Here is a 57,671-nt window from a genome sequence, read left to right as displayed (position 1 = left end):
CCGTGCGTGTCCGTCGGTGAGGTTGAGTCCGCCGCCGGGGTCGGTCAGCGCCTCGACTTCCATGGTGGTCAGGCTGGCAAGCTCGCTCATCTCATAGTCCTTCGGGGACGTCGGCGTCGCCGCGCGTATGCCACGGCAAGGGTCACCGGCTCAACAGCAAGTACTTCGCCTACCAGGACATTAAGGTGCCGATGTCCCTGTTCACCTGTCCCCTCTAAGGGGGACCAGTGGGGTGCGCTCCAGGCAGTCGCGCAGCACGGCGGCCAGTTCCTCCAGGTGGGGGGGCTGCAACATGCTGTAGTGGTCACCCGGCACGGTCCGGTGTTCGAACTCCGGGGAGAGATGCCGCCACGCGGCGACGTCCGTGGCGGTGCTCGCCGCGGCGCTGATCAGCACGAGCCGTCCCGGGAACCGGCGCGGCCGGTGCGTGAACATGGCTCTGGTGTTGCCGGCGAACAGCCGCATGCGGGTCCGTAGTTCGTCATGTGTGCCATCGGGGACGAGACCGGCGCGGTCGAGCACCGCGAGCGCCTGTTCCTCCAGCGCGTCCCTCGCCAGGTGCCTGAACGACTCGGGATCGAGGTCCGGTGGCCGCACCCCGGCGATGCCGGTGAGGTCGCGCACGAACGCGGTGAGCACCTCCAGGTCGCCGGGGACGCCGAGGCCGCCTGGCAGTCCGCTGTCCAGCGCGACGACGATCTCGACGTCGTCGTCGGCGCCGGCCAGTTGCCTCGCCATCTCCACGGCGATCAGGCCGCCGAGCGACCAGCCGCCGAGACGGTACGGCCCCTTGGGCCGCACCCGGCGGACCAGGTCGATGTACTCCGAGGCCCGCTTGGTCAGCTCCGGCGCGCTCGGCGCGCCACGCAGGCCCGGATCCTCGATCGCGTAGAACGGCTGGTCGGGGCCGAGCAGCGGCGCGAGGCGCACGTAGTGGCCGACGGAGCCGCCGACGGGGTGCACGAAGAACAGCGGCGGCCGGGTGCCTCGCGGCTGGAGCGGCGCGGCGGAGTCGGAACGCGTGTCGGTGTCGCCGCTGTCGAGGCGCGCGGCGAGCTGCCGCAGCACCGGGTTGGTGAACAGGTGGCGGGTCGTCACCGCGACGTTCAGATGTCTCCTGATGCGCGCGGCGAGCTGGCTGCCGTGCAGGGAGTTGCCGCCGAGCTCGAAGAAGTTGTCGTCGGCGCCGACACGCCGCACCCTCAGCAGTTCCTGCCAGGTCTCGGCGAGCCAGCGTTCCGTGCCGGTGCCGGGGGGGACGTACCGCCTGGCGCTCGGGGCCGGGTCGGGGAGCCTCGCCGTGTCGAGTTTGCCGTTCGGGGTCAGCGGCAGCTCGGGGAGCGTCACGAAGACCGAGGGGATCATGTACGTGGGGAGCCGCGCGGCGAGATGCCTGCGCAGGTCCGCGTCGCCGGCGTCGCCGGCGACGTAGGCGGCGAGGCTGTCGCCGCGCAGGACCACGGCGCAGTCCCGCACGGCCGGATGTCCCGCCAGGACGTGCTCGATCTCACCGAGTTCGATGCGCTGGCCACGCAGCTTGACCTGCCGGTCGGTGCGGCCGAGATATTCGAGCAGCCCGTCGGGCCGCCAGCGCACCAGGTCGCCGGTGGCGTACATGCGTTCCCCCGGCCGGCCGCTGTAGGGGTCCGGCAGGAAACGCTCGGCGGTCAGCCCCGGACGGTTGAGGTAGCCGTGGGCCAGGCCGGCGCCGGCGATGTGGAGCTGGCCGGAGATGCCGACCGGCACCGGACGCAGGCGTTTGTCCAGGACGTACGCGCGGTGGTGCGGCAGGGCCGTGCCGATGGGGACCGTGCCGTGCAGGGGGGTCTTCTCGCAGACGTAACCGGTGCAGATGACGGTGGCCTCGGTGGGGCCGTACCCGTTGTGCACGGTGAGGCCGGGCCGCGACCAGCGGTTGACCAGTTCGGCGCCGAGCGCGGACCCCGCGCACAGGATCGCACGGAGCCCGCTGTCCCTCAGTGGCGCCGGGTCCAGCAGGGCCAGGATCGCCGGGGGGATGTAGGCGACCGTGACGTGCTGCTCCAGCAGGAGCGCGGTCAGCGCCGCCGGGTCGGTGACGACCGCCGACGGAGCGCCGACGACCGTGCCTCCGGCGAGCAGGGTGGCGAAGGTGTCGAAGACCGTGACGTCGAACGCCGGGTTGGCGACCTGGGGGACGACGTCGGCGGCCGTGAGGCCGTGGTGTGCCGTCGCGTTGCGGCAGTAGGTGTGCACCGACCGGTGACTGACCATGACCCCCTTCGGCGTGCCGGTGGAGCCGGAGGTGTAGATCACGTACGCCGGATCGAGCGGCCGCACGCCGGCGTCCGGCGGGGTGCCGGGCCGGCGGGCCAGATCGGCCTGGCGGAACGGGTCGTCCAGGACCCAGGTCGCGGTGGCCGGGGCCACCTCGGCGGCCGTCGCCGCGAGGTCGGACGTCGTCAGCAGCAACGGCGAAGCCGCGTCGCCGACCTGGAACGCGAGCCGGGCCGGCGGGTTGCGCGGATCGAGCGGCATCCACGCCGCTCCGCTCATGGACACCGCGAGCTGCGCGACCAGCAGGTGCGGGCCGCGTTCCAGCAGCAACGCCACCACTTGACCACGGCCCGCGCCGGCGTCGCGCAGCGCGTGCGCCAGCCGAGCGGCACGCCGGTCGAGTTCGGCGTAGGTCAGCTCGACCGGCTCACCGGCGGGGCCGGCGACGAAGCGGAACGCGACACGGCCGCCGTCATGGCCCGCCGTGACCTGGTGCAGCAGCCCCGCGCCGGCGACGACGGCCCGCACCGCTACACGCCTCCCATCGGCCCGGCCGGGTTCCACGACAGCACCTGTTGACGCTCGCTGCTCGACATGATGTCGATGTCCTCGGCGATCACATCCGGTTCGGCCAGGCCGTTGGCGAGCGCCGCCAGGTAGTGGTCGAACAGGCGCTCCATGCGGTCGGCGTCGAACATCTCCGTGGAGTACTCCATCGACAGCCACAGGCTGTCCGGAGTCTCGATCAGCTCGATGCCGATGTCGAACCGCGAGACGCGGCTGACCGTGTCCAGAGGTCGCGCGTCCACGTCGCCGAGCGTGAGGTCGGCCTGGCTGCCGGCGGGCTGGAGCGTGAGGCTGACCTGGAACAGGGGGTTGCGTCCCGCGATCCGCTCCGGCTGGACCGCGTCGACGATCACGGCGAACGGCACGTCCTGGTACGTGGTCGCGTCCAGCACCGTCGCGTGGCAGCGGCCGACGACCTCCGCGAACGTCGGCTCGCCGCCGAGGTCGGTACGCAGGACCACGGTGTTGGCGAAGAACCCGATGATGCGTTCCATCTCGGGACGGGTGCGGCCGGAGACGATGGACCCGATGACGAGGTCGTCCTGACCGGTGTAGCGGTGCAGCACCGTCAGCAGTCCCGCCTGCGCCACCGCGAGGAACGACACCCGGTGCGCACGCGCGTACGCGCGCATCGCCTCGGCGGTGGCGGCCGGCACCTCGCGGGTGGTCGCGGCACCCGCGCCGGTGGGCCGCGCGGGACGCGGCCGGTCGGCGGGGAACTCCAGGGTCGGCAGACCGTCCAGTGCCTCACGCCAGTGGCCCACGCGGCGGTCCATCTCGGCCTCGTCGAGCCGGCCGCGCTGCCACACCGCGTGGTCACCCGGCTGGAGGTACACCTCAGGCAGCCCGGCCTCCTCCCCGCGGCTCTCGGCGGCGTACGCCACCGACAGCTCGTCGGCGAGCATCCGCAGCGACCAGCCGTCGGAGACGATGTGATGCATCACCGGCACCAGGATGTGCTCGTCCGGCCCGAGCCTGGCCAGCCCCGCGCGGAACAACGACCCGGCCGCGAGGTCGAACCGCCGCGTCATGTGCTCGTTCACCCACGACTCGACGTCCTCGGCTCCGACGTGCTCCACCGTCAGCGTGACCGCAGAAGGCGGCGGCTCGATCACCTGGCGGGGGACACCGCGCTCCTCGACGAACCTGGTGCGCAGTCCCTCGTGCCGCACCATCAAGGTGTGCAGGGCCCGTTCCAGCGCGGGGATGTCGAGCGGACCGCGCAGCGCCAGCGCGAACGACAGGTTGTAGATGGACGACATCCCCATGCGTTCCAGGAACCACAGGCCTTCCTGCTGCGGGGTGCACGGCAGCGCGCCGTCGCGTGCCACCGGCACGATCGGCTGCTCCCCGGTGGCCGCCTCCGACTCCGCGAGCCGCGCGGCGAGGTCGGCGAGCGTCGCCTCGGTGAACAGGTGCTGCAGGTCGAGCTCGACGCTCAGGTGCTCGCGGACGCGCGCGGCGAGCTGCGTGCCGTGCAGGGACGTGCCGCCGAGGTCGAAGAAGTTGTCGCCGGCGCCGACTCGGTCGACCTTCAGCAGTTCCTGCCAGGCCTCGGCGAGCCATTGTTCGGTCTCGGTGGCCGGTGCCACGTACTGCCTGGCGCCGGGCCTCGGGTCCGGCAGCGCGGCGAGGTCGAGTTTGCCGTTGGGGTTCAGCGGCAGCGCCGGCAGCGTGACCCACGCGGTGGGGATCATGTAGGGGGGGACGTCGCGGGCCAGGTGCTCGCGCAGTTCGGCGGGGTCAGGGTCGCCGTGGCCGGGCTCGGTGACGACGTACGCGGCGAGGTAGGAGTCGTCGCGCATGGTCACGGCGCACTGCCGCACGGCGGGGTGCCTGGTCAGGACGTGTTCGATCTCGCCGAGCTCGATGCGCTGGCCGCGCAGCTTGACCTGCCGGTCGGTGCGGCCCATGAACTCCAGCTGACCGTCGGGCCGCCAGCGGACCAGGTCGCCGCTGGCGTACATGCGGTCCCCCGGCTCGCCGCCGTAGGGATCCGGCAGGAAACGCTCGGCGGTGAGGCCGGGCCGGTTGAGGTAGCCGTGCGCGAGACCGCTGCCGGCGATGTACAGCTGGCCCGCCACCCCGACCGGCACCGGCCGCAGCCGTTTGTTCAGCACGTAGGTGCGCTGGTGCGGCAGGGCCGTGCCGATGGGGACGGCGCCGGGGAGCGGCGTGGGGGGACACACGTAGCTGGTGCAGATGACGGTGGCCTCGGTGGGGCCGTAGCCGTTGTGCACGGTGAGGCCGGGCCGCGACCAGCGGCCGGCCACCTCGGCGCCGAGCACGGACCCGATGGCGATGACCGCGCGGAGCGGGCCGCCGGCCAGCCGCGCCGGGTCCATCAGGGCCAGGATCGGCGGCGGGACGTAGGCGACCGTGACGCGCTCCTCGATCAGGAACGTGGTGAGCGCGTCCGGCTCGGTCATCACCGACGACGGAGCGCTGACGACGGTGCCGCCGGCCAGGAGAGTGGCGAACGTGTCGAAGATCGTGACGTCGAACGCCGGGTTGGCGACCTGCGGGAGGACGTCGGCGGCGGTGAGGCCGAGCTGTTCCACCGCGTTCCCGCAGTAGACGTACGCCGACCGGTGCGAGATGAGGACCCCTTTCGGGGTGCCGGTGGAGCCGGAGGTGTACATCAGGTACGCCGCGTCGCCGGGGCTGACGTCGACGTCGGGGGCCGTGCCGGGGTGGCGGGACAGCTCCGCCTGCCGCAGCGGGTCGTCGAGGACCCACGTCTCGGCCGCGGTCACCTCGGCGGCCAGGGCCGTGAGGTCCGACGTCGTGAGCAGCAGCGGCGCCGCCGCGTCGCCGGCCTGGAACGCCAGCCGGGCCGGTGGGTTGCGCGGGTCGAGCGGCATCCAGGTGGCGCCGCTCATCATTACCGCGAGCTGCGCGACCATCAGGTGCGGCCCGCGTTCCAGCAGCAACGCGACCACCTGACCCGGCCCGAGCCCGGCCTCACGCAGCGCGTGCGCGAGCCGGCCGGCCCGGCGGCCGAGCTCCCCGTAGGTCAGCTCGGCCCTTTCACCGGCACTTCCCGTGAAGCGGAACGCGACACGGCCGGTGTCGTGTCCCGCTGTGACGTGGTGCAGCAGCCCTGATGTGGCGACCGCACCGGCGACGACGGTGTGCACCGCTACACGCCTCCCTCTTCGACGGCACCGCTGGTATCGGCCGGGTTCCAGGCGTGCAGCACCTGCTGACGCTCACTGCTCGACATGATGTCGATGTCCTCGGCGATCACGCCGGGGTCGGCGAGGCCGTTGGTCAGCGCCGAGACCAGGTGGTCGAGGAACCGCTCCATGCGGTCGGCGTCGAACAACTCGGTGGAGTACTCCACCACCAGGTCCAGGTCGTCACCGCTGTCGATGACGTCGATCGCGAGGTCGAACCGCGCGGCGCGGTTGGCCGCGTCCAGGGACTCGGCCGCCACGTCGCCGAGCGACAGGTCGGCCTGGTTGTTGGACGGCTGGAGCGTCATGCTGATCTGGAACAGGGGGTTGCGTCCGGCGACCCGCTCGGGCTGGAGCGCGTCCACGATCACCGCGAAGGGAAGCTCCTGGCGTTCGGTGGCGTTCAGCACCGTCTCGTGGCAGCGGTCGATGACCTCGGCGAACGTCGGTTCGCCGCTCAGATCGGTGCGCAGCACCACGGTGTTGGCGAAGAACCCGACCAGGGGCTCCAGCTCCGGACGCGTGCGGCCGGAGAAGATCGACCCGATGACGAGGTCCTCCTGACCGGTGTAGCGGTGCAGCACGGTCAGCAGTGCCGCCTGCACCACCGCGAGGAACGACACCCGGTGCGTACGCGCGTACGTGCGCGCCGCCGCGGCGGTGCCGGCCGGCACCTGGCGGTCGGCCGCCGTTCCCTGCCCGGTCGGGTCGGCGGAACGCGGCCGGTCGGCGGGGAAGTCCAGCGTCGGCACGTCCGCCAGGGCCTCGCGCCAGTAGCCGAGCTGCCGGTCCATCTCGGCGCCGTCGAGCCAGCCGCGCTGCCACACCGCGTGGTCGGCCGGCTGGAGCGTCATCTCCGGCAGCGACACCCCTGCCACGCCGCGCTCGGCGGCGTACAGCGCGCCGAGCTCGTCGGCGAGGATCTTGGCCGACCAGCCGTCGGCGATGATGTGGTGCACGACCAGCGCGATCGCGTGGTGGTCCGGTCCGACATGGGCCAGCGCCGCGCGGAACAGCGACCCGGCCGCGAGGTCGAAGGGTCTTCTGGTCCACTCGAAGGCCCACGACTCGACCTCGTCCGCCTTCATCGGCACCACCGGCAGCGGGAACACCGCAGGCGGCGGGTCGACGACCTGGCGCGGCAGGCCGTCCTCCTCGGTGAACCTGGTGCGCAGCGCCTCGTGCCGCACCACCAGGCCGCGCAGGGCCCGCTGCAAGGCGGGGATGTCGAGCGGGCCGCGCAGCGCCAGCGCGAACGCGATGTGGTACATCGACGACGACGGGTCCATGGACTGCAGGAGCCACAGGCCTTCCTGCTGCGGCGTGCACGGCAGCGCGCCGTCGCGCGGCACCGGCACGATCGGCTTGAGCGCCGGCGCGGCCTCCGACTCCTCCAGGCGTGTGGCGAGGTCCGCGAGCACCGGGTTGGCGAACAGGTGACGCAGGTCCAGCTCGATGAGCAGATGTTCGCGGACCCGCGCGGCGAGCTGGCTGCCGTGCAGGGAGTTGCCGCCGAGTTCGAAGAAGTTGTCGTCGCAGCCGACGCGTTCGACCTTCAGCAGTTCCTGCCACGCGCCGGCGAGCCAGCGTTCGGTGTCGGTGCGCGGCGGCACGTACTCCTTGGCCTGCGCCACCGGGTCGGGGAGCTTGGCGAGGTCGAGCTTGCCGTTGGGGCTCAGCGGCAGCTCGGCCAGCGTCACGAAAACCGAGGGGATCATGTACGCGGGGAGCTGTTCGGCGAGGTGGACGCGCAGGTCCCCCTGGTCGGCGTCGCCGACGACGTACGCGGCCAGGTAGTCGTCCCGCATGATCACGGCGCACTGCTCGACGGCGGGATGCCTGGCGAGGACGTGCTCGATCTCGCCGAGCTCGATGCGCTGGCCGCGCAGCTTGACCTGCCGGTCGGTGCGGCCCATGAACTCCAGCAGGCCGTCCGGCCGCCAGCGCGCCAGGTCGCCGCTGGCGTACATGCGGTCCCCCGGCCTGCCGTAGGGATCAGGCAGGAAACGCTCGGCGGTGAGGCCGGGCCGGTTCAGGTAGCCGTGCGCGAGGCCCGCGCCGGAGATGTAGAGCTGGCCCGCCACCCCGACCGGCACCGGCCGCAACCGCTTGTTCAGCACGTAGACGCGGTGGTGCGGCAGGGCCGTGCCGATGGGGACGGTGCCCTGCAACGGGGTGTCGGGACAGACGTAGTTCATGCAGGCCACGGTGGTCTCGGTGGGGCCGTACCCGTGGTGCAGGGTGAAGCCGGGCCGCGACCAGCGGGCCTGCACCTCGGCGGCGAGCGACTCCCCGCCGGCCACGAAGCCGCGCAGCGCGCTTCCGGCGAACTTGGCCGGGTCGAGCAAGCGCAGGAACGCCGGGGTGAGGAACGAGAACGTGACCCTCTCGGCGACGATCAGCTCGGTGAACGCGTCCGGGTCGGTGATGACGGCGAACGGCGCGCTGACGATGGTCGCACCGGCCAGCAACGTGGTGAAGGTGTCGAAGACGGTGCCGTCGAAGGCGGGGTTGGCCGTCTGGAGAATGCGGTCGCCGGGGGTGACGTGGTGGTGTTCGAGCACGTTCACGCAGTACGTGTACGCCGACCGGTGCGAGACCAGGACGCCTTTGGGGGTGCCGGTGGAACCCGAGGTGTAGATCACGTACGCCGGGTCGTGCGGCCGGACGTCCACCTCCGGCGCGGTCTGCGGGTGACGCGCCAGCTCGGCCTCCCGCACCGGGTCGTCCAGGACCCACGTGACGGTCGCGGGGGCCACCTCGCCGGCCAGGCCGGCCAGGTCCGAGGTGGTCAGCAGCAGCGGCGCCGCGACGTCGGCGGCCTGGAAGGCCAGCCGGGCCGGCGGGTTGCGGGGATCGAGCGGCATCCAGGCCGCTCCGCTCATCATGACCGCCATCCGCGCGACCATCAGGTGCGGGCCGCGTTCCAGCAGCAACGCCACCACCTTCCCCGGACCGGCCCCCGCTTCGCGCAGCGCGTGCGCGAGCCGGCCGGCCCGGCGGCCGAGCTCCCCGTAGGTCAGCTCGACCGGCCCCGCGCCGTCCACGAACCGCAGCGCGACGCGGCTTTCGTCATGGCCCGCCGTGACCTGGTGCAGCAGCCCCACGGCCGCGCCGGCGACAACTGTGTGCACCGCTACCTTCCTCCCTCTGACCCGGCGGCCGTCGAGCTCCAGGCGTGCAGCACCTGGTGGCGTTCGGTGGTGGACATGATGTCGATGTCCTCGGCGACCTCGTCCGGCCCGGCCAGGCCGTTGGTCAGCGCCGCGACGTAGTGGTCGAGAAGACGTTCCATGCGGTCGGCGTCGAACAACTCGGTGGAGTACTCCACCACCAGGTCCAGGCCGTCGGCGTTGTCGATCGCGTCGATCGCGATGTCGAACCGCGCGTTGCCGCCGCCGAGCTCGACCGGCTCGGTCCGCACCGCGCCGAGCCGCAGGCCGGGCTGGGTGTTGGCGGGCTGGAGGGTGAGAGCGATCTGGAACAGGGGGTTGCGGCCCGCGACCCGCTGCGGCTGGACCGCGTCCACGATCAGCGCGAACGGGATGTCCTGGCGTTCTGTGGCGTTCAGCACCGTCTCGTGCGAGCGGCGGACGACCTCGGCGAACGTCGGTTCACCGCTCAGGTCGGTGCGCAGCACGACGGTGTTGGCGAAGAAACCGACGACCGGCTCGATCTCGGGCCGGGTGCGGCCCGAGAAGACCGACCCGATGACGAGGTCCTCCTGGCCGGTGTACCGGTGCAGCACGGTCAGCAGCGCCGCCTGGAGCACCGCGAGGTACGACACCCGGTGCGTCAGCGCGTACGCGCGGGCCGCGGCGGTGGTCTCCGCCGGCACGCGGCGGGAGACCACCGCGCCGGCGCCGGTCGGCCGCGCGGGACGCTGCCGGTCGGCGGGGAAGTCCAGCGTCGGCAGACCGGCGAGGGCCTCGCGCCAGTAGGCGGTCTGCCGGTCCAGTTCGGCGCCGTCCAGCCGGTCCCGCTGCCACACCGCGTGGTCGACCGGACGCAGGCGCAGCTCCGGCAGCGCGGCGTGGTCGCCGGAGTACAGCAAGGCGAGCTCCTCGGCGAGGATCTTGCCGGACCAGCCGTCGGCGATGATGTGGTGGACCGTCAGCACCAGCACGTGGTGGTCGGGTGCGAGCCGCGCCAGCGCCGCGCGCAGCAGCGGCCCGGCCGCCAGGTCGAACGGCCGGCCGATGATCTCGGTGGCCCACGATTCGACGTCGCCGGCGGACATCTCGGTCACCGGCAGCGAGTACGCCGCAGGCGGCGGGTCGATCACCTGGAACGGCAGACCCCCGTCCTCGACGAACCGCGTGCGCAGCGCCTCGTGCCGCGCCACCAGCGCGAGCAGGGCCCGCTCGAGCGACGGCACGTCCAGCGGGCCGCGCAGCCCGAGCGCGTACGGGATGTTGTACGTCGGCGACGACGGGTCGAGCCGGTGCATGAACCACAGGCCCTCCTGCTGGTGCGTGCACGGCAGCGCGCTCTCGCCGGTCACCGGCTCGATCGGCGTCTCGGCGCCGGAGCTGCCGGTCTCGTCGAGCCGCGCCGCGAGCTGTTCGAGCACCCGGCTGGTGAACAGGTGCCGGGGTTCGAGCTCGATGCTCAGGCCGTCGCGTATCCGCGCGATGAGCTGCGTGCCGTGCAGGGAGTTGCCGCCGATGTCGAAGAAGTCGTCGTGAACGCCGACCCGGTCCACCCCGAGCAGTTCCTGCCATGTCGCGGCGAGCCACTTCTCGGTGGCGGTGCGCGGAGCCACGTACTCGGCCGCCGCGGACACCACGGCGGGCAGCGCGGCCACGTCGAGCTTGCCGTTGCGGGTCACCGGCAGCTCAGGCAGCGGGACCCACGCGGTGGGGATCATGTACGTCGGCAGCCGCGGCGCCAGGTACTCGCTCAGCTCGGCCGGGCCGGGGTCGGCGTGGCCGGGCTCGGCGACGACGTACGCGGCGAGGTAGGAGTCGTCGCGCAGCAGGACGGCGCAGTGCCGGACGGCGGGGTGCCTGGCGAGGACGTGCTCGATCTCGCCGAGCTCGATGCGCTGACCGCGCAGCTTGACCTGCCGGTCGGCGCGGCCGAGATACTCGATCACGCCGTCACTCCGCCAGCGGCACACGTCGCCGCTCGCGTACATGCGCGCGCCTGGCCCGGCGTAGGGGTCGGCGAGGAACCGCTCGGCGGTCAGCCCCCGCCGGTTGACGTAGCCGAGGGCCACCGGCCCGCCGATGAACAGCTGCCCCGCCACGCCGATCGGCACCGGCCGCAGGCCGTCGTCCAGGATGTAGGTGCGCATGTTCGTGATCGGCGGCCCGATCGGCACGACGACGGCGTCCGGTTCGCACCGCCAGGACGTGACGTCGATGGACGCCTCGGTGGGGCCGTACAGGTTGTGCAGCTCGACGTGCGGCCAGACGGCGAGGAACCTGCGGGCCGCGACCGGCGGCAGCGCCTCACCGCTGGCGAACACCAGGCGCAGGTCACGCAGCGCGCCGGGGTCGAGGCCGTCCTGCACCGCGTCGAGGAACGCCAGCAGCATCGACGGGACGAAGTGCACGATGGTGACGCGCTCACGGCCGATCAGGTCGTGCAGGTACGCGGGGTCGCGGTGACCGCCTGGCGCGGCGACCACGATGGTGGCGCCGTAGGCGAGCGGCCAGAAGAACTCCCAGACCGAGACGTCGAAGCTGTACGGCGTCTTCTGCAGCACCCGGTCGCGGGGCTCCAGCCGGTAGGTGTCCTGCATCCAGGCGAGCTGCTTGTGCACGCCGCGGTGCGGGACGAGCACACCCTTCGGTGTGCCGGTGGAACCGGAGGTGTACAGCACGTAGGCCGGGGAGTCCACGGTGACGTCGCCGTCCGGCGGGTCCGAGGGCTCGGCGGCGAGCGCGTCCCGCTCGGTGTCCAGCGCGATCGCGGCGGGGAAGGCGGACGCGTACGCGGCGTGTGTGACGACGACCGGCGGCGCGGCGTCGGCGAGCATGAACGCGAGCCGCTCCTGCGGCAGGTCCGGTTCGAGCGGCAGGTACGCGCCGCCGGCCTTCAGCGCGGCGAGCAGTGCGACGACCATGTCGGCCCCCCGGTACAGGCACACGCCGACCGGGTCGCCGGGGCCCACGCCGTGCCGGCGCAGCCGGTGCGCGAGCCGGTTGGCGGCCTCGTCCAGCCGCCGGTACGACCACTCGGTGCCGTCGTGATCGACGACGGCGACCGCGTCCGGTGTCGCGGCGGCGGCACGTCCGGCCATGCGGTGGATCAGCTCGACCGGCGGCCCGCCTGCCGTGTCGTTCCACCCCTGGACGACCTGGTGGTGTTCCGCGGCCGGCATGATGTCGATCTCCCCGGCGGCCACGCCGGGTTCGGCCAGGCCGTTCGCCAGGGCCGCGACGTAGTGGTCGAGGAGGCGTTCGATGCGGTCGGCGTCGAACAGCTCGGTGGAGTACTCGACCATCAGCTCCGACCGGCCGCCGGCGTCCCCCACGTTGATGAGCATGTCGAAGCGCGCGTAGTCGTCCACGACCTCGATCGCCTCGGCCCGCACGTCGCCGAGCGACAGACCGGCCTGTGCGCCGGCCGGTTGGAGGCTGAGGCTGATCTGGAACAGGGGGTTGCGTCCCGCGACGCGCTCGGGCTGGAGCGCGTCCACGATCAGTGCGAACGGGATGTCCTGGCGTTCTGTGGCGTTCAGCACCGTCTCGTTGCAGCGGCGGACGACCTCGGCGAACGTCGGCCCGCCACTCAGGTCGGTGCGCAGCACGACGGTGTTGGCGAAGAAACCGACCACCGGCTCGATCTCCGGCCGGTTGCGGCCGGAGAAGATGGACCCGATGACCAGGTCCTCCTGGCCGGTGTACCGGTGCAGCACCGTCAGCAGCGCCGCCTGCAGCACCGCGAGGTACGACACCCGGTTCGTCAGCGCGTACGCGCGCGCCGCCGTCGCGACCGCGGCAGGCAGCTCACGTCCGGCCACGGTCCCCGCGCCGGTCGGCTGCGCGGGACGCTGCCGGTCGGCGGGGAAGTCCAGCGTCGGCAGACCGGCCAGGGCCTCGCGCCAGTACTCCATCTGCCGGCCGGTCTCGGCGCCGTCGAGCCGCGCACGCTGCCACACCGCGTGGTCACCCGGCTGCAAGGTGATCTCAGGCAGCTCCGTCCCCGGCATGCCGCGCTCGGCGGCGTACAGCACCCCGAGCTCGTCGGCGAGGATCTTGGCCGACCAGCCGTCGGCCACGATGTGGTGGACCACCAGCACGACCGCGTGGTCGTCCGGCCCGACCCTGGCGAGCGCCGCGCGGAACAACGGCCCGGCCGCCAGGTCGAACGGCCGGTGCGCCTCACCGGCGGCCCAGCGTGGCAGCGCGCCGGCGGACATCTCGGTCACCGGCAGCGGGAACGCCGCAGGCGGCGGGTCGATCACCTGGCGCGGCAGGCCGTCCACCTCGACGAACCTCGTGCGCAGCGCCTCATGCCGGGTCACCAGCGCGAGCAGCACACGTTCCAGCGACGGCACGTCGAGCGGGCCGCGCAGCCGCAACGCGAACGGGATGTGGTAGGTCGGGGACGCCGGGTCGAGCCTGTGCATGAACCACAGGCCCTCCTGCTGCTGCGTGCACGGCAGCGCCTGGTCGCGCGCCACCGGCACCAGGGGGGCCGGTTTGCGCTCCTTGGCGGCCGGCTTGCGTTCCTTGGCCGCGCGCTTGGCGGCCAGCAGCCGTTCCAGCTCGGCGATCTCGTCGTCCAGCTCCGTGCCGGGCTCCTCGTCCCCCTCCGGCGACAGCTCCGGTGAAAGGGCCCGCGCGAGCTCACGCACGCTGGGATTGGCGGCGAGCGTCGCGACACCGGCGCCTTCGATGCGGCCGGCCGCGCGCACCGCGTCGAAGGAGTCGCCGCCGAGCTCGAAGAAACTGGCCGTGACGTCGACGTCCGCGAGACCGAGTATCTCCTGGTAGACGGCGGCGATCGCCTCCTCCTGCGGGGTGGCAGGCGGCTCGGGTGCCGAGGAACGCTGCCGCATGGCCGCCACCGGCTCGGCCGGCGGCACCGGCAGCGGGCCGTTCACCGACACGACCGGCTCGACCCGGTCGGCGGTGATGATCGCCTCCATGGTGGCGTGCAGCCGCGCGAGCAGATCGTCGATGAACCCGGGAGCGAACCGGTCGCGGTGGATCAGCAGCTGCATCTCCGACACCGGAGCAGGCGCGACCGTCAGCGTCAGCGGCAGGTCGATCTTGTCGTACAGAGTGTCGACGCGGAAGGCGAGCTGGTCGTCGTCGGCGGCGGCGTCACCCGCGCCTGCGTCGATGGCGAGCGAGTAGTTCTCCAGCACCAGGAGCGAGTCGAACAGCTGCTGACCCGGCGCGTCGGCCCACTTCTTGATGTCGGCGAGCGGCGCGTACTCGTAGCGGCGCATGGCCGCGTAGGTGTTCTGCAGCTCGCGCAGCCACGCGCCGAGGTCGCCGGCGTCCGGCACGGGGACCCGCAGCGGCAGCGTGTTGGCGAACAGGCCGACCATGCGCTCGATCTGCGGCAGCTCGGGGGGACGGCCCGAGGTGGCGCAGCCGAAGGTGACCTCCGGCTGGCCGGTGTAGCTGCGCACCACGACGGCCCACACGGCCTGCACCATGGTGCTGAGCGTGACCCGGTGCCGGGCCGCCGCGTCGCGCAGCCCGTCGGCCAGTTTCTCCGGCAGGCCCACGATGCGGCGCTCGACCGCGCCGGTGCCGGACGCGGGGTCCGCCGGGTCGAACCGCGACACGATGGTGGGCCGCACCCCGGCGAGGGCCTTGGCCCACAGGTCGCGTGCCTCCCGCAGGTCCTGGCGTTGCAGCCAGGCGATGTAGTCGCGGTAGGCCGGCGCGGGCCGCGGCTTCGGCGCGCCGTAGGCGAAGGTCCGGTACCACGCCATGACCTCGTCGAGGACGACGGGAATCGACCAGCCGTCCAGCAGCACGTGGTGGTAGGTCCAGATCAGGGTGTGGCGGCGGTCGCCGAGCTTGACGACGTGCAGCCGCTGGAGCGGCGCCACGGCGGGGTCGAACCCGGCGGCGCGGTCCTCGGTCTGCAGCCGCTGAAGCCGTTCCCGCTGCGCCGCCTCGTCGAGATCCGACAGGTCGTGGTGGTGGACCGGCAGTGTGACGTCCCGGTGCGCGACCTGCAGCGGCTTGTCCAGGCCCTCCCAGTGGAACGAGCTGCGCAGCACGGGGTGCGCGGCGACGACCGCCTCCCAGCCGCTGATGAGCGCGTCCACGTCCAGCGGACCCTCGACGGCGTAGGTGTGCTGGCTGAGGTACATGTCGGCGGCGCCGTCGTGCAGGCTGTGCAGCAGCATGCCTTGCTGAAGCGGTGAGAGCTCGTAGATGTCCTCGACGTTCCCGCTGCTCACGCGTCGCTCCCTTCGCTGGTCAGATGAGGTCCTGGACGATGGTCTCGACGACCTGGCGCTCGGCGGCGGGATTGAGGAAGTGCCCGCCGGCGAGGTGGTGGATCCGGAAGCCGGCGGTGGTCTCGGTACGCCAGGAGACCACCTTGTCGGGGGTGCCGACGGGGTCGTCCACACCGGCGAAGGCACGGATCGGCACGTCCAGCGGGGTGAGCGGGTGGAAGTCGTGTGTGCTGAGCACCGACAGGTCGGCCTCGAACATCGGCAGCACGGCCCGGAGCAGGTCCGGCTGGTCCAGCACCTCAGGCGGCGTGCCACCCATCTCGCGCAGATAGCCGACCAGCCCGTCCGGCCGGTTCTGCCACGGCCAGGTGCCGTCGTCGGTGCACGGCGCGGGGTCGCAGGCGATGTACAGCCGGGTCGGCATCGGCATCGCGAGGTCGCGCAGCGCGTGCGTGAGAGCCCACGCGACCCTGGCCCCCATGCTGATGCCGTAGAAGGCGAACGGCCGGTCGAACAGTGGTTTGAGCACGTCGACGAGGTCGCCGACGAGGCCGGTCATGCGGTCGTGGGCCGGTTCGGTGAAGCGGTCGGCCCGGCCCGGTAGCTGGACGGCGACCAGTTCCACCGAGCGCGGCAGCATCTGGCGCCATGAGCGGTACATGGACGCGCTGCCGCCGGCGTGGTGGAAACACAGCAGTCGTATACGGGCGGTGTCGTCGGCGCGGCCGAAACGCTTCAGCCAGCGGCGGTCGATGTCCTGCGGATGTGCGTTCATCCCCACCTCGTCCGCGACGGTGCAGTTGAGCTCTGCGTCGACGCTATCGAGAGCCTTCTCCGAGGTGCTGTCACACGAATCGAGGACAGTCGATCGAGAGGGGGGCCGCACCCCGGGACTCCGCGATGAAGTCCGTGGCCACCCGCATCAAGGCGGTGCCGGCGTGGAACAGGGACGAGTGGTCGCCATGGGGCTCCACCCGCAGCCGGCCGTACGGCAGGCCCCGTGCCACCTGCTCCGACCCCTGCGGATGGGCCGTCTGGTCGTCCGCGCTGGTGACCACGAGCGTGGGTTGCGCGACCCGCGGGAGATACGGCTCCACGTCGGTGGTGGCGATGACGCCGTTGAGCCGGCAGTACCGGTAGAACAGCTCCGGCGTGGCGTACGGGTACAGCACCAGATGCGCCGTCTCGGCAGGCGTGGTGCGCAGCGCGACCTGGCGGAACGTCGTCTGCAGCGACCGCGCCGCGGCCCGGCTCTCGGCGGCGATGGTCATCAGCTCGATCAGGTCGTCCTGGAACCTGGTCCTCGGGGAGCCGCCGCCGAAGTGGTAGGCGCCGTGCCACAGGCTGAGCGAGGTGATCCGCTCGGGCCGCTCCGCGGCGGCGGCCAGCGCGATGACCGCGCCGCCGCACAGGCCGACGACATGCGCGTCCGGCACGCGGTAGTGGTCCATGACGGCGAACAGGTCGGCGGCCTGCGTGGCGGCGTCCACGGCGCAGTCGCCGATCAGGGGGACGGGGCCGAAGAGACCCCGGCTCTCCCAGGTCACGACGCGGTGGTCCCGCGCGAGGAACCGCATCCACGTCTCGGTGAGCGCGGCCGGCATGCCGCAGGCCGGGACGAGGACCACCGCCTCGTCCCCCTGTCCCGCGCCGTACACGTTCAGCGGAACCCCGTCGTGCGCGACGACGGTGTCCTTGCCGAAGGACGCGTCGAAACCGCCGGCCACCGCCGCGGCGACCAGCCGGTCGGCCCGCGCCGGCCGCGCCGCGACGGTGTCCGGCACGTCCGCGAGGGCCAGCCGCTCGCTGATGACCCGCTCGAAGACCTGGAGGTCGTCGGCGGACGCGCTCCTGACCAGCGCCAGCCCGGGCACACCGGCCGCGCGCGCGATCCGGCCGAGCAGCTCTTCCAGGCCGTCCCACCGCTGCGCGGACCAGGTGCCGGGTGGGTCACCCGTGCCTGACGCGACAGTGCCGGCCGCCACCGGGACGACGCCGACCGGGACGGCCAGGGCCGCCACGAGGGGTTTCACCGAGAGTACGGCCGCCACCAGGCGGGTGACGGCGTCGTTCTCGTGCGGCTCCAGCATCGGGTCACTCCCTGGCAGATCCGCCGGGCCGGTGGCCGGGCCCGGCCGCGTCCCGGCGGCCGGCCCGGCCCTGTCGAGTCGTGTCGCCTGCCGTCACCGGACGGGGAACACGTGGCCACGCGTGGTGGCCGTCACCTTCCGGTTGTGGGTGTAGGAGTCGGTGCCGGCCACCAGGACCGTGCCGTAGTCCTTGAGGCTGATCCGGCCGCCGTACTCGTCCACGTCCTCGGTGTCGGGGTAGACCTCCACGCACGTCGGCACGTACCGGCCGGCGAAGCCGAGACGCATCTCCTGGTCCATCGCGCTGTGCGGCTTGGACGCGTGCATCATCGTCGACCAGAACAGCACGGCCTCACCGGGACGCATGACCATGGAGACGGCGCGCTCCTCCGGCGGACGCCAGTCCGGGTCCTTCTGCAGTTCCCGGTAGTCGTAGCCGTAGAACCCGCGGTTGACGCCGCCCTTGGCCGAGGCGTTGATCTTGTCGGGCTGGTAGTGCATGCCGCGGGTCTCGTCGTAGAACATCGTGCGGTGCGTCCCCGGGATGAACTGCAGGCACCCGGTCTCCTCGGTGGCCGGCGTGAACGCCGTCCAGACCGTGATGGTGCCGCCGAACTCCTTCTGGTCCGCGGGCCACACGATCTGCGGCTTGCCGGACGCGAAGGCGAAGGTGTCGGCCTGGTGCCAGTCCGTCCCCTCGTCGCCGGGGTACTTGGGGAAGAACTCGCTGCGCCAGCACAGGACGTCCGGGCCGAGCACGGCGGTGACCCGGTCGACGATCCGCGGGTGGCAGATGTGGTCGGCGAGGAACTCCGAGTCCAGGTGCCGGTCGTAGTTGGCGATGTTGGTGTTGCCGGCCTGCGCGTCACCCTCGTCGTAGACGGCGTTGTCGCGGTTCATCAGCCGCAGCCGCTCACGCCGCCACAGGCGCCGCATCTCGTCTTCCTCGTACACCTTGAACGGGCCGAGGTAGCCCTGCTCGTGGAACCTGGCCACCTCTTCGGGGGTGGGGGTGAAGGTCTGCCGCACTGTCTCGGTCACGGGTTCTCGCTCCTCAGCTGGTCCGCGACGGCCCCCGACAGCGTGTCGACGCTCGCCTCTTCCAGTTCCGCGACATCCAGGGTGATGCCGTACTTCTCGTTGATCTGCGTGACGATCCGGAGGAAGGACAGGGATGTGACGCCCTGGTCGAACACGTCGAGCGACGGATCGACCTCACGGTCCAGATGCGTACGCACGATGTCCGTGATCGTTTCCCGGACGTCCACCGGAACGCCGGCGCTCGGCGGCGCGCTCATCGCCGTCCTGCCCGGTGTTCACTTTCCCAGCGCATCGCGATCCACCTTTCCTTGCAGCGTCATCGGGATCTCCGTGACGACCTTGTAGACGGAGGGCCGGAGATGTCGTGGCAGCCGGGTCAGCGCCTGCCGTTCCGCCGCGGCGACGACCCCGTCGCCGGCGCCGGCCGCCGGCAGGAGGTACGCGACCAGGCGCAGGTCGCCGCCGCCGAAGTCCCTCGGCGCCACGACGGCCCGTGCGACCTCGGGTGCACCGGCCAGGCACATCTCGACCTCGCCCGGCTCGATGCGGAACCCGCGTACCTTCACCTGGTCGTCCACCCGGCCGAGGTAGGCCAGGTCGCCGTTCGGCAGCCGCACCGCGCGGTCACCCGACCGGTAGCGCCGTTCCCCGCCGTCGCCGGTGACGACGGACACGAACCGCTCGGCGGTGAGCTCCGGCCGGTTCAGGTAGCCCCTGGCGACCCCGCCGCCGGCGATGTGCATCTCCCCCGGCTCGCCGTCGGGGACCGGCGTCCCGTCCTCGTCCAGCAGGTGGACCCGCAGGTCGGGGATGGGGACGCCGATGGGGCTCACGCCGGTCTCGCGCAGGTCGGCCGCGGTGATCCGCCGGTAGGTGCAGTGCACCGTGGTCTCGGTGATGCCGTACATGTTGACGAGCTCGGGACGCCGGTCGCCGTGCCGTTCGATCCACGGCGCGAGCGACCGGGGCTCCAGCCGTTCGCCGCCGAACACCACCAGCCGCAGCGCCAGGTCCGCGGTGCCGTCGCCGCCGCCGTCGAACATCACGGTCTGCAGCTGGTGGAACGCCGACGGGGTCTGGTTCAGCACGGTGACCCGCTCGGAGCGCAGCAGCGACGTCAGCAGCGCCGGTGAACGGGACGTCATCTCCGGGAGCAGCACCAGGCGTCCGCCGTACAGCAGCGCACCCCAGATCTCCCACACCGAGAAGTCGAAGCTCAGCGAATGGAACAAGGCCCAGGTGTCGGTGTGGTCGAAGTGGAACCAGTCGTGGGTCCGCTCGAACAGCCGCACCACGTTGCGGTGCTCGACCAGGACCCCCTTGGGCCTGCCGGTGGAACCGGAGGTGTAGATGACGTACGCCAGGTCGCCGCCGGCCGGCTCGCGCCGCACGGCGGGTTCCTCGGCGGCCCCGGTGTCGTCCCCGTCGACCCAGACGACCGACGGGTGCCGGCCGTCGATCACCTTCGCCGTGTCCCTGGCCGCCACCACGATCGGCGCGCCGCTGTCGGCCAGCAGGTACTCGATGCGGTCCGCGGGGTACGCCGGGTCGATCGGCAGGTAGGCGCCGCCGGCCTTCAGGATGCCGAGCATGCCGATGATCGCCTCGGGGCTCCGGCGCGCGCACAGCCCCACGATGACGTCCGGTCCGACGCCGAGGCGGGTCAGGCGGCCCGCGAGGCGGTCGCTCAGGGTGTCGAGTTCTCCGTAGGTGACGGTCCCGGCCGGTGTGGAGAGCGCGACACGGTCCGGAGCCCGGCGGGCTCGGTCCTGGAAGATCGTGTGCAGGCAGCTGCCGGGGAGCACCACACGGATTCCTTTCCGTCGCGGACGCCGTCGGTCACGGCCGTGCTCGTCCCTGCGGTCTGGGCTCGTCCCCTGCGGTCTGGTCTCGTCCGTTTCGACGCGGGAAGCGTCCCGGCCACACGAGAACCGAAAGATCACGAGCACCAGTCGCACGTGATGTCAGATTAGGTAGGGCCGGCGTACCGGTGGAGTCACGTGAAAGGGGTACCGCCTGACACAGGCGGACCAGGACACGCCTCAGGCAGACGGAGCAGAAGACGGCTGCCCCCGCGGGTCGCCACCAAGCCGGCCGACCGGAGACGGCTACTCCTACGGGATCGTCACGGAGCCGGCCGACCAGGAGACGGCTGCTCCTACGGGATCGTCACGGAGCCGGCGGACCAGGAGACGGCTGCTCCGGAGGGTCGCCAGGAGGCAGGCGGGTCCTCGCCGACGCGGCCGTCCACGGCCTCGCGCAGCAGGTCGGCCTGGCCGGTGTGCCGGCCGTACTCCTCGATCAGGTCGCACACGATGCGCCGCAGGCTCGCGCGGCTGCCGTCCGGCCAGGCCACATGGACGGGCTGGTCGAGCCCGCCGTCACGCAGCGCGGCCGCGAACCTGGTCCTCGCGCGCGCCACGGCGTCGTCCCAGAGCGCGTACAGCCGCTCGGGGGGGTCGTCGGCGGCCGAGGTGAAGTCCCAGTCGGGGTCGGCGTCCCAGTCGGCCGTGTCCCACGGAGCGCCGAGCGGTGTGCCGCTGAGCTTGGTGCCGAAACACTGGTCCTCGACCCGCGCGAGATGCTTGAGCAGGCCGCCGAGGGTCAGCGTGGACGCGCCGACGCGCACGCTCAGGCCGGCGGAGCCGAGGCCGTCGGCCTTCCACCGGAAGGTGGCGCGCAGGCGCTCAAGCGCTCCGGCGAGGTGCTCGGCCTCGGTGCCGGCGAGCGGCGGCTCCCATGGAGGGGCCACCGGGGACACATCGCTGTCGGCCACCGCGCCAGCCTACACGCCGCGCAAGGCAGGTGTCCGTTCCAGCGGTCCCCGTGTGGCGGTTCCCAGCGGTCCCCGCGCGGCCCTTCTAGCGGTCCCCGTGGCCGTGGCGCGCGGCGAGGTCGGTGAGGCGGCCGGCGAAGTCGGCGAACGCGTCCCGGCCGGCGTTGCTGAGGCTGACCCGTAAGGTGCCGCGGTCGTCGGGGAGGAACGCGGTGCCGGGGATGACCAGCGTGTCGTACTCGACGGCGAGCTCCGCCACGACGTCCTCGGTGGAGCGTCCGGTGAACGGGTGCCGCACCCAGCCGAAGAAGCCGCCGGCCGACAGCAGCTCGAAGCCGCCGGGCCGCTCGGCCATCACCGCGGAGAACCAGCGGCGCCGGTCGGCGATCTCACGTGCTCGCGTCCGCCGCCACTCCCCCGCCGCGGTGAGTCCCGCGTAGGCGGCCTCCTGGCCGACGCGCGGCGCCGAGATCGCGACGCAGTCGAGCAGCTTCGTCACCTCGCGGCACAGCTCGGGGGACGCGACCACGGCGCCGACCCGGTAACCGGGGATGGCGAACTCCTTGGAGAAGCTGTGCAGGCTGACGACGGTGCCGGGCCAGCGGGGGTCGGCGAACAGCGTGTGCGCCGGTTCGGCGGTGTCGCGGAACGACCGGTAGGTCTCGTCCAGGATCAGCGCCACGTCGTGCCTCGCCGCCGTCTCGGCCAGCGCGGCGATCCGGTCAGGCGGCACGGTCACCCCGGTCGGGTTGCCGGGGGTGACCACGACGACGGCCCGGGTCCGCGGCGTGATCAGGGACTCCACCGCCGAAGGAGCGGGGAGCAGGTCCGGTCCCGGCTCCAGGTACACCGGCACGATCCCCGTCATCCGCAGCCACATGTCGTGGTTGAAGTAGTAGGGCAGCGTCACCACCACCTCGTCCCCCGGCGCGGCGAGCGCCGACGTCACGAGGCAGAACGCCTGGTTGCAGCCGGCGGTGACGACGACCTCCGACGCGCGCACCCGTCCCCGGTACGCGGCGGAGACCTCGGCGGCGAACGCCTCGCGCAGGTGCGGCAGGCCCTCGATCTCGGTGTAGTCGCCGCCGTGGGGGTGACGAGCGGTCGTCACGACATGCTCGACCACTTCAGGCGCGGCGGGGTACTGGGGTGCCGCCTGGGCCAGGTCGAGCAGGTCGCGTTCCTTGGCGCGGCGGTCGAGGAAGGTGTACGCGGTGCCGATCGGCGAGTCGGTCGTCCGGAGGATCCTCGGGTTCAGTCGCACAGGGCCTCCTGGTGCCTGATGCAGCAACTGGCGCACGCCGTGCCGTGCGGCACGGTGAACTGGAGGCAGCAGGTCCTGCGCCGCACCCCGGGCTCACCGTACGGCCCCCGGACCAGCTCGATCAGGTCCGCGATGTCCAGCACCTCCAGCGCGGTGCGCACGTGCCGCTCCACCAGCGCGCCGGGAAGCGTCTCGGCGGCGCGCAGGATGCCGTTGGCGACGCCGGAGGCGATGGAGCCGAGCAGCGCGCGCCTGCTGATGCGCACCCGGTCCTGGATCGCCTCGATCATCGGGACCAGATGCGCGTCGAGCAGCGACGAGCGCAGGGCTTCGAGCAGCGCGGCCTCGTCGCGGACCACGCGCACGCCGCCGGGGAGCGGCGCCGGCGCGCCGTACGGCGGCACCGCGACGGTGACCGACGGCCGCAGGCCGATGACGTCGAACCGGCCGGGTCCCTCGGCGCGGACCAGCACGTCGGCGGGGTGCGTCAGCGGCACCTGGAGCGCGCGGACCCAGCCGATGACGCTCGGCAGGGCCAGCCAGTAGGCGTAGGACTTGAACGCGAGCGCCGCGGCGGCGTGGGGGGACGCCTGCCATCGGACGCGTGCCGCGTCGAGCAGTTCGCCGGTCAGGGAACCGTCGGTGAGCCAGGTCGCCGGCACCCAGCCGGTCTCGTCGCGTACCACGAGGCCGGGGGCCAGGCCCGACAGGTTGCGCACGGCGCTCAGCGCGGCGGTGACCGGCGCCAGCCGTTCCTCCTCGGCCGTACGGCCGGGGACGACCACGCTCACCTGGCGACGCCACCCTCTGCCTGGTAGCCGACGGTGCGCGACGGCCCCGCCATCGCCGGCCGGTCGGCGGCGAGCCTGCCGAGCAGCGCGGCGCGTGTGAGCTCCGCCTTGTTGCCGACGCCGAGCTTGGCGCGGATGCGCTTGACGTAGGTGTCGACGGTGTGGGGGCTGATGCCGAGACGGGTGGCGATCTGGCCGTGGGTCAGGCCGCGCGAGATCTGCCGCAGCACCTGCGCCTCACGCTGGGACAGGTTGGACGCCGATGCGCCGTTGTCGTCGCCGTCGCCTTCCATCGGGTTGGCGAACCGGTGGCCGTGGTCGCCCGGCAGGCGCGGCGGCGCGGCGGAGGTGACCGCGCGGATGGCGTCCACGACCTCCTCGCCGGTCGCGCTCTTGCTGATCACGCCGCTGGCCCCGGCGTTGAAGTAGGTGGCCCGTTCGGTGTCGGCGTCGTCGGTGAGCACCAGGACCGCGGCGCACTTGGCGATCTCCGCGATGTGGCCGAGATGGTCCGGCGAGGTGAACACGTCGACGTCGATGAGTGTGGCGTCGGCCAGCCAGGACGGCGCCTCCTCAGGTGACGTCCGTGACGCGATGACCTTGATGCCGGCATCGCTGAGCACCTGGGTGAGTCCGACGAGGAAGATCGGAGAGTTGACGAGGATATCGATCCGGATCATGGAGCACCACATCCATGTCGCATCTCTGCTCCCATTGGGCTCTTCATGCACAGGACTACTTGATCGCTGACCGCAAACGACGATAACTAGGCGCCAGCGGCGGGGACCGGTCCCCACTTTCAGGGACTTATCAGTCCCATCTGCGCAAACCGCCTGCATCACCTGACAAATACTGCGACCCGTTGATGTCAAGTCTTGTCAATGTAAATCTTGTTTAGCATTCAAAAGACAGCGCGACCAGCGAACATACCGATTCTTAGGCCCCCGTGCCGGGGAGGCGAAACATTATCCCTCGGCAGTATGAATTTCAGCTGACAAACCGGAGAAGGAGGTGAATCGGTTCAGTAGTCCGATTTACTTCATGATTCATCTGTTTCGCTGTGCCGCCTGTGACACATGGGATCGAAAGCACTTGACGTGATGAGAAATGGCATGGAGCCTGATGTGACGACCGGCCCGGCGCGGCCCTACAGGTCGCAGCCGAGGAACGCCGCCAGCCGGCCGATCTCCGCGGCGAGCTGCGGCTCCGTCCACGCGGCCGGCGGCTCGAACGGTTCCAGCTCGACGGCCAGCCGGCGGCCGGTGCGCTTGTGCCGCCACACGCCGGCGACCCGGCCGTTCACCAGGATGACCGGCGACACCCAGCCCTGCTGCCGGTAGACCCGGCCCACGTGCCGGGGGTCGATCAACGGCTCACGCCGCGCCATCCCCATCACCCAGGGGTCGAACGCCGGCAGCAGCCGCGCCACGTCCCGCGGCCGGGCCGCGACGACGTCCGGCACGTCCGCGGCGAGCATGAAGGCGGTCTCTCCCTCGACGTCGACCTCGGCCACGTCGTCGCCGAGCGACTCCAGCATCGGCAGGACCTTCCGGCCCGACCGCGTCTCCATCCACCAGCGGCCGAGGTCGGCGGCCGTGGCCGGACCGTACGCGTGCAGGAACCGCCGGGCCACCTCACGCAACCCCACCTCCGGCGGCAGCGGGCCGGTCGAGCCGGTCGGCAGGCTCGCCGGGGAGGTGAACCGCACACGGTTGCCCTCGCTCTCGGCGAAGCACAGCAGGCCGCGCAGCGACGCCGCCTTCAGCGCCGAACCCCAGCTCGACCGCACCCAGCCGGCGTACTCCTGCGAACCGGTCAGCCGCGCGACCTCGAGGGCCAGCTCCTCACGGGTGAGCGGCCGTCCGGCGAGCGCGTCGCCGACCGCCTCGGTGATGGCCTTCACGTCCTGCGGGGTCGCGCCGGTGAAGCCGCCGGACAGCGTGCCGAGCGCCGCGAGCCACACCTCCAGGCCGGCGGCCGGCAGCAGGTGCAGCGTCCTCCTGGTGGCCCACAGCTTCACCAGCGAACGGTCCGTCCACAACGCCTTGCTCACCGCGTCACGCGGCAGGCCGTCGACGCGGGCCCACAGGCTCAGCTCGGCCGACGACATCACCTGCGCGTGCAGGCCGCAGATGTCGCCGGCCACACCGGCGATGTCCTGCGTAGCGGCGCGTTCGAGCAGGTGGTGCCGCGCCATCCGCCAGGCGAGCGCCTGGGTCCAGGACAACCGCACACCCTCGCTCGCCACTTCGCCGCCTCCCGTCCGCGCGCGGTCCGCGCACCCGGGATATCAATACCAGGTGACGCGCTGCCGCCGCGGGTGGTCGGCGGGAAGGGCTCAGTAGATGACGCGGTTGTCGGGTGCGGGCCGCCACGCGCGTGAGCCACGCAGGTTGCGGGTGATGTTGAGCCGTTTGAGCCAGCGGTCGGTGCCGTCGTACCGCGCCGTGAACGACTTGCGGCCGTGCACCGCGCGGAAGTTGTCGACGAAGACGATGTCACCGGGACACAGGCTGATCCCCCGCATCTTGTCCTCGATCTCGGCGCACAGCGCTCGGAAGGCGTCCAGGTGCCGTCGCGGCCAGCCGTCGGTGCTCATGTGGTACGGGTCGAGCGCCATGTAGGGGTCGTTCCTGTCGCCGAACAGCACCGGCCGTTTCTCTGGATGCTCGTTCCACGACTGGATGAGCCGGAAGCTGCGGGCCCGCAGCCGGTCGAGCGTCGGGTCGCCGGTGGACTCGGCGGCGTTCTCCGGCAGGTGGGAGTTGTCCGGCATCTGGGTGAACTCCGGCTCGAACAGCGCGTCCACGTCCAGCGCGGACCAGTCCAGGTCGGGTGAGCAGGAGACCGTGGTCTCCACCGCGTCCGGGTTCTTCAGGCACATGAGCGACACGTAGTCGCCGCGGCAGGGATGGAACGCGTCCTCGGTGTGCCACGACAGGTGCTGCAGGCTGTTGGACCCGATCTCGTAGTGCTCGTGGCCCTTGATCGGCAGCACGTCGTGCATGATGCGGCCGTCCTGCTGCGTGGCCCAGCCGAACACGTCACCGAGCGCGGAGGCGCACAGCAGGAAGAACACCTCCTGCTCGAACGCCGGTGAGCCGAACTGGCTGTCGCGCCAGTGCGACGGCGTCGGGCCGAGCCGGTCCTCCTCGACCCGCAGCCCGGAGATCATGCACAGCGCGGACGGCTCGGTCAGGCGGAACTCCTCGAGGAACTCCAGCAGATGGGCCGGTAACGACCTGGCGAGCACCGGCGCCAGCCGGATCAGCCGGGGATCTTCGATCGTGTCGTAGGCGTCGGCCAGTTCGGTGAGCATGGGGAAGATCGCCGCGTTGTCCTCCGCCGTCAGCACCAGTCGGTGCATCCACCCTCTCCTTCTGCCGGCCGGACGATGGCGTGCGCCAGTCTAGGTTTCGCCTGCCGTCCGGCCTGGTCCCCGTTAACCGGGACAGGCGACGCACCGGGCCGCCGACCTGCGCGTGTCCGCTGAATGCGGGACAGATCACCCCATTGACCGGCCGGAGACCGATCTCATTGACTGAGGATTCCGACCGGCCCGTACCGTAGGAGCGTCCGTGATCGGCAGCCCCCAGTCCGGAAGTCCACGTGCCTCGACGGTGCCGGACCAGATCCTGGCCCAGGCGCGGCGGTCACCCCGGCGGGTGGCGGTCGAGTCCGCGGGGGACCGGCTCACGTACGCGCAGGTGGCCGCAGAGGCCGCCGGCGTCGCGGCCCACCTGCGCCGCCTCGGCGCCGGACCCGGCGACCTGGTGGCGGTCGCCGTGCCGCGCGGCGTCGACCTGATCCCGGCGCTGCTCGGCGTGCAACTGTCCGGCGCGGCGTACCTGCCGCTGGACCCCGAGCACCCGGCCGGCCGGCTGAGCGACATCGTGGCGGACGCGGGGGCCGCGATCCTGCTGACCGCCGACGCCGCCGGCTCGCGCGGCGTGCGCGCGGCGACCCGGGTCCACCTGAACGACATCGCGGTGCCGGCCGGCCCGGTTCCCCCCGCCGGTCCGGACCCCGCGTCGGCCGCGTACGTCATCTACACGTCCGGCTCGACCGGACGGCCGAAAGGCGTCATGGTGACGCACGCCGCGTTCGCCAACTTCATCGCGTCCATGCGGGAACGTCCCGGGCTGCCGGACGACGTCGTGCTTCCCGCCGTGACGACGGTGTCCTTCGACATCGCGGGCCTTGAGCTGTTCCTGCCGCTGACCACCGGCGGCCGGGTCGTCGTCGCGCGCAAGGCGGAGGCCGGGGACCCGCGCCGGCTGTCGGCCCTGCTGGCCGCCACGGACGCGCGGGTCATGCAGGCGACGCCGATCACCTGGCGGCTGCTGCTCGAAGCCGGGTGGTCGCCGCCGTCCGGTTTCACGGTGCTGTGCGGCGGCGAGAAGCTGCCGGCCGACCTCGCCGAACGGCTGCTCGACGAAGACATCGTGCTCTGGGACCTGTACGGACCCACGGAGACCACGGTCTGGTCGTCGGTGACCCGCCACGAACCCGGCCGGCCCGCCGAGTTCCACCCCGTGCGCGAGACCTCGTTGCACCTGCTCGACGACCGGCTCCAGCCGGTGCCGTCCGGTACGGCAGGCGAGCTGTACATCGGCGGCACGGGGGTCGCGACCGGCTACCTCGGCCGCTCGCCGCTGACCGCCACGCGGTTCGTCGCCGACCCGTTCGCCACGACGGCCGGAGCCCGGCTGTACCGGACCGGCGACCTCGCGCGCCGGCACGCCGACGGCCGGATCGAGATACTCGGCCGCGGTGACGACCAGATCAAGATCCGGGGATTCCGCATCGAGCCCGGCGAGATCGAGCACCTGCTGGCCAGGCACGACGGGGTCGCCGAGGCCGCGGTCCGCGCGTTCGGCGACACCGACGAGGCCACCCACCTGGTCGCCTACATCAGGCCGGCCGAGCGGGAGAACCCGCCGGACGCCAGGCTCCTGCGGCTCCACCTGGCGCGCTCGGCCCCGGCCTACATGATCCCGGCGCGGTTCGTCGTCCTTCCCGACTTCCCCCGCACCGCGAACGGCAAGCTGAACCGCGCCGCGCTGCCCGACCCGGCAGGCTCGGCGCACCAGGCCGCACCGGACACGGCCCCCGCCTCGGCGGACTGGCAGGCCGCCGGGTCGGTCGAGCAGCGCATCGCCAAGATCGTGGCCGAGGTGCTCGGCCAGCCGTCGATCGGCGTGCACGAGGACTTCTTCTCCCTCGGCGGCGACTCGCTGCGCGCCATCCAGATCGTGCTGCGGCTGAACGAGGAACTGGAGACCGAGATCCCGATCAACGCGCTGTTCGAGACCCGCACCGTCTACGGGCTCGCCGCGCAGCTCGAAGCCGGCAGCGTGCCGGACCCGGGGTCGGTGCCGCTCCTCGACGGACGCGGCCCGCGGCTTTCGGCGGCGCAGTGGCGGCTGTGGCTGCACCAGCTCGCGGCGCCGCACAGCACCGTGGACAACGCGCCGCTCGCGGTACGCCTGCCGGGCCCGCTCGACGTCGAGGCCCTTGAGGTGGCGCTGGCCGGCCTGCTCGACCGCCACCCCACGCTGCGCACGTACTTCACGCAGGACGACTCGGGGTTGCCGGCCCCCGTCGTCGCGCCGGCGGACCTGGTGCCGCTGAACGTCGAGGACGGCGACCCGCGTGCCGTGCTCGCCGAGGAACTGGCCCGGCCGTTCGACCTCGCGGCGGGGCCGCCGGTGCGGTTCCGCCTGGTGCGCGGCGACGAGGACGCAGGCGGGGTGCTGCTCATGGTGGTGCACCGCATCGCGGCCGACGACCGGTCGCTCGAACTGGTCGCGCGCCAGGTGCGCGCCGCGTACCGGGGCCGGACCGTGCCGGTGCCGCCGCTCGGCTACACCGACTTCTCCGAATGGCAGCGCGTGTTCTCCGCGAGCCCCGCCGCGCGCCGGCACCTGGACTTCTGGCGCGACACCCTGGCCGGCCTCAGCCCCGCCGAATTGCCGGCCGACCGGCCGCGACCGGCCACGCGCGACTGGCGCGGCGGCACCGTCGCCTTCGACGTGCCGCCTGACGTCGTGCGCTCGCTGTCGGAGACGGCCGCCGGCCACGACACCACTCTCTCGGTGGCGCTGCTCGCCGGGCTGCACGCCGTGCTGGCCCGGTGCGCCGGCGGGTCCGACCTGGCCGTCGGCATGCCGGTGTCCGGACGGGACCGGCCCGAGCTGGAGAACGTCGTCGGCATGATCGAGGACACCACGGTGGTCCGGGTGGGCCTCGACCGCCACTGGACCTTCACCGGCCTGCTGGCCCGCGTGCGTGAGGCCGTGCTCGCCGCCGCCGACCACGCCGTGCTGCCGTTCGAGGACGTCGTCGCCGCCGTCGCCGAGACGGCGGGGACGCACGAGCCGGGCCGCAACCCGCTGTTCGACGTGCTGTTCTCCTTCCACCCGATCCCTGCGGACCCGCCGGGCTTCCCCATGCCGGACGCGCCGGGGACACGGTACGACCTGAGCTGTCACCTCACCGAACGGCCGGACGGCGGCCTGGACGGCCGCCTGGTGTACGCCACGCGGCTCTTCGACAAGGCCACGGTCGCCGGTCTGGCGAGCACCTACGTGGACGTTCTCAAGCAGGCCGGCGCGGACGACGAGGGGACCGCCGCATGACCACGACAGACGGCTTCCCGAGCCGGGTGCTCCACCCGAGCGACCCGATCCCGGACATCGACCTGGCCGACCCCGATCCGGCACGGGCCGGCGCGCTCGACCAGGTCTTCACCGATCTGCGTCCCACGCACCCGGTCTTCTGGCACCGCGCCAAGAGCAGGCCGGGCTTCTGGGCCGTGATCGGGTACGCCGCGACCATGCAGGTGTACCGGGACTCCGGCACCTTCTCCGCCAGGCACGGCATGACCATCGACAGCCTGCGGCCCGACCAGGACCCGGCGAGCGGCATGATGGTCGAGGTCACCGACCCCCCCGAGCACCGCCGGCTGCGCCGCAGCGTCGGCGCGTTCTTCGCCGACGGCGTGGTCACCGACCTGACCCCGGTCGTCGACGCGTACGTGCGGCGGCTGCTCGTCGAGGTCCGTGAGCGCGGCGGCACGGTCGACTTCGTCGAGGCCGTCGCCGCGAAGGTGCCGACCCACGCCGCCGGCCTGCTGCTCGGCCTGCCGCTCGAGGATCTTGACTGGATCACCGCGAGGACCGCGCAGGTGTTCCTGTCGGGAAGCGGCACGCGCGGCGACCTGCGTGAGGCGGCGGAGCAGGCCAACGGCGAACTGCTGAGCTACTTCGCCAAGCAGCTCCGTAAGCGCGGCGCCGGTGACGACAGCCTCGTGCGGCGGCTCGCGGCCGGCACCGCCAACCGGGAGGCGCTGTCGACGGGTGAGGCGGTGCTCAACGCGCTCAACCTGGCCATCGGCGGCACCACGACGACCCGCAGCGTGCTGACCAACCTCATGGAGGCGCTGCTGCGGTTCCCCGAGACCTTCCAGGCGCTGCGCGACGAGCCGTCCGCGGTGCCGTCGGCGGTCGAGGAGGCCGTACGGTGGGCCAACCCGGTACGGCACCTCGCGCGGGTCGCCACCCGCGACACCGAGCTCGCCGGGATGGACATCAGGGCCGGCGACCCGGTCCTGGTCTGGCCGCGCTCGGCCAACCGCGACGAGAGCGTCTTCGCCGAGCCGCACCGGTTCGACATCCACCGGCGGCCGAACGCGCACATCGGCTTCGCGGCGGGCCCGCACAGCTGTCCAGGGACGGGTCTCGCGCGGGTGCAGCTGCGCGCGGTGCTCGGTCACATGCTCGATCTGTTCTCCGCGGCCGAGCCCGCCGGACCCGGCGAGCTGATGCAGTCGAACTTCCTGCACGGGTACACGCGCCTGCCGGTCCGGTTCACCCCGGCGTCCTGAGCCGTCGCACGCCATCCTTTTACGTGACAACCGCGCGGAACGGCCCGATCGTACTGTTCGGATATGGCGCGACCAACGCTTGAGACCTCCTCCTCCGCCGGCCACGACGACGCCACCTCGCACGACTCGCCAGGTGCGCTCCGGCCGCTGCCGCCACGCACGCCGTACGAGGACGCGATCGTCGGCATCCTCGGTGACGTGCTCGGATGCTCCGGCATCGACGTCAACGACCGCCTGCTCACCCTCGGCGACGTGTCCCAGGTGCCGCGTGTGGTCGCGCAGATCCGCAAGACGATCGGTGTGGACGTCCCCGTCGCCGACTACGTCGAGTCCGGCACCGTCAGCGGTCTGGCGTCGGTCGTGGCGGCCAAATCGCGCGCGACGCGCTCCGCCGTGCGGCCGCAGGCCATGGGGCCGCGGCCGGACGACGCGCGGCCGGTGCTGTCGTTCGACCAGCAACGGCTGTGGATGGAGAACCAGCTCCTGCCGGGCTCGATCTACAACGTGCACGGCCGGCGCAGGATCACCGGCAAGCTGGACGTGGCGGTCTTCGAGGCGAGCGTCCGCACGATCATCGCGCGCCACGAGACGCTGCGCACGAGGTTCCCGGCCGGCGAGGGTGAGCCGGTGCAGCTGGTGGACGACGACCACGCCGCCTGGCGGATCAGGACCGTCGACCTCACCGGCGACGACGCCGCCGATCAGGCGGCCAGGCGGCTGCTCGACGAGGAGCTGACCACGCCGTTCGACCTGACGACCGGGCCGCTCATCCGCTGCGTGCTGATCAGGCTCGGCGAGGAGGAGCACGTGCTCGGCGTCACGATGCACCACATCGTGTCCGACGCGTGGTCCATCGGGCTGTTCATCCGCGAGCTGACCGCGCTGTACGAGGCGGGTGGCGACCCGGGCCGCGCGGGCCTGTCCCCCCTGCCGGTGCAGTACCGCGACTACGCGGTGTGGCAGCGCGGCTGGCTCACCGGTGACGCGCTGGAGAACCAGGTCGGACACTGGCGTGAGCACCTGAAGGACGCGCCGCGGTTCCTCGCGCTGCCGACGGTGCAGCGGCGCACCAACGCCATGCGGGCCGAGGCCGGTCAGGTCATGGCCGAGCTGCCGCCGCAGGAGACCGCCGCGCTGCACGAGCTGTGCAAGTCGCACGGGGTCACCTTGTTCATGGTGCTGTACGCGGCCCTGGCGACGGTCTTCAGCCGCTGGTCGGGCCAGAGCGACCTCGTCATCGGGGTCGCCGTGGCCGGCCGGAACAACCGCGCGACGGACCGGCTGATCGGCTTCTTCGTCAACATGCTGCCGCTGCGGGTCGACCTTTCCGACAATCCGCCGTTCGCGGTGCTGCTGGAACGCGTGCGCCGGGTGGCGCTCGACGGTTACGCGCACGCCGAGGCCCCGATGGACGAGCTCGTGCGGGACCTGAACATCACGCGTGACCCGCGCAGGACACCGCTGTTCGAGGTGGTGCTCAACGTCGTCGGCAGCCCCGAGGCCGAGGACGTCACGAGCCTGACCATCGAGCCGATGGAGACGCCGTCGCTGTTCAGCCGCTACGACCTGACGCTCACCGCGCAGGAGTCCGAAGGCACGCTGCGCTTCAAGCTCGACTTCCCCGCCGACCGGTGCGACGCGCCGACGGGCCTGACGGTGCTGCGCCAACTGCGCACGCTCCTGCGCGCCGCGGCGGCCGACCCCGGCGCGCGGCTGCTCGACGTACCCGCCGAGGAACCCGACCCCGCCGCGCAGGCGGAGCCCTCACCTCGTCCGGCGCCGCACCTCAGTGCCGCGCGGCACGGCGACGACCTGGCCGCCGTCGAGGACGGCACCGGCCGCTGGAGCTACCGGTGGCTGGCGTCCGCCGCCGGCCGGGTCGCCGAGGAGCTGACGCGGCGCGGCGTCACGGCCGATGACCGGGTCGGCCTCGTCCGCCGGCCGACCGCCGGGTTCGTGGCCGTCCTGACCGGCGCGGCGCGGGCCGGGGTGACCTGCACCGTGATCGAGACCGACGACCCGGCGCTGACCTCGGGTCTCGGCATCACGACGGTGCTCGACGCGAACCCGGCCGGGGTGCCGGCGACCGGCACGATCGACCTGAGCCCGCTGCTCGGGACCGACGGTCCCGCGGATTCCGGCGCCGTGGATCCCGCGACCGTGGACGCCGCTGATCCCGGCGCGGGGGACGACGCGCCGGGTGACTGGGCCGTCGAGCGGTTCGGGCTCGGCCGCGACGACCGGTTCGTGGTGCTCTCCAGCCGTCCCGGCCACCTGATGTCGGCCGTGTGCAGCGCGTTCGGCGCCGGCGGGACGCTGGTGATCCCGGACCGGGGGTTCGGCGACGACATCGCCGCGCTCACCGCGTGGCTGCGCGACAACGGCGTCACGGTCGCCTACCTCGACCCGCCGATCCTGCGCGCCATCTCGGCGCGGCCCGAGGCGAGCCTGCCGGGGTTGCGGTGCGTCTTCGTGGACAACGACGGAGAGCTGCTGCCGCACGACGTCGAGGCGATACGGCGCACGGCTCCAGGGTGCCGGTTCGCCGCCGTCTACCGGGTCACCGCCGACGGCCGTCCGCTCGCCTGCCACGAGGCCCCCGCCGATCTGGACGTCCGCGACGCTCCGCTGCGGGTGCCGCTCGGTCCGCCGGTCCCCGGCATGGGGGTCGAGCTGCGGCGCGTCTCGGGACAGGCCGCGGCGACCGGTGAGCTGGCCGAGATCTGGCACGGCGGGGAACGCACCGGCGACCTCGGCCGCAGGTGGCCCGGCGGGTCGCTGGAGTTCGCCGGCCGGTCCTCCGGAGCTGCCGACTTCGTCGAGACGGTCTCGGTGCTGCGGGACGTCCCCGGTGTGGTCGACGCGATCGTGGTCGAGCAGGCCGCCGGCGGCGTCACGGCGCTCACCGGCTACGTGGCCGGTCCCGATACCGGCACCGACGTCATGTCCATCCACAGTTTCCTCAAGGCGCGCCTCCCCGAGCACCTGGTGCCTGGTCACCTGTTCGTGCTCGGCGCGCTGCCGCGTACCCCCTGGGGTGCCTACGACCTGCGGGCCCTGCCGCGTCCCACCGGGGACACCGCCGACGGCGACGACTACGCCGCGCCGCGGACCCCCATGGAACAGCAGCTCGCCGACATCCTCCAGGACCTGCTCGGCATCGAACGGGTCGGCGTCTACGACAGCTTCTTCGAGCTCGGCGGTTTCTCGATGCTCGCGACCCGGCTCATCGTCCGCGTCAGGGACGCGTTCCGGGTACAGCTCGCCGTGCGGGACGTGTTCGAGTCGCCGACCGTGGACGAGCTGGCTCGGCTGATCGTGCGCACACAGGTGGAAGAGGCCGGCATCGACGACCTGGAGGCACTGCTCGCGGAGGTCGAGCGGACCTGACATGGCGGACCGGACCGCTCGGAGAGGTCCGAGCGGTCCGGTCCGCGGGTCAGCGGGGGTCGGCGGGTCAGGAAGTCAGCGGGTCAGGAACGACGTCAGACAGGCGACCTGGCCGGGGGTCGCCTGGAAGGCGTCCAGATGGTTGCCGTGTTCGGCCGACACAAGCTGTGCGCCTGGCATTACCTCGGCGAGCCGCAGCGAACCCGCCGGGTGCGCGGTGTCGTCGTCCTCGCTGGTGACGATGAGGCACGGCCGGTCGATCGTGGCGGCCGTGCGCCGGGAGTCCCAGTGCATGGTGGCGCCGGTGAGCTTGGCGTACCGGTAGAACAGCTCGGCCGTGGCGTACGGCCGGACCACCAGGGGGCCGATCCGGTCGGGGACGCCGGTCATGGGGCCGCTGGTGAGCTTGCCGCGCAGCCACGCCGCGGTGTCGCGTGACTCGCCGCCGAGGTCGAGCAGCGCGCGCAGGTTGGTCTGGTGGTCGGTCTTCTCGGCCTCGTCACCGAGCTCCAGGTCGGCGTGCCAGAGGCTGAGCGAACTCACGAGGGCCGGTCGCCACGCCGCCGCCGCGAGCGCCACGGCCGCGCCGCCGCACATCCCCATGAGGTGCACCGGCCCCGTGGCGATCTCGTCGATCACCGCGAACAGGTCGTCCACCTGCTGTTCGACGTCGTAGCCGCGCTTGTCGAACAGCTCCTGCTCCTCGATCCGCTCGCTCGTCCCCCGGGTCTGCACGACCAGGCAGCGGTACGACGAACGCAGCGCCGTCAGCCACGGCAGCGAGAGACGGTGGCTCAGCGCGCACGGCGGTGAGATCAGCACACACGGCGCGTCCCGCGGGCCGGCGTCCGCGACCGTGACCACACTGCCGTCCGGCCGGTGCAGCTCGTGCGTCCGGTACCAGGCCCGCTCGGCCTCGCGCAGCCGTAGGGCCTGCGCCGCCGCGTCCCGTGGCGACAGGCCGGCCAGCTCCGGTGCGCGCTGCGCGCGCCGGAGCTCCGCCGCCAGGCTGACGACGGCGAAGTCCATGTCACGCACCGGCGCGTCGAAGGTCAGCGGGACCTCCAGCGCGCCGCACACCGCGGCGACCACCTCAGGCGCCGCGTCGCAGGCGTCGGGATGGAGCGCGAACGGCCCGACCTGCGCCGTCAGGCCCTCGAGCTGCCGCACCGCCTCGACCAGATCGGCGAGCGCGGCGGGAAAAGCCTCGGTCATGTCCTCACCTCAGTGCTCGCTTCAGTGCTCGGCTCGACGCTCAGGGCTCACCGCGGTTCTCCGGTGCTCACTCCAGGGGCTGTGCGACCCTGGCCAGCTCGCGGACCGTGACGGTGCCGTCGAGCCGGCGCGGATCGATGTCCAGGTGGTGCGTGCGGCTGACGACGGCGACGATCCTGACGACCGACAGGGACGTCCCTCCGTGGTCGGCCAGGTCGTCGTCGGCGACCAGGTCCGGAGTGCGCAGCACCTCGCGCGTCACCGCCAGGATCCGGCTCAGCCGCTCGTCGCCGTCACCGTCGGGGCCGGGAAGCGCGCTCAGGTCGTACGCTCCGGCGGCGGTCAGGGGGAGCCGCTCAAGGGTGACCACGTGGCGCGGTATCAGGTACTCCGGCAGGTGGGTGACCAGGCGCTGCCGCAACCGGTCGAGATCGACCAGGGCCGTGCGGCAGGCGACGTGCGCCACGAGCTCGTGTTCCCCGGTCACCACCGCGTCCCGCACACCGGGTACGTCACGCAGGACCGCCACGGTCTCCAGCGGGTCGGTGGCGGGTCCGGCGAACTCGACCAGTCCGTCCGGCCGCCGCCGCACCAGGTCGCCGGTGCCGATGCCATCGACGTACAGCTCCCCCACCTCGCCGGTCGCGGCCCGTGCTCCGGCGGCGTTGCGCACGTCGGCGGGACGGCCGGTGAGTGCCGGGCCGACCGGCACACGCAGCGGGGCCGTGGACGGCGACCAGGCGGCCGGCGCCTCGAAGGCCGCCAGCGGCGTGTCTCCCCCGGCCGTCCGGTACAGCGCGACCACCCGGCACCCCGGCGCGAGCCGTCGCGCCGCCGCCACGTCGTGCGCCGTCAGGTCGCCTCGGTTGTCGAGGAACACCTTGCGCAGCGCCGGCAGGACGGTCCCCGCCGCGTACGGCACCAGGGCCCGCAGCAGCGGCCCGGTCAGGTACACCGCGGTCGCGCCGGTGTCGCGCAGCCGGCCAGGCAGCGTCTCCGGAGCGCCGGCCGCGCCGGCCGACGTCACGACGGCCCCGGCGGGGGTCGCCAGCGACATGGCGCACCGCAGCAGACCGGTGTCGCCGCCTGGCACGGCCAGCACGTCGTCCCCGGTGAGGCCGGTGAGACCGTTGTGCGTGCCGGTGAGACCGGTGGGGCCGGCGTGCTGGTCACCGGCCGGTTCCAGATCCGAGGCGCCGCTCTCGGCCACAGGCTCCAGCTCGTACCCCAGCACACCGCGCGACGCGTCGTCGGCCGCCGCCGCGAGCATCGCGGCGACCTGGCCGAGGAGCGCGCGCATCGCCGGCTCCTCGAAACGGTCGGCGTGGTAGAGCAGCTCGAACCGGTAGTCGTCGCCGCTGTGGTGCACGTCGAGGTTGAGGTCGAACTTGCTCGGCTGCGGGGGAAGCTCAGGCGCCTGCGCGACGACCCCCGGCAGCCGCCACTCGTCGTCGGCGTCCTCGATCATGTTGAGCAGCACCTGGAACAGCGGTGTGCGCGACGGGTCCCGCACCGTGCGCAGCTTGCCGACCAGGACCTCCAGCGGCGTCGTGCCGTGGTTCACGTACCCCTCGACGGCGGTGCTCCGCACCTGGTCGAGCACGTCGCGGAACGCCGGGTCGCCGGTGAGCCGCACCCGCAGCGGAACGGTGTTGACGAACAACCCGACCAGCGTGCCGGTGCCCGCGGCCCCCCGCGTGTCCACCGGGACGCCGACCACCACGTCGTCCTGTCCCGACCAGCGGCGCAGCACGGCCGCGAGCGCGGCGAGCATCGCCATGAACGGCGTCACCCGGTGGACCCGGCACAGCTTGTGCAGCGCGGCCACCTCGTCGGCGCCGAGCGCGAGACTCACCTTGCCACCGGCCGCACCCTGCGAAGGCAGCCGCCGGCCGGCGGTCGGCAGGGCCAGCGCGGCCGGCGCGCCGGCCAGCCGGTCGCGCCAGTACTCCACCGACGCCGTCAGGTACTCGTCGGTCAGGGTGGCGCGCTGCCACACCGCGTAGTCCGGGTACTGCACCGGCGGCGGCGTGAGACCGGCCCGCGCGGGGTCCCCGCCGGCCCGGTAGAGCGCCGACAGCTCACGCAGGATCAGCCCGATCGACCGGCCGTCGGCGACGATGTGGTGGACGGTCATGCTGAGCAGGTGCTCGGTGTCGCTCAGCCGCACGAGCACGCAGCGCAGCAGCGGCCCGCGTACCAGGTCGAACGGTTGTGCGGCCTCGTCGTCGGCGAGACGCTCGGCCGCGCCTGCCGCGTCCTCGCCGACCCCGGACAGGTCCTCGACGCGGAGCCGCCAGGACGGGTCGGGATCGGTGACCCGCTGCTCAGGCAGGCCACGGACGACGGGGAAGGTCGTGCGCAGGCTCTCGTGCCGTTCGATGATCGCGCGGATGCCGCCTTCCAGGGCCCGCACGTCGAGCGGCCCGCGCAGCCACTGCCGTCCGTGCAGGTTGTAGGCGACGTTCGACTTGAGCTGGCACTCCAGCCAGACGCGTTGCTGCTCGAACGACAGCACAGGCCGCGCGTCCGGCGACCGGCGCGGCACCACCGGCCCGTCGTGCGCCGGTCCCGGCACGGCGAGCGCCGCGGCGAGGTCGGCCAGCCTGGAGTGCTCGAAGACGAGCCGCAGCGGGGACGCGTGGCCCGACCGTTCCCTGAGCCCGATGACGACCTCCCCGGCCTTCAGCGAGTCGCCGCCGAGGTCGAAGAAGTCGTCGTCCCGGCCGACGGCGTCCAGACCGAGCACCCGCCGCCACACCTCGGCCACCAGTTCCTCGCCGGGTCCGCGCGGCGGCTCCCCGCCGGTCGCGACCGGCGCGTCCGCGGCCGGCAGCGCCATGCGGTCGACCTTGCCGTTCGGGGTGCGCGGCAGCGCGTCGAGCACCATGAGGGTGCTCGGGACCATGACGACGGGGAGCGTGCGCCGCAGGTAGGACCGGATGTCGTCCAGGTCGGGGGCCTGCGTGCCGCGCGCGGTGAGGTAGCCGACCAGCCTGCCGTCCCGCAGGGCGACCACCGCGTCGCCGACGTGCGCGTGACGTTGCAGGGTGCTCTCGATCTCACCGAGCTCGATCCGCTGGCCGCGCACCTTGACCTGGAAGTCCCGCCGGCCGAGGTACAGCAGAGCCCCGTCGGCGCGGTACCGCACCATGTCGCCGGTGCGGTACATGCGCTCACCGGGGGTGGTCGCGTAGGGGTCGGCGACGAACCGCGACGCGGTGAGCCCCGGCTGGTTCACGTAGCCGAGGCTCAGGCCGCGGCCCGCCAGGTACAGCTCGCCGACCGCGCCGACCGGCACCGGCCGCAGGTCCGGGCCGAGCACGTACCCCCGGCCGTGCGGCAGCGGAGCGCCGATCGGCGGCGGCTGTTCCCCCGGACGCAGCAGGGTGCCGGTGGAGTAGGTGGTGTCCTCGGTGGGGCCGTAGAGGTTGTGGACGGCCTCGATGTGGCCGGTGGCGTACAGGTCGTCGGCCAGCGTGCCGGTGACCGCCTCTCCTGCCAGGCACACCACCCGTGTGCTCGGCGGCAGCGCGCCGGCCGTGACGAGCGCGCGCGCCGCGGACGGCACCGAGCTGACCAGCGTCACGTCCGGCGGGTCGGCGGCGAGCAGGGCCAGCGCGTTCTCGACGACGACCACCGTGCCGCCGGCGCACAGCGGCGCGTAGAACTCGAACATCGACACGTCGAACGACACCGACGTCGAGGCCAGCACGCGGGACAGTTCACCGGGTGAGAAGGCACGGCCGCCCCAGATCGCCATCGCCGCCGCGTTGCGGTGCGTGATGAGCACCCCTTTGGGACGGCCGGTGGAACCCGACGTGTACAGCACGTAGGCCGTCCGGTCCGGCGCCACCGGCCCGAAACCGCCGGACACCGGTTCCCCGTCGAGCGCCGCCAGCTCGGCGTCGGTGACGACCAGGCGTGCCGCGCTGTCGCGGAGCATGTAGCCGGTCCGGTCGGCCGGGTACGCCGGGTCGAGCGGCAGGTACGCCGCGCCGACCTTCATGATCCCGAGCATGGCCACGGCCAGGTCCACCGACCTGCCGAGCCGGATGCCGACGACGTCCCCCGCCGCGACGGACCGTCCGCGCAGCAGGTGCGCGAGCTGGTTGGCGCGCTCGTCCAGTTCCCGGTACGTCAGCGCGCGCCGGTGGTCCTCGACGGCGACCGCGTCCGGCGACCGCGCGGCCTGCGCCTCGAACAGGCCGACCAGGCTGACGTCGGGATCGTCGGTGTGCGGGCCGCACCACCACCCGGTGACGAGTTCCCACTCCTCGCCGGTGAGCAGGTCGAGCCGGTCGATCGGGGTGTCGGGCTCGGCGAGGCCCCGCGCGAGGAGCACCGGCAGCCGTCGCGCCATCCTCGCCGCCGTCGCCTGCTCGAACGTCTCGGTGCTGTAGTCCCACATGCCCCACAGCCCGTCCCGGTCCCGCCACACATGCAGGTCCAGGTCGTAGCGGATGCCGGGCCGGGGGATCGGGACCTGCTCGATCGGCGCGCCGGCCAGCGCCGGTTCACCCCACTCCCCCTGGAAGGCGATGCTCGCGCGCACCAGCGAACCGCCGACGTTGCGTCCCGGCGCGAGCGCGGCGACCACGTCCTCGAACGGCACGCCGCGGTGCGCCAGCGCCGCCAGGCAGGTGGCGCGCGCACGGCGCACGAGCTCGCGGAACGTCGGCCGTCCGGAGAGGTCGGCCCGCAGCACGAGCATGTCGGACAGCAGGCCCACCGCGCCGTACGCACCGGGCCGTGACCGGCCCGCCTCCGGGGTCCCCACGGCGAAGTCGGTCTGGCCGCTGTGCTGACCGAGCAGCAACTGGAACGCGGCGAGCACCACCGTGAACAGCGTGGTCCCCTCGCCGCGCGCCAGCCGCTCGGCGTCCGCGACCAGCTCGGCGGGGACCCGCAGCGGTACCGAACCCGCCTGGAACGTCGGGTACGCGGGCCGCGCGTGGTCGGCCGGCAGGTCCAGCTCAGGCAGGCCGGCCAGATGGGTGCGCCAGTGGTCGAGTGCGCCGGGGGCCGCGGGTTCCGGCACCGGGTCGGCGGCCGCACCGCCGAGGCCGCCGAGTCCGCCGCCGTACGCGGCGTCCAGCTCGGCCAGCAGCACCCGCATGGAGCCGCCGTCGCAGACCAGGTGGTGCGCCACGAAGAGAAGGAGGCGCTCGTCGTCCGCGAGCCGGTAGGTGTGCACGCGCACCAGCGGGCCGCGTTCCAGGTCGAACGGTTCGGCCGCGACCTGTGCCGCGCTGTCCAGTGCGGTCTCGGCTCGCCGCAGCGGCGGCAGGTGCCGCAGGTCCGTGCGCCGCGCCGTCAGGACGACGTCGTCACGCACGACCCTGACCGGTTCACCGTCCCGGCCGGTGAACGTGGACCGCAGGGACGGATGCCTGCGGACCAGCGCGGACAGCGCGGAGTCCAGCCGGTCGTCGTCCAGGTCGCCGGTGTGCCGCGCGGCGAGGCGCAGGTTGAAGACGGCGGTGCCGGGACACAGCCGTTCGAAGACCATGATCCCGCGCTGGACCTTCGACATCGGGGCCGGTCCAGGCGCGGCCGGCGTGTCGCCACCGGTACGCCAGCGCTGGACGAGTCTGCGTCCCGCCGCGAGGTCCATCACCCGGCTCCCGCCGTGATCACCCGATCGTGGATGAGACCGGGTGCCTGGCCCGTGGCGAGCCATCCGGCGACGAGCGCCTTGGCCGCGTCGTCCGGGGTGGCCACGGTGAGGATGGTCTCCAGCGGCACCGTGAGCCCGAGCGCGTGCTCCAGTACGGCCGCCGCCTCCGCGGCGCGCACCGAGTCCACCCCGAGGTCGACCAGGTTGTCCGCCGGCCGGCAGTCCTCGGCCTCGCAGACGGCGGCGACGACACCGCAGATCATGCCGGCGAGCTCGGTGGTCGTCTCGCTCGGAGCGCCGCCGGCCGGCCCCGGCGGCCCCGACGGCGCGGTCAGCGCGGCCCTGACTCCGGGAAGCGCCTCGTCGTAGTAGCCGCCGAGGAAGGCGTCCCGCGCCGTGGACCGCCGGATCTTCCCGCTCGATGTGCGCGGCAGCGACCGCGGCGGAAGCAGCCCGACGACACCGAGGCGCAGACCCGTGCGTTCCAGCACCGCCGACCGCACCTGCGACGCCAGCGCCTCGTCCCGCCTGCCGTGCGTCTCCAGCAACAGCACCGGCGACGGCTCGGGGCCGGCGTCGACCAGGAACGCCGCCGCCATGCGGCCGGTGTTCCCCGCCGCGTCGAGCGCCGCCGTCTCCACGTCCACCGCGTGGTGGTTCACCCCGCGGTAGACGATCACGTCCTTCATGCGGCCGCTCACGTACAGCTCGCCGTCCCGCAGGTACCCGAGGTCTCCGGTGCGCAGGAAGCGGACCCCGTCCAGCTCGCCGAACAGCTCGCCCGCGTCGCCGGACAGATAGCCCGGCGTGACGTTCGGCCCGGCGATCCAGATCTCTCCTTCCGCACCGTCCTCCACCGGCACATGGCTTTCCCGGTCGACGATGACGACCCGCTGGTCGCGCACCGGTGTCCCGCAGCTCACCGCGGTGTCCAGGTCGGCCGGCTCGGACCAGTGACCGGCGCTGACGATCAGCGTCGCCTCGGCGAGGCCGTAACAGGGGAGGAACGCCTCCGCGCGGAACCCCGCCTCGGCGAACCGCCGCGCGAAACCGGCCATCGTCCGGTGCCGGACGGTCTCGCTGCCGCTGAACGCGACCTGCCACCGGGACAGGTCGAGCCCGTCGAGCGACTGACCGCCACGCGCTCTGCGCACACACAGGTCGTAGGCGAAGTTCGGTCCGCCGGTGTGGGTGGTGCCGGTCTCGCTGATCTGCGTCAGCCACGACAACGGCGCCTTGAGGAAGTCACCGGGCTGCATGATCCGCATCGGCATTCCCGCCGCCATCGGCGTCAGCAGTCCGCCGACCAGCCCCATGTCGTGGAACGGCGGCAGCCAGGTCAGCCCCCGCGAGTCCGGCCGCAGGCCGAACCGCTCCACGATGGCCGCCGTGTTGGCCGCCAGAGCGTCGTGCGGCACCAGCACGCCACGGGGCCGGCCCGTGCTGCCTGAGGTGTACTGCACGACCGCGATGTCACCCCCGCTGGTCGCGCGCGACCACGCGGCCCCGTCCGCCTCCGCGCCTGGCACGTCGAGCACGACCGGCACGCCGATCTCCTCGTACCGCTGCGGCGCCACCACGACCGGCGGCCGTGCGTCCGCGACGATCCCCGCGAGCCGGTCACCGTCCTGCCGCGACGCCGTCCCCGGCGGGAACGCCGGGATCACGGCCCGTCCCGCGAGGAACGCGCCGAACACCGCGACCACGTATTCGAGCCCCGCCGGACAGGCCAGCAGCACCGGCCCGTCCGCCACCGAGGCCAGCCGATCGGCCAGCGCCGACGCACGGCTCGCCACCTGTCCGTACGTCAAGGCGCTGACGGCCCCGAGCGGATCGACGCTCTCATAGGCCACCACGTCCGGCGTCCGCTCAGCCCGAGCGAGAAGCGTGTCGGTCAGCACTTCACCCTCCATGCCGCTCCCTGCCGCTCTCCATGTCGCGTGTTCCGCGGACCCCGGCACCGCGCGGCCGTCAGGACGTGCCGGTCCTCACGCGTGCCGCGTGATCAGTTACGAGCGAGCGTGCGAGCGCTGAGCGGCCGGATGTCGGTCCAGTTCGCCTCGACGTAGTCCAGGCACGCCTGCCGGCCCGCCTCCCCGAACACCTTCCGCCACCCGGCGGGAACCGCGAGCTTCGCCGGCCACAACGAGTGCTGCTCCTCGTCGTTCACGAGCACCAGGAAACTGCCGTCAGGATCATCGAACGGATTCACGCCGCCTCCTCCACAAGCCTGCCGCCGGCCACTCTCCCCGGCATGCCACCACGCTACGAACCCCGGCCCGGAAGGGGTTGTCACGTGAATCGTGGACTGTCACGGGTCCGGCGCTCAGCGGGTGCGGCGAAGTGGTGGTATGCGCCTGGTGACGTCGCGAAGGGCCGTGGCCAGGCGGTCCATGTCGGTGCGGGAGGTGAACAGGGCCGGGGTGACGCGGACGCAGTCGCCGCCGGTGAGGCCGCCGCGCTGGACGGTGAAGATCTGGTGGTGGGTCAGCAGGTGGTCGGTGACGGCGGTGTTGTCGGCCTTGGTGGTGCGGCCGGTGAGGCGGAAGGCGGTGATGGCGCCGTACATCGCGGGGTCGTCGGGGGTGAGGATCTCGATGCCGCCGATGGCGTGGGCCCGGGTCACCCAGAGGTCTCTCAGGTGGCGGAGGCGGGCCTGCTTGTTGGCCGCGCCGAGGGTGGTGTGGAAGTCGAGTGCGGCGCCGGTGGTGAGGATGGGGGCGACGTCCATGGTGCCGGAGTGGACGCGGGAACGGATGTCGTCGCGGGGGAAGGTCTCGTCGGCGTAGGCCACGTCGATGTCGGGGAGGCGGTGGCGGCGGATGTGGAGGAAACCGGAGCCGAGCGGCGCGCCGATCCATTTGTGCAGGGAGAAGACACCGAAGTCGGCGTCGAGGTCGTCGACGGTGAAGTCGAGGTGGCCGAAGGAGTGCGCGGCGTCGACGATGACGTCGGTGTTCCTGGCGCGGGCCATGGCGACGATGTCGCGGACCGGGGTCACGAGGCCGGTGCGGTTGTTCATGTGGCTGAGCAGGAGGAGTCTCGGCGCGGGGTCGGTGCGCAGTGCCTGGTCGTAGGTGTCGAGGACGGCCTGGCGCGTGGCGGGTTCGGGGATGGTGACGCGGCGCACGCGCACGCCTCGGCGTTCCTGGAGCCAGTTCATGGCGTACTGCGCGCTGTGGTAGTCCAGGTCGGCGTACGTCACGGTGTCGCCTGGACGCAGGCGGTTGTAGCCGGTGATCAGGTACTGCAGGGCTTCCGTGCCGCCACGGGTCAGCGCGATCTCCTCGGGTGCGGCGCCGAGCACCTCGGCGACGCGCCGGCGCACCTCGTCGGCCTCCGCTCGGTACGACGTGCGCAGCAGGTAGGAGTTCTGCCGGTTGAGGCGGTCGACGTTGCGGTGGTAGGCCAGCCGTACCGGTTCCGGCATGACGCCGTAGTAGCCGTTCTCCAGGTTGAGGAACTCCTCCTCGACGTCGAACCGCCGGGCCACGGCCCCCCAGTACGACTCGTCCTCGGCCAGCCGCTCGGGGGTGACGCCGCGCGGCGGCGCCGGGGGTGCGGGAGGTGCGGGGACCGGCGGGCCCACCGGCCGGCCGGTCGCCAACGCGCCGAGTCCCGCGACCACGGCCCGTCTGGACAAGGTCATCGAAACCCTCCACGAGCATCGGTGAATTCCGGTTCCCGGGATTTCCAGTCTGCGTGACCGGGTTTCGTGAATGTGGTACGTCCGCCGATACCGGCGTGGCGTTCTCCTGTGCACGGCCGCCGGTGTCCGCGTGTTCCTTTCTTTACGTAATGATTCATCGCAGGTCCGGCGCGTCCGCCACCGCCAAGGGGAGCATTCACTGTGATGTCCACGACACCACAGACCCGCTTTCCCCGGTCGCGCGCGGCAGGCGCGGGCCGGGTTCTGCTCGGCGCGGTGCTCGCGTTCGCCGTCATCGCCAACGTGGTGTTCGCCAACGGCGGCGCGTGCGCGGCGCTGATCATGTCGGAGGCGGCGGCACACGCGGCCCACGACGTGCCGGTGAGCCCTTCGGTGTCCCAAGGCGCCGGGTGCGGCCACCGCACGCTGCCACCAGGACATCACCACGGTACGGAGCAGACCTGCTCGGCCACCGGATCCGCCGGGTCGCCGTCGTTCGCGGCCCCCGGGACCTCCACCGAGGCCCGGCCACGGCAGATGGTCCGATACGCCGGACGGATGTCTCTCCCCGGCGCGGCGCCGGAATTCTCACCGGTGATTCTCCATGTGATGCGCATATAGGCGGCTGCCGTGACCGCCGTCGCTCCCGCCGGGAGTAACGGCCGATCCGTCATGCCCGCGTCCTTCACTTCGGGGAAAACCACATGTCTTCGCACAACACCGTCACGCGTCCGCAGGACGCGCCACTCATCGCGTCCTCGTCGCTTTCCCTCGCCGTCGGCAACACACCGCTGGCGTACGTCTCCGATCCCGTCGTGCCGGGAGGGTTCTGGGCCAAGCTGGAGGGATTCAATCCCGGTGGGATCAAGGACCGGCCGGCCCTGCACATGATCCGCCGTGCGCGGGCCAGAGGGGACCTGCGGCCGGGGGCCACGATCGTCGAGTCGACCAGCGGCACGCTCGGGCTCGGCCTGGCACTCGCCGGCATCGTCTTCGGCCACCCGGTGGTGCTGGTCGGCGACCCGGGGATGGAGCCGCTCATGCGCAGGCTGCTGATCTCCTACGGGGTGCGCCTGGAGATCGTGACCGAGCCGCACCCCACGGGTGGCTGGCAGCAGGCCCGCCGGACGCGCGTCCAGGACCTGCTGCGCGCGATCCCCGGCGCGTACTGTCCCGACCAGTACAACAACCCCGACAACGTCGGCGCGTACGCGGGGCTGGCGCACGAACTGCTCGCGCGGCTGCCGCACATCGACATCCTGGTGTGCTCGGTCGGCACCGGCGGCCACAGCGCCGGCATCGGCAAGGTGCTGCGCCAGCACTTCCCCGGCCTCACGCTGGTCGGTGTCGACACCGTCGGGTCGACCATCTTCGGCCAGCCGGCGCGGCCTCGCCTGATGCGCGGGCTCGGCAGCAGCATCCATCCGCGCAACGTGGCCTACGACGCGTTCAGCGAGGTGCACTGGGTCAACGCCGCCGAGGCGGTCTGGGCCTGCCGGACCCTCGCGGCCAGGCATTACGTCTCCGGCGGCTGGAGCACCGGCGCGGTCGCGCTGGTGGCCCGCTGGCTCGCCGCCACCCAGGCAGGCGACCCGGTCATCGTCGCGATCTTCCCCGACGGGCCGTGGCGGTACTGGGACACCGTGTACGACGACGACTTCTGCGCCGCCAACGGGCTGCTCGGCGTCACCCCCGCCGACGGGCCCGACGAGATCGCCGTTCCCGCCGAACGCGAGGTACTCCGCTGGACGCGCTGCGCCACGGTGTCGGACCCCCTGCGCCGCGAGGGACAGCCGGCGTGATCGCCACCTGGCGTCAGTACCGGTCGCTCCCCCGTCCGGTGCGGTTGCTCCAGGTGAACCAGGCCGGCATCAACCTGGGCTTCTACATGCTCATGCCGTACCTGGCGCAGCATCTCACCGGTCACGCCGGGCTGGCGGTGTGGACGGCGGCGCTGGTCCTCGGGCTGCGCAACATGAGCCAGCAGGGCCTGTTCCTCGTCGGTGGCACCCTGGCCGACCGGCTCGGTCCCAAGTCCATGATCATGGCGGGGTGCGCGTTGCGTACCGCCGGGTTCGCGTTGTTCGGCCTGTCGGAGCACGTGGGGGTGCTGGTCACGGCGGCCGTGCTGAGCGGGTTCGCCGGAGCGCTGTTCAACCCGGCCGCGCGCGCCTGCCTCGCGCACGAGGCCGGCGAACGCAAGGTCGAGGCGTTCGCGGTGTTCAACGTCTTCTACCAGGCCGGCATCCTCGCGGGCCCGCTCGTGGGCCTCGCGTTGCTCGGCGCCGGGTTCCGCACGATGTGCCTGTCCGCGGCCGGGATCTTCGCGGTGCTGACCGTCCTGCAGTGGCGGTGGCTGCCGGCCAGGCCCGGCACCGGCACCGGCCGTCCCGTGCTGCACGACTGGCGCGAGGCGTTCACCAACCGTCCGTTCCTGGCCTTCGCCGCCGCGATGATCACCTCGTACGCGCTGTCCTACCAGATGTACCTCGGTCTGCCTCTGGAGGTACGGCGGACCGGCGGCGGCGCGGCCGAGGTGGCGGTCCTCTACGCGATCTCCGCGATCACCGGGATCGCCGGCCAGGTGCGGGTCACGGCCTGGTGCGCGGCCCGGTGGAGCCGCGGCGCGTCGATGGCCCGCGGCCTGGCCGTCATGGCCCTGGCGTTCACACCTTTGCTGGTGGCGGCGCACGTCCGCCTCCCGCCGTACCTCACCCCGGCCCCGCTGGTCGCCTGCGCGCTCCTGCTCACCCTCGGCTCGCTCATGGTCTTCCCGTTCGAGATGGCCACCATCGCCGACCTCGGCAGCCGGCGGCTGACCGGCACCTACTACGGCCTGTACAACCTGCTGTCCGCGATCGGCATCCTCGCCGGGAACCTGGTCAGCGGCGCCGCGATGGACCTCGCGGCCACCACGGGGCTGACCGGCCTGCCGTGGCTGCTGCTCACCGCCGCGGGCCTCGCGTCCGCGTTCGCCGTCGGACGCCTGAACCGCACCGGCCGGCTGACTCCGCGGGACCGGCTCTCCAGCGGCGCCGCGCGGGCCGAAGAAGTCGTCGACTCGTAGGAAGTGAGGCCTTTCCCCTGGTCGGCGACAGGGTAGGGACCAGGAAGACCTGGTCGGAAAGGTCACGACTCCGGGTGGTGCGGCGGGGGGCCGCACCTCGCCGGTGGCCGGTGTCCAGGCAGGACCATCAGGGGAGACCATGGCACGGCTCCACGACTTCCTCGGCCGGTTCCGGCCGGCCGGGGCACCGGGGGCGGCGGCGCCGGCGGGGGTGCCCGCCGACGTCGAGGCCGAGCGTGCGGCCGAGGTGGCGCCGGTCTTCGCGGCATTGAAGGACGTCCACGCGCGGTGCGCGGAGATCCGCACGCGTGCCGGACGCGACGCCGAGCAGGCGCTCGCCGAGGCCCGCAGGCAGGCGGCGGCGATCGTGGCGGACGCGCGAGCGGCGGCCGGGGTGGAACGCGCGGAGGCCGCGGCCCGCGCTCGCGCCGCGCTCGACGCCGAGAGCGACGCCACACTCGACGCGGCCCGCCAGGAAGCGCAGGTGATCCGTGAGCGCGCCGCGCGGCGCATGCCTGGTGAGGTCGACCGGGTGACGGACATGATCCGGTCCTTGGCGAGCGGGTCATGAGCGCGGCGTGCACGATCCGGTGTCCGGCCGTGGGTCTCGCGCGGGTGACGGTCGTGATCTGGTCCTCGGTGCGCGGGTCATGAGCGCGGCGTGGGTGGCGGGGACGACACGTGCGCGTGCGCTGGCCAGGCGGCGGCTCGGGAAGGCCGGTGCGCGGCGGGTGGCGCTCGCGGGGTCGGCCGAGGAGGTGGTGGCCGTGCTCGCCGCCACGCCGTACGGCCACGACGTGCGGGCCGGACAGGATCTGGCCGAGGCGCAGCGAGCGGTGCTCGACTGCCTGCTGTGGCATCTGCGGGTGCTGGCGGGGTGGCTGCCTGCCGAGGGGGCCGCCGTGATCCGGCTGCTGGCGCGGTGGTTCGAGATCGCCAACGTGGACGCGGTGCTCGCCGGGGTCGCGCCGCGGTTCGACCTCGGCGCGCTGGCGACGGCGTGGCCGCGGCTGCGGCATCTCACCGCGCCGGCCGGCATCCGTGCCGCGCTCGCCGCGTCCCCCTGGGGTGACCCCGGCGGGCCGGAGCCTCGGCGGATCCAGCTCGGCATGCGGCTGTCGTGGGCCGCTCAGGTGGCGCGGACGGTACGTCCCGCCTCGGCGTGGGCCACGGCGGCGACCGCGCTGCTGGTGGCACGCGAGCGTTTCCTGGAAGGACGCCGCCTCCACCTCTCCCGCGAGGCCGAGTCGCTGCTCGGGCCGCGGGCCCTGGACGCCGGCTCGCTGCGCGACATGACCGCCTCCCTGCCGTCGTCCGCGCGCTGGGTCCTCGCCGGGCTGGACCGGCCAGGCGACCTGTGGCGGGGTGAGCCGCGCTGGTGGGAGAGGGTCGAGCGGGACGGCACGGCGATGCTGTCGGGCTCGGCGTTCGGGCCTTCGCCGGTCGTCGGCGCGGTGGCGCTGCTCGCCGCCGACGCCTGGCGGGTGCAGCGGGCCGGCGCGACGGCCGTGTACCGGGGGGACGTCGATGAGCTGGCGTGACGCGCTCGTCCCTGTCCGTATGCGGCGGATCGCGGTGGCCGCGCCGCAGGACGCGCTCGACGACGTGCTCGGCCTCGCGGCCGGCACCGGGTGCGTGGACATGGACGGCGCGGCCGGGGTCGAGGAGTGCGCGGGACACGCCGTCGTCCGCGACGACGTGGCGGTGGTGCTCGGCTGGACGCCGGCGCGAGATGCCGACGCGCTGGCGCGCACGCTCGCGCCGGCGGGTGGCGCGGTGGTGCCGCTTCCTCATCCGCCGGGGGTGGAGGCGCCGTCCCTGCTGCGCGGACAGGGGCTCAGAGGTTCGGTGACCCCGCTGGTGCGGACCTACGGGACGGTGCCGTACGCCGACCTCGACCCCGTGGCGCCTGCGGCCCTCGCCTACGTGCTGATGTTCGGCATGATGTTCGGCGACGCAGGCCACGGGCTGATGCTGCTCGGCCTCGCGGCGGCCCTGCGCGCCGGGTGGCCCGCCAGGCTCGCGCGGTACCGCGGCGCGTGGCCGTTCGTGGCCGGCGCGGGCCTCGCGAGTGTGGTGTTCGGCCTGCTGTACGGCGAGTTCTTCGGCCCGACGGGACTGGTTCCCGTGCTGTGGCTCGAACCGATGGCGAACCCGGGGCCGCTGCTGCTCGCCGCGCTGAGTGTGGGTGCTCTGCTGCTCAGCGGCGCCTACCTGCTCGGCGGTGTCAACCGGTGGCGCGAAGGCGGCCTCGCGCTCGCGCTGTACTCGCCGGCCGGGATCGCGGGTGGCGCGACGTTCGCCGGCATGGGTCTGGCGGCCGGTGGGTGGTATCTCGCGTGGACGTGGCTGACGGCCGCCGGGCTCGCGGTGGCGGTGACGGGTCTGGCGCTGGTGCTCGCGGGGTTCCTCGCGGAAGGCGGCGGCGTCACGCAGGCCGTGATCCGTTCGGTGGATGTCGTGGTGCGCATCGGGTCGAACGTCGCGTCGTTCGCGCGGCTCGCGGCCTTCGGCCTCACCCACGCCGCCATCGGCTGGATCGTGTGGCGCGCGACCACCGGCCTGTGGCCCACGGCCCCGGCCTTCGCGGTGCTGGTCCTCACCGCGGGGAACCTGCTGGCCTTCGCGCTGGAGGCGCTGGTGGCGGCGGTCCAGGCGCTGCGCCTTTCCTACTACGAGCTGTTCTCCCGGATCTTCCAGGCGGAGGGACGTCCCTTCCGTCCGCTGCGTGCGAAGGAGGCACCGCGATGTCCGCTGCGGCACGACGAGGGATCATCGCCGTCAGTGCGCTCGTCCTGCTGATCGCGCTCGGCGTCCTCACCGCGGCGGCGCTCGGCGGCCCCGCTGCGGCGACCGGCGGCGCGGCGCGCGAGGCGGCGCAGGCGAACTGGGCCGCGCTGATCGGCGCGGCGGTCGCGGTGGCGGGTTCCTCGATCGGCGCCGGTGTGGCCGTCGCGTACACGGGTGCGGCGGCGCTGGCGGCGATGAGCGAACGTCCCGAGCTGTTCGGCCGCGCCATCGTGATCGTCGGACTGGCGGAGGGGATCGCCGTCTACGGGCTGGTCGTCGCGGTGATCCTCATCGGGAGAGCGTGACCGTGGGTGGCGTCGCGGCCATCGGGGAGCCGGGCCGGCTGGCGTGTCTCGCGCTGGCCGGCGCGGTCGTGCTGCCGGCGCGGGACCCCGAGGGGGTGCGTGCGGCCTGGCGGTCCCTGCCTGAGGACATCGAGGTGGTGATCCTCACCGCGTGGGCCGCCGAGGTCCTCGGCCCCGTCGAGGACCGGCTCACGGTGGTCATGCCGGTGGGGGAACGGTGAAGGGGACGGCCCACGGGACGGCCCAGAGAACGGCCCAGGAAACGGCCCGGAAGGCGGCACTGCTGCCGCTTGAGGAGGAGCTGCTGCGCCGGGCCGGACGGAGTGCGGCGCGCACGGCGGAGCGGGCCGGTGCGGAGGCGGCGTCGGTGGTGGCCGCGGCCAGGCAGGAGGCGGCGGCTCTGCTGTCGGCCGCGCGCGCCGAAGGCGAGGCGGAGCACGCCGCGTACGCCGTGACCGTACGGGCCGAGGTGGGCCGGCGGCGCCGGCGGATCGTGCTGGTGGCGCGGCGCGAGGCGCTTGAGGAGTTCCGCCGCCGCGCGCGGGACGACGCACGGAGCCTGCGCGCCGACCCCTGCTACCCCGCACTCCTGCGGCGCCTGTCCCAGGACGTCAGGCGCGCGGCCGGGGACGACCTGGTGGTCGAGGAGCACCCCGACGGCGGCGTGGTGGCGCGCGGCCCCGGACGGCGCGTGGACGCCACGCTCCCCGTCCTGGCGGACCACATGATCGACTCTCTCGGCGGGGAGGTGGAACGCCTGTGGCTGCCGTGACCCGCGTCAACGGCCCGCTCGTCGAGGTGGACGGCCTCGGCGGCGCCGCCATGTTCGACCTGGTGACCGTGCGGGGCCTTCCCGGCGAGATAGTGGCCGTGCGCGGCGAGCGCGCGACGGTGCAGATGTACGAGTACACCGGCGGCCTGACACCGGGCCTCCCGGTCGAACCCACGGGGAGCCCGCTGTCGGCGGTCCTCGGGCCGCACCTGCTCGGCGGGGTGTTCGACGGGCTGCTCCGGCCGCTGACCGGGGCCCCCATGTGGCTGGAACCCCGCCGCCTGGCGGGAACCCCGGCCGGCAGGTGGCGGTTCGACCCGCTGGTCGCGCGGGGACGCGCCACCGAGCGAGGCACTCCGGTCGGCGCGGTCGGCACGGCCGGCGGCCTGCCGTACCTGGTCCTGTCCCCCGGTGGCGCCGTCGGCTCGATCCGGCCCGCCGGTGAGTACGCGGCCGGTGACGTGGTCGCCACCATCGGGGACGCCGAGGTCCGCATGGTCACGCGCCGGCCGGTGCGCGAACCTCTGCCGTGCCGGGAACGTCTCGCCGAGCCCGTGCCGCTCGTCACCGGCCAGCGGGTCCTGGACCTGCTGTTCCCCGTGCGGCTCGGCGGCACCGCGGCGGCGGCGGGAGGGTTCGGCACCGGCAAGACGGTGCTGCTCCAGCAGATCGCCAAGTGGTGCGATGCCGACGTCGTCGTCTACGTCGGCTGCGGCGAACGCGGCAACGAGATGGCCGACGTGATCAGCGACCTCGCGCGGATCACCGACCCGCGTACCGGCGGCCGGCTCGCCGACCGCACGGTCGTGATCGCCAACACCTCGAACATGCCGATGATGGCCCGTGAGGCGAGCGTCTACACCGGGGTCACCGTGGCCGAGCACTTCCGCGACATGGGGTACGGCGCCGTGCTGATCGCGGACTCGACGTCACGGTGGGCCGAGGCCAGGCGCGAGTTCGGCTCGCGCGCCGGCACGCTGCCGGCCGAGGAGGGTTACCCGGCCGATCTGGCGTCGGCGATCGCGGCCTTCTACGAACGGGCCGGCCGGGTCACGACGCTCGGCGGACGCACGGGCTCCGTGACGATCATCGGCGCGGTGTCGCCGCCTGGCGGTGACATGACCGAGCCGGTCACCACGCACACCGAACGGTTCGTGCGGACCCTGTGGACGCTGGACCGCGAGCTGGCGTACGCGCGCCACTACCCCGCGGTGTCGTGGGACGCGTCGTTCTCCCGCGACGCCGGGCCGCTCGCCGCGTGGCACGACAGGAACGGCGGGGAAGGCTGGGCCGCGGCACGCGCGCGGGTGAGCGCGTTGCTCGCCGAGGCCGGTCACCTGTCCGGGCTCGCCGAACTGGTCGGCGCGACGGCGCTGCATCCGCGTGAGCGCGTCGTCCTGCTCGCCGGCCGCCTGCTGCGCGAGGGCCTGTTGCAGCAGAGCGCGCTCAGCACCGTGGACGCGTACTGCGCACCCGATCGCACGCTCGCGCTGACCGGCGCCGTGCTCGGCGCGGTCGACGAGTGCCTCGCGCTCGTGGCGGCGGGGACGCCGGCCGGCGACGTCGAGGGCCGCGACTTCTCCGCGGTCCTGCGGGCCAAGGAGTCCGGGTGAGGATCCCGCCGTGATCGAGGTGGAGTACACCGACGTGGCCGAGCTCCGCGGTCCGCTCGTCGTCGTGCGGGGGACCGGCGGCGTGGGGTGGGACGAGTTCGCGTCGATACGCCTCGCCGGGGGACGGCGGCGGCACGGGCTGGTCCTTGAGGTCTCGGGGGACCTCGCGCTGGTGCAGGTCCTCGAAGGCACCTCAGGCATGGCTCCGGGGGAGATCGGTGTCGCGTTCTCTGGGGCCCCGTTCGGTGTCCCCGTCGGCCCCGGCTGGCTCGGCCGGGTCTGCGACGGGCTCGGGGAGCCGCTCGACGGCGGGCCACCGGTGTCCGGCGCCGAGTCCGTGCCGGTCGGCGGGCTGCCGGTGAACCCGGTGTGGCGGCTGCCGCCGTCGGAGCCTGTCCTCACCGGCGTCTCGGTGATCGATCTGCTGACCACGCTCGTGCGCGGTCAGAAGATCGCGATGTTCTCGTCCCCCGGCCTGCCGCACCTGGACCTGGCGGCGCAGATCGCCGCGCAGGCGCACGCCCCGGGGGAGCCGTTCAACGTGGTGTTCGCAGCGATGGGGCTCACGCACGCCGACGCGCTCGGGGTGCGTGACACGCTGGAGGCACGCACCTCGGCCGGTGACCTGGTGCTGCTGCTGAACCTGGCCGACGACCCGGTGATCGAGCGTGTCCTGACCCCGCGCATCGCGCTCACCGTCGCCGAGCACCTCGCGTTCCGGCTCGGCAGGCACGTCCTCGTCGTGCTGGCCGACATGACGAGTTACTGCGAGGCCCTGCGTGAGGTGTCGTCGGCGCGGGGGGAGATCCCGGCGCGCCGGGCCTACCCCGGCTACCTGTACAGCGACCTGGCCTCGATCTACGAACGGTGCGGCAAGGTGCGGGACCTGCCGGGCTCGGTGACGCTGCTCCCCGTGCTGACCATGCCGGCCGGTGACGTCACGCACCCGGTGCCGGACCTCACCGGATACATCACAGAAGGCCAGATCGTGCTGTCGCGCGACGTCCCCGGCTATCCGCCGGTCGATCCGCTGGCGTCGCTGTCGCGGCTGATGCGGCACGGCGTGGGGGCCGGCCGTACGCGGCCGGAGCACGCCGACCTGGCGGCGCAGCTCCTCGCGGGCCTCGCGCGGGCCAGGCAGGCTCAGGAGCTGGCCGAGCTGGTGGGGGCCGACGCGCTCGGCCCGCTGGACCGGCGGTACCTCGACCTGGCCCGCGCCTTCACCGGACGGCTCGCCACGCAGGGCCGTACCGAGTCCCACGATCTCGGCGAGACGTTCGACCTGGCGTGGCAGGTGCTGTCCACACTGCCGCGCGCCGAACTGACCATGCTCGACCCGGCCGCCGTCGACACCTTCTACCGGCCATGAGGATCTCCGTGCCGCCGGGCCGCGCGGGCCGGCTGTGGCTGCGGCGCCGGCTCGCCACCGCCGCACGCGGCCTCGTCCTGCTGGACCGCCGGTTGCGTCTGCTCGGCGCGGAACGGGACCGGCTCGCCGAACTCGCCGCGCGGACCGGTGAGCGCTGGACGGCGGCGCTGGCCGAGGCGGAGATCTGGACGTCGCGCGTGGCGGCACTCGGCGGCGAGCGCGCGCTGCGGTCCGGCACCCCCGCGGGCCGGGTGCGCGTCGAGGTCACCGGTGATCATCGTGACGTCGTCTGCCACTTCCCTCCCGATCCCGAGCACCTGCCGCTCACGTCCGCGCTCCTCCCGGCCAGAGCCGCCTGCCAGGCGGCGCTCGCGGCGGGGGTGCGGCACGCCGTCGCGCTCGGGGCCGTCCGTGCCACGGAGGCCGAGGTCGCGTGGACGCGCCGTCGCACCCGCGCGCTGCGCGAGCGGTGGATACCGGGCCTCGCGGCGGCGCTCGCCGAGCGTGAGCTGGCCCTTGAGGAGCAGGAACGCGCCGACTGGGCCAGGATGCGGCGCGCCAGGGACGAAAGACCCTGCGACAGGTGACTTCCGACCGCATCCAGGAAATAGGTCATAGGAAAGGGATGAGAGGGGATATATCTCCAGCTGCCTGGAGCGTTGGGGGGACGCCGATGGATGCCGTCGTGACGCCGTCGCTCGCGCCGCTCATCACGGCGCTGCGGGCCGCCGGCTACACCGTCGTCGGCCCCACCGTGAAGGACGGCGCCGTGCGGATGGCCGAGATCGAGTCGGCCGCCGAGCTGCCTGCGGGGGTGGGGGACGCGCAGGAGCCCGGCGCGTACCGGCTGACCGAGCGCGACGACGAGATGATCTTCGGCTACGCGGCGAGCCCCGACTCGGCCAAGCGCTGGACCCAGCCTCCCCGCCTGACCCTGGTGCGCGCACGCGGCGAGGAGTTCGAGGAGGTGGAACCCGAGGCGCCACGGGTCGCGCTGCTCGGCCTGCGGGCCTGCGACCTGGCCGCGATCGCCGTACAGGACAGGGTGTTCCTCGGCAGGCACCCCGACGGCGCGTACCGCCGCAGGCGTGAGGCGCTGTTCCTCGCGGCCGTCAACTGCGCCGTTCCCGGCGGCACGTGCTTCTGCGCGTCCATGGGGACCGGCCCGAAGGCCACCGCCGGCTACGACCTCGCGATCACCGAGCTGGCCTCCCCGCACCGGTTCCTGATCGAACCCGGCGGCGACCGCGGCGCCGCCGTCCTCGCCGCGGTCCCGCACGGCCCCGCGACCGACTGTGACCACGCCGCCGCGCTGGAGGTGTCCCGGACGGCCGCTGCTCACATGGGCCGGTCGGTGGACGTCAGCGGAGTACAGCAGTGGCTGCCGGCGGCCCACGACCACCCCCGGTGGGCCGACGTCGCGTCTCGCTGCCTGAGCTGCACCAACTGCACCATGATCTGCCCCACCTGCTTCTGCACCACCATGGAGGACATCACCGACCTGTCCGGCGACGTCGCCGAGCGGTCCGAGCGGTGGGACTCCTGCTTCACGCTCGACTTCACCGAGCTCGGCGGCGCGCCGGTGCGCGGCACGGCGCTCGCGCGGTACCGCCAGTGGCTCACCCACAAGTTCGCCACCTGGTACGACCAGTTCGGCGTGTCCGGCTGCGTCGGCTGCGGCCGGTGCGTCACGTGGTGTCCCACCGGCATCGACGTGACCGAGGAGCTGACGTGCATCCGATGACGCCGGCGCCGTACCGCGTCCGCTCCCGCCGTCCCGACCGCGCCGACACCGTCACCCTCGCGCTCGAACCGCTGCGTGGCCCGTCCCCGGCGTTCCTGCCGGGCCAGTTCGACATGCTCTACGCGCGGGGGATCGGCGAGATCCCGATCTCCATGAGCGGCAGAGGCCGCACCGGGGCCCACGTGCACACGATCCGCGCCGTCGGGGCCGTCAGCGACGCCTTGTGCCGCGCGCGGCCCGGTGACGTGGTGGGGCTGCGCGGCCCGTTCGGCACCTCGTGGGACGTGCCGGCCGCCGCGGGCCGGGACGTGGTCGTCGCGGCCGGCGGGCTCGGGCTCGCGCCGCTGCGCACGGTCGTACGCGAGCTGGCCGCGCACCGCAGGCGCTACGGCCGGATCAGCGTGATCGCCGGCACCAGGACCCCGATGACGCTGCTCTACCCGCGTGAGCTGACCCGCTGGCGGCTCGCGCACGACATCGACGTGCACGTCACCGTCGACCACCCCGACCAGGACTGGCCGGGCCCGGTGGGACCGGTGACCCGCCTGATCGACCGGATCGTCTTCGAGCCGCGCCGCACCACCGCCTTCGTGTGCGGCCCCGAGGCCATGATGTGCGCCGTCGCCGACGACCTCGTCCGCCGCGGCGTCCCGCCGGCGCGCGTGGTGCTGTCGCTCGAACGCAACATGAAGTGCGCCGTCGGCCGGTGCGGCCACTGCCAGCTCGGTCCGCTGCTGCTGTGCCTGGACGGCCCGGTGCTCGACTACCGGCGGGTGGCCGGGCTCCTCTCGGTGCGGGAACTGTGATGGCCGGGCCGGTGCCGCGGCTCGCGGTGTGGAAGTTCGCCTCCTGCGACGGCTGCCAGCTCACGCTGCTCGACTGCGAGGACGAGCTGTTGTCCCT

The 57,671-nt window shown here is 73.0% G+C and carries 39 protein-coding genes (2 of these 39 only partly in view); 18 read left to right on the top strand and 21 right to left on the bottom strand.

The annotated features are described in order from the left end of the window. The 16 genes from BJ992_RS01840 to vioC form a co-directional block, all read right to left on the bottom strand. A protein-coding gene (locus BJ992_RS01840; protein ID WP_184978228.1) for an aminotransferase class I/II-fold pyridoxal phosphate-dependent enzyme crosses the window boundary here: on the bottom strand, positions 1-90 show its start. The gene continues 1,044 nt to the left of window position 1, outside the view; the window shows 90 of its 1,134 coding nt (coding positions 1-90); its start codon is at positions 88-90; the stop codon falls past the left edge of the window. 111 nt (positions 91-201) lie between these two features. Further along, positions 202-2,784: an amino acid adenylation domain-containing protein gene (locus tag BJ992_RS01835; protein ID WP_184978227.1), complete on the bottom strand. Its 2,583-nt coding sequence runs from the start codon at positions 2,782-2,784 to the stop codon at positions 202-204. Between the two features lie 2 nt (positions 2,785-2,786). Beyond that, positions 2,787-5,963, bottom strand: coding sequence for a non-ribosomal peptide synthetase (locus BJ992_RS01830; protein ID WP_184978226.1), 3,177 nt, complete (start codon positions 5,961-5,963; stop codon positions 2,787-2,789). A gap of 2 nt (positions 5,964-5,965) precedes the next feature. Continuing rightward, complete coding sequence (locus BJ992_RS01825) at positions 5,966-9,136, bottom strand: non-ribosomal peptide synthetase (protein ID WP_184978225.1); 3,171 nt, start codon at positions 9,134-9,136, stop codon at positions 5,966-5,968. Between the two features lie 2 nt (positions 9,137-9,138). After that, positions 9,139-15,384 carry a non-ribosomal peptide synthetase gene (locus BJ992_RS34105; protein ID WP_184978224.1) on the bottom strand — a complete coding sequence of 2,082 codons (6,246 nt, stop codon included), beginning with the start codon at positions 15,382-15,384 and terminating at the stop codon, positions 9,139-9,141. Positions 15,385-15,403: 19 nt separating this feature from the next. Then, positions 15,404-16,159, bottom strand: coding sequence for a thioesterase II family protein (locus BJ992_RS01815; protein ID WP_184978223.1), 756 nt, complete (start codon positions 16,157-16,159; stop codon positions 15,404-15,406). Positions 16,160-16,229: 70 nt separating this feature from the next. Beyond that, complete coding sequence (locus tag BJ992_RS01810; protein WP_184978222.1) at positions 16,230-17,474, bottom strand: alpha/beta fold hydrolase; 1,245 nt, start codon at positions 17,472-17,474, stop codon at positions 16,230-16,232. A 93-nt stretch (positions 17,475-17,567) separates the two neighbouring features. Then, the gene (locus BJ992_RS01805; RefSeq protein ID WP_221474644.1) at positions 17,568-18,515 is read right to left on the bottom strand and encodes a chlorinating enzyme; all 948 of its coding nucleotides are present in this window, start codon (positions 18,513-18,515) and stop codon (positions 17,568-17,570) included. Beyond that, a complete protein-coding gene (locus BJ992_RS32025) occupies positions 18,512-18,772 on the bottom strand; it encodes an acyl carrier protein (protein ID WP_221474643.1) in 261 nt (86 codons plus the stop codon). Before BJ992_RS32025 ends, BJ992_RS01805 begins: the two co-directional genes overlap by 4 nt. 18 nt (positions 18,773-18,790) lie before the next feature. Continuing rightward, the gene (locus tag BJ992_RS01800) at positions 18,791-20,320 is read right to left on the bottom strand and encodes an amino acid adenylation domain-containing protein (protein ID WP_221474642.1); all 1,530 of its coding nucleotides are present in this window, start codon (positions 20,318-20,320) and stop codon (positions 18,791-18,793) included. 353 nt (positions 20,321-20,673) lie between these two features. Beyond that, entirely contained in the window at positions 20,674-21,291 is a 618-nt protein-coding gene (locus tag BJ992_RS01795; protein WP_343072453.1) for a mycothiol transferase, read from the bottom strand. Between the two features lie 85 nt (positions 21,292-21,376). After that, positions 21,377-22,555, bottom strand: coding sequence for an aminotransferase (locus BJ992_RS01790; protein ID WP_184978221.1), 1,179 nt, complete (start codon positions 22,553-22,555; stop codon positions 21,377-21,379). Beyond that, positions 22,546-23,346 (bottom strand): (2Fe-2S)-binding protein, encoded by an 801-nt coding sequence (locus tag BJ992_RS01785; RefSeq protein ID WP_184978220.1) that lies wholly within the window; start codon positions 23,344-23,346, stop codon positions 22,546-22,548. Before BJ992_RS01785 ends, BJ992_RS01790 begins: the two co-directional genes overlap by 10 nt. Beyond that, positions 23,343-24,026 carry a helix-turn-helix transcriptional regulator gene (locus BJ992_RS01780; protein WP_221474641.1) on the bottom strand — a complete coding sequence of 228 codons (684 nt, stop codon included), beginning with the start codon at positions 24,024-24,026 and terminating at the stop codon, positions 23,343-23,345. The genes BJ992_RS01785 and BJ992_RS01780 overlap by 4 nt, the downstream gene beginning before the upstream one ends. Before the next feature lie 467 nt (positions 24,027-24,493). Next, on the bottom strand, positions 24,494-25,594 hold the full coding sequence (locus BJ992_RS01775) for a DNA glycosylase AlkZ-like family protein (protein ID WP_184978218.1): 1,101 nt from the start codon (positions 25,592-25,594) through the stop codon (positions 24,494-24,496). 90 nt (positions 25,595-25,684) lie between these two features. Further along, positions 25,685-26,713: an arginine beta-hydroxylase, Fe(II)/alpha-ketoglutarate-dependent gene (gene vioC / locus BJ992_RS01770; protein ID WP_184978217.1), complete on the bottom strand. Its 1,029-nt coding sequence runs from the start codon at positions 26,711-26,713 to the stop codon at positions 25,685-25,687. A 211-nt stretch (positions 26,714-26,924) separates the two neighbouring features. Between vioC and BJ992_RS01765 the strand changes: the two genes are divergently transcribed. The 3 genes from BJ992_RS01765 to BJ992_RS01755 all read left to right on the top strand — a co-directional run bounded on the left by BJ992_RS01765 (position 26,925) and on the right by BJ992_RS01755 (position 34,624). Further along, entirely contained in the window at positions 26,925-29,987 is a 3,063-nt protein-coding gene (locus tag BJ992_RS01765; RefSeq protein WP_184978216.1) for a non-ribosomal peptide synthetase, read from the top strand. After that, positions 29,984-31,234, top strand: coding sequence for a cytochrome P450 (locus BJ992_RS01760; RefSeq protein WP_184978215.1), 1,251 nt, complete (start codon positions 29,984-29,986; stop codon positions 31,232-31,234). Before BJ992_RS01765 ends, BJ992_RS01760 begins: the two co-directional genes overlap by 4 nt. Positions 31,235-31,297: 63 nt before the next feature. Continuing rightward, the gene (locus tag BJ992_RS01755; RefSeq protein ID WP_184978214.1) at positions 31,298-34,624 is read left to right on the top strand and encodes a condensation domain-containing protein; all 3,327 of its coding nucleotides are present in this window, start codon (positions 31,298-31,300) and stop codon (positions 34,622-34,624) included. A 75-nt stretch (positions 34,625-34,699) separates the two neighbouring features. Here BJ992_RS01755 and BJ992_RS01750 read toward each other — a convergent pair whose 3' ends face one another. The 5 genes from BJ992_RS01750 to BJ992_RS01730 all read right to left on the bottom strand — a co-directional run bounded on the left by BJ992_RS01750 (position 34,700) and on the right by BJ992_RS01730 (position 45,108). Beyond that, positions 34,700-35,839: an alpha/beta fold hydrolase gene (locus BJ992_RS01750; protein ID WP_184978213.1), complete on the bottom strand. Its 1,140-nt coding sequence runs from the start codon at positions 35,837-35,839 to the stop codon at positions 34,700-34,702. Positions 35,840-35,906: 67 nt separating this feature from the next. Next, on the bottom strand, positions 35,907-41,456 hold the full coding sequence (locus BJ992_RS01745) for a non-ribosomal peptide synthetase (RefSeq protein WP_184978212.1): 5,550 nt from the start codon (positions 41,454-41,456) through the stop codon (positions 35,907-35,909). Then, a complete protein-coding gene (locus BJ992_RS01740) occupies positions 41,456-43,372 on the bottom strand; it encodes an AMP-binding protein (RefSeq protein WP_184978211.1) in 1,917 nt (638 codons plus the stop codon). Before BJ992_RS01740 ends, BJ992_RS01745 begins: the two co-directional genes overlap by 1 nt. A 92-nt stretch (positions 43,373-43,464) precedes the next feature. After that, positions 43,465-43,671 carry an MbtH family NRPS accessory protein gene (locus BJ992_RS01735; RefSeq protein ID WP_184978210.1) on the bottom strand — a complete coding sequence of 69 codons (207 nt, stop codon included), beginning with the start codon at positions 43,669-43,671 and terminating at the stop codon, positions 43,465-43,467. Between the two features lie 114 nt (positions 43,672-43,785). Continuing rightward, complete coding sequence (locus tag BJ992_RS01730; protein ID WP_184978209.1) at positions 43,786-45,108, bottom strand: aminotransferase class V-fold PLP-dependent enzyme; 1,323 nt, start codon at positions 45,106-45,108, stop codon at positions 43,786-43,788. Between the two features lie 204 nt (positions 45,109-45,312). Between BJ992_RS01730 and BJ992_RS01725 the strand changes: the two genes are divergently transcribed. The 15 genes from BJ992_RS01725 to BJ992_RS01655 form a co-directional block, all read left to right on the top strand. Then, on the top strand, positions 45,313-45,729 hold the full coding sequence (locus BJ992_RS01725; protein ID WP_184978208.1) for a hypothetical protein: 417 nt from the start codon (positions 45,313-45,315) through the stop codon (positions 45,727-45,729). An 83-nt stretch (positions 45,730-45,812) separates the two neighbouring features. After that, a complete protein-coding gene (locus tag BJ992_RS01720; RefSeq protein WP_184978207.1) occupies positions 45,813-46,910 on the top strand; it encodes a PLP-dependent cysteine synthase family protein in 1,098 nt (365 codons plus the stop codon). Then, positions 46,907-48,175, top strand: a complete 1,269-nt coding sequence (locus BJ992_RS01715; RefSeq protein ID WP_343072452.1) for an MDR family MFS transporter — start codon at positions 46,907-46,909, stop codon at positions 48,173-48,175. Before BJ992_RS01720 ends, BJ992_RS01715 begins: the two co-directional genes overlap by 4 nt. Positions 48,176-48,314: 139 nt before the next feature. Continuing rightward, positions 48,315-48,746, top strand: a complete 432-nt coding sequence (locus BJ992_RS01710; RefSeq protein ID WP_184978206.1) for a hypothetical protein — start codon at positions 48,315-48,317, stop codon at positions 48,744-48,746. 79 nt (positions 48,747-48,825) lie between these two features. Beyond that, the gene (locus BJ992_RS01705; protein ID WP_184978205.1) at positions 48,826-49,716 is read left to right on the top strand and encodes a V-type ATPase subunit; all 891 of its coding nucleotides are present in this window, start codon (positions 48,826-48,828) and stop codon (positions 49,714-49,716) included. After that, positions 49,703-50,977: a V-type ATPase 116kDa subunit family protein gene (locus BJ992_RS01700; protein ID WP_184978204.1), complete on the top strand. Its 1,275-nt coding sequence runs from the start codon at positions 49,703-49,705 to the stop codon at positions 50,975-50,977. Before BJ992_RS01705 ends, BJ992_RS01700 begins: the two co-directional genes overlap by 14 nt. After that, entirely contained in the window at positions 50,923-51,270 is a 348-nt protein-coding gene (locus BJ992_RS01695; protein ID WP_184978203.1) for an ATP synthase subunit C, read from the top strand. The genes BJ992_RS01700 and BJ992_RS01695 overlap by 55 nt, the downstream gene beginning before the upstream one ends. Before the next feature lie 2 nt (positions 51,271-51,272). Continuing rightward, positions 51,273-51,491 carry a hypothetical protein gene (locus BJ992_RS01690; protein ID WP_221474640.1) on the top strand — a complete coding sequence of 73 codons (219 nt, stop codon included), beginning with the start codon at positions 51,273-51,275 and terminating at the stop codon, positions 51,489-51,491. Beyond that, positions 51,488-52,042 carry a hypothetical protein gene (locus BJ992_RS01685; protein WP_184989460.1) on the top strand — a complete coding sequence of 185 codons (555 nt, stop codon included), beginning with the start codon at positions 51,488-51,490 and terminating at the stop codon, positions 52,040-52,042. Before BJ992_RS01690 ends, BJ992_RS01685 begins: the two co-directional genes overlap by 4 nt. Further along, a complete protein-coding gene (locus tag BJ992_RS01680) occupies positions 52,030-53,655 on the top strand; it encodes a V-type ATP synthase subunit A (protein ID WP_184978201.1) in 1,626 nt (541 codons plus the stop codon). The genes BJ992_RS01685 and BJ992_RS01680 overlap by 13 nt, the downstream gene beginning before the upstream one ends. A gap of 10 nt (positions 53,656-53,665) precedes the next feature. Continuing rightward, positions 53,666-55,024 (top strand): V-type ATP synthase subunit B, encoded by a 1,359-nt coding sequence (locus BJ992_RS01675; protein ID WP_184978200.1) that lies wholly within the window; start codon positions 53,666-53,668, stop codon positions 55,022-55,024. Then, positions 55,021-55,611, top strand: coding sequence for a V-type ATP synthase subunit D (locus BJ992_RS01670; protein WP_184978199.1), 591 nt, complete (start codon positions 55,021-55,023; stop codon positions 55,609-55,611). The genes BJ992_RS01675 and BJ992_RS01670 overlap by 4 nt, the downstream gene beginning before the upstream one ends. 86 nt (positions 55,612-55,697) lie before the next feature. Continuing rightward, entirely contained in the window at positions 55,698-56,768 is a 1,071-nt protein-coding gene (locus BJ992_RS01665; RefSeq protein ID WP_184978198.1) for a 4Fe-4S dicluster domain-containing protein, read from the top strand. Next, the gene (locus BJ992_RS01660) at positions 56,765-57,574 is read left to right on the top strand and encodes an FAD/NAD(P)-binding protein (protein WP_184987431.1); all 810 of its coding nucleotides are present in this window, start codon (positions 56,765-56,767) and stop codon (positions 57,572-57,574) included. Before BJ992_RS01665 ends, BJ992_RS01660 begins: the two co-directional genes overlap by 4 nt. Continuing rightward, on the top strand, positions 57,574-57,671 hold the 5' portion of the coding sequence (locus tag BJ992_RS01655) for an NADH-quinone oxidoreductase subunit B family protein (protein ID WP_184978197.1). The gene runs 685 nt beyond the window's last position; the window shows 98 of its 783 coding nt (coding positions 1-98); its start codon is at positions 57,574-57,576; its stop codon lies off the right edge, out of view. The genes BJ992_RS01660 and BJ992_RS01655 overlap by 1 nt, the downstream gene beginning before the upstream one ends.

It is taken from the genome of Sphaerisporangium rubeum, from assembly GCF_014207705.1.
GTDB classification, from domain to species: Bacteria; Actinomycetota; Actinomycetes; order Streptosporangiales; family Streptosporangiaceae; genus Sphaerisporangium; species Sphaerisporangium rubeum.
Note: the sequence above shows the minus strand (reverse complement) of the source record. Positions and strands in the feature narration are given on the sequence as shown.

Coding starts and splice junctions, on each gene's coding strand:
- BJ992_RS01755 (WP_184978214.1), top strand. CDS start 31,298: ATGGCGCGACCAACGCTTGAGACCTCCTCCTCCGCCGGCCACGACGAC.
- BJ992_RS01745 (WP_184978212.1), bottom strand. CDS start 41,456: ATGGACCTCGCGGCGGGACGCAGACTCGTCCAGCGCTGGCGTACCGGT.
- BJ992_RS01660 (WP_184987431.1), top strand. CDS start 56,765: ATGACGCCGGCGCCGTACCGCGTCCGCTCCCGCCGTCCCGACCGCGCC.
- BJ992_RS01730 (WP_184978209.1), bottom strand. CDS start 45,108: ATGACCTTGTCCAGACGGGCCGTGGTCGCGGGACTCGGCGCGTTGGCG.
- BJ992_RS01725 (WP_184978208.1), top strand. CDS start 45,313: ATGTCCACGACACCACAGACCCGCTTTCCCCGGTCGCGCGCGGCAGGC.
- BJ992_RS01665 (WP_184978198.1), top strand. CDS start 55,698: ATGGATGCCGTCGTGACGCCGTCGCTCGCGCCGCTCATCACGGCGCTG.
- BJ992_RS01760 (WP_184978215.1), top strand. CDS start 29,984: ATGACCACGACAGACGGCTTCCCGAGCCGGGTGCTCCACCCGAGCGAC.
- BJ992_RS01780 (WP_221474641.1), bottom strand. CDS start 24,026: ATGATCCGGATCGATATCCTCGTCAACTCTCCGATCTTCCTCGTCGGA.
- BJ992_RS01695 (WP_184978203.1), top strand. CDS start 50,923: ATGTCCGCTGCGGCACGACGAGGGATCATCGCCGTCAGTGCGCTCGTC.
- BJ992_RS01700 (WP_184978204.1), top strand. CDS start 49,703: ATGAGCTGGCGTGACGCGCTCGTCCCTGTCCGTATGCGGCGGATCGCG.
- BJ992_RS01815 (WP_184978223.1), bottom strand. CDS start 16,159: ATGAACGCACATCCGCAGGACATCGACCGCCGCTGGCTGAAGCGTTTC.
- BJ992_RS01740 (WP_184978211.1), bottom strand. CDS start 43,372: ATGGAGGGTGAAGTGCTGACCGACACGCTTCTCGCTCGGGCTGAGCGG.
- BJ992_RS01810 (WP_184978222.1), bottom strand. CDS start 17,474: ATGCTGGAGCCGCACGAGAACGACGCCGTCACCCGCCTGGTGGCGGCC.
- BJ992_RS32025 (WP_221474643.1), bottom strand. CDS start 18,772: ATGAGCGCGCCGCCGAGCGCCGGCGTTCCGGTGGACGTCCGGGAAACG.
- BJ992_RS01670 (WP_184978199.1), top strand. CDS start 55,021: ATGAGGATCTCCGTGCCGCCGGGCCGCGCGGGCCGGCTGTGGCTGCGG.
- BJ992_RS01720 (WP_184978207.1), top strand. CDS start 45,813: ATGTCTTCGCACAACACCGTCACGCGTCCGCAGGACGCGCCACTCATC.
- vioC (WP_184978217.1), bottom strand. CDS start 26,713: ATGCACCGACTGGTGCTGACGGCGGAGGACAACGCGGCGATCTTCCCC.
- BJ992_RS01705 (WP_184978205.1), top strand. CDS start 48,826: ATGAGCGCGGCGTGGGTGGCGGGGACGACACGTGCGCGTGCGCTGGCC.
- BJ992_RS01750 (WP_184978213.1), bottom strand. CDS start 35,839: ATGACCGAGGCTTTTCCCGCCGCGCTCGCCGATCTGGTCGAGGCGGTG.
- BJ992_RS01710 (WP_184978206.1), top strand. CDS start 48,315: ATGGCACGGCTCCACGACTTCCTCGGCCGGTTCCGGCCGGCCGGGGCA.